The organism is Sporolactobacillus shoreicorticis (genome assembly GCF_024125445.1).
Taxonomy (GTDB): domain Bacteria; phylum Bacillota; class Bacilli; order Bacillales; family Sporolactobacillaceae; genus Sporolactobacillus; species Sporolactobacillus shoreicorticis.
In genome coordinates this window covers 57,672-115,342 of sequence record NZ_JAMXWM010000003.1, presented here as the reverse complement: position 1 = coordinate 115,342, position 57,671 = coordinate 57,672, and the positions used below count along the sequence as shown (strand labels likewise).

51 protein-coding genes, 3 pseudogenes and 1 other annotated feature (2 of these 55 cut by a window edge) are annotated in these 57,671 nt (G+C 44.0%); of the genes and pseudogenes, 44 read left to right on the top strand and 10 right to left on the bottom strand.

The features are described 5' to 3' along the window. From dnaE to NIE88_RS03465, 7 genes and pseudogenes are all read left to right on the top strand, one after another. A protein-coding gene (gene dnaE, locus NIE88_RS03495) for a DNA polymerase III subunit alpha (RefSeq protein WP_253058850.1) crosses the window boundary here: on the top strand, window positions 1-160 show its 3' portion. 3,236 nt of this gene lie to the left of the window's left edge; only the last 160 of its 3,396 coding nucleotides appear in the window; the start codon falls outside the window, past its left edge; it ends in the stop codon at window positions 158-160. A 307-nt stretch (window positions 161-467) separates the two neighbouring features. Continuing rightward, a complete protein-coding gene (gene accD, locus NIE88_RS03490) occupies window positions 468-1,340 on the top strand; it encodes an acetyl-CoA carboxylase, carboxyltransferase subunit beta (protein ID WP_253058841.1) in 873 nt (290 codons plus the stop codon). Further along, on the top strand, window positions 1,325-2,332 hold the full coding sequence (gene accA, locus NIE88_RS03485) for an acetyl-CoA carboxylase carboxyl transferase subunit alpha (RefSeq protein ID WP_253058839.1): 1,008 nt from the start codon (window positions 1,325-1,327) through the stop codon (window positions 2,330-2,332). Before accD ends, accA begins: the two co-directional genes overlap by 16 nt. Before the next feature lie 30 nt (window positions 2,333-2,362). Continuing rightward, window positions 2,363-3,322 carry a 6-phosphofructokinase gene (gene pfkA, locus NIE88_RS03480; protein WP_253059225.1) on the top strand — a complete coding sequence of 320 codons (960 nt, stop codon included), beginning with the start codon at window positions 2,363-2,365 and terminating at the stop codon, window positions 3,320-3,322. Between the two features lie 21 nt (window positions 3,323-3,343). Beyond that, window positions 3,344-4,780, top strand: a pseudogene (gene pyk, locus NIE88_RS03475) (pyruvate kinase); the annotation flags it as partial. A 175-nt stretch (window positions 4,781-4,955) separates the two neighbouring features. Continuing rightward, a complete protein-coding gene (locus tag NIE88_RS03470) occupies window positions 4,956-5,378 on the top strand; it encodes an acyl-CoA thioesterase (RefSeq protein WP_253058837.1) in 423 nt (140 codons plus the stop codon). Window positions 5,379-5,397: 19 nt separating this feature from the next. After that, complete coding sequence (locus tag NIE88_RS03465; protein ID WP_253058835.1) at window positions 5,398-5,799, top strand: FxsA family protein; 402 nt, start codon at window positions 5,398-5,400, stop codon at window positions 5,797-5,799. 3 nt (window positions 5,800-5,802) lie between these two features. Here the strand turns inward: NIE88_RS03465 and ytvI are convergent, their stop codons facing one another. Beyond that, window positions 5,803-6,942 carry a sporulation integral membrane protein YtvI gene (ytvI, locus tag NIE88_RS03460; RefSeq protein ID WP_253058834.1) on the bottom strand — a complete coding sequence of 380 codons (1,140 nt, stop codon included), beginning with the start codon at window positions 6,940-6,942 and terminating at the stop codon, window positions 5,803-5,805. A 349-nt stretch (window positions 6,943-7,291) separates the two neighbouring features. Here ytvI and citZ point away from each other — a divergent pair, with 349 nt between their 5' ends. The 20 genes from citZ (at window position 7,292) to rplT (ending at window position 27,184) form a co-directional block, all read left to right on the top strand. Then, on the top strand, window positions 7,292-8,407 hold the full coding sequence (citZ, locus tag NIE88_RS03455; RefSeq protein WP_253058832.1) for a citrate synthase: 1,116 nt from the start codon (window positions 7,292-7,294) through the stop codon (window positions 8,405-8,407). An 83-nt stretch (window positions 8,408-8,490) separates the two neighbouring features. Beyond that, on the top strand, window positions 8,491-9,759 hold the full coding sequence (gene icd / locus NIE88_RS03450) for an NADP-dependent isocitrate dehydrogenase (RefSeq protein ID WP_253058830.1): 1,269 nt from the start codon (window positions 8,491-8,493) through the stop codon (window positions 9,757-9,759). A gap of 251 nt (window positions 9,760-10,010) precedes the next feature. After that, window positions 10,011-10,940, top strand: a complete 930-nt coding sequence (locus tag NIE88_RS03445) for a phosphate ABC transporter substrate-binding protein (protein WP_253058828.1) — start codon at window positions 10,011-10,013, stop codon at window positions 10,938-10,940. A gap of 132 nt (window positions 10,941-11,072) precedes the next feature. After that, the gene (gene pstC, locus NIE88_RS03440) at window positions 11,073-12,038 is read left to right on the top strand and encodes a phosphate ABC transporter permease subunit PstC (RefSeq protein ID WP_253058826.1); all 966 of its coding nucleotides are present in this window, start codon (window positions 11,073-11,075) and stop codon (window positions 12,036-12,038) included. Further along, entirely contained in the window at window positions 12,035-12,919 is an 885-nt protein-coding gene (gene pstA / locus NIE88_RS03435; protein ID WP_253058824.1) for a phosphate ABC transporter permease PstA, read from the top strand. Before pstC ends, pstA begins: the two co-directional genes overlap by 4 nt. 24 nt (window positions 12,920-12,943) lie before the next feature. Beyond that, entirely contained in the window at window positions 12,944-13,747 is an 804-nt protein-coding gene (pstB, locus tag NIE88_RS03430; RefSeq protein WP_253059223.1) for a phosphate ABC transporter ATP-binding protein PstB, read from the top strand. 71 nt (window positions 13,748-13,818) lie between these two features. Beyond that, window positions 13,819-14,514 carry a response regulator transcription factor gene (locus tag NIE88_RS03425; RefSeq protein ID WP_253058822.1) on the top strand — a complete coding sequence of 232 codons (696 nt, stop codon included), beginning with the start codon at window positions 13,819-13,821 and terminating at the stop codon, window positions 14,512-14,514. Next, the gene (gene pnpS / locus NIE88_RS03420; RefSeq protein ID WP_253058820.1) at window positions 14,495-16,207 is read left to right on the top strand and encodes a two-component system histidine kinase PnpS; all 1,713 of its coding nucleotides are present in this window, start codon (window positions 14,495-14,497) and stop codon (window positions 16,205-16,207) included. Before NIE88_RS03425 ends, pnpS begins: the two co-directional genes overlap by 20 nt. Before the next feature lie 69 nt (window positions 16,208-16,276). Next, window positions 16,277-18,907 carry a DNA polymerase I gene (gene polA, locus NIE88_RS03415; protein WP_253058818.1) on the top strand — a complete coding sequence of 877 codons (2,631 nt, stop codon included), beginning with the start codon at window positions 16,277-16,279 and terminating at the stop codon, window positions 18,905-18,907. 36 nt (window positions 18,908-18,943) lie between these two features. Continuing rightward, on the top strand, window positions 18,944-19,783 hold the full coding sequence (gene mutM / locus NIE88_RS03410; RefSeq protein ID WP_253058816.1) for a DNA-formamidopyrimidine glycosylase: 840 nt from the start codon (window positions 18,944-18,946) through the stop codon (window positions 19,781-19,783). Beyond that, on the top strand, window positions 19,780-20,385 hold the full coding sequence (coaE, locus tag NIE88_RS03405) for a dephospho-CoA kinase (protein WP_253058814.1): 606 nt from the start codon (window positions 19,780-19,782) through the stop codon (window positions 20,383-20,385). The genes mutM and coaE overlap by 4 nt, the downstream gene beginning before the upstream one ends. An 85-nt stretch (window positions 20,386-20,470) precedes the next feature. After that, the gene (nrdR, locus tag NIE88_RS03400) at window positions 20,471-20,950 is read left to right on the top strand and encodes a transcriptional regulator NrdR (RefSeq protein WP_253059221.1); all 480 of its coding nucleotides are present in this window, start codon (window positions 20,471-20,473) and stop codon (window positions 20,948-20,950) included. 72 nt (window positions 20,951-21,022) lie between these two features. Then, window positions 21,023-22,405 carry a replication initiation and membrane attachment family protein gene (locus tag NIE88_RS03395; protein WP_253058812.1) on the top strand — a complete coding sequence of 461 codons (1,383 nt, stop codon included), beginning with the start codon at window positions 21,023-21,025 and terminating at the stop codon, window positions 22,403-22,405. A 27-nt stretch (window positions 22,406-22,432) separates the two neighbouring features. Beyond that, complete coding sequence (gene dnaI / locus NIE88_RS03390) at window positions 22,433-23,365, top strand: primosomal protein DnaI (RefSeq protein WP_253058810.1); 933 nt, start codon at window positions 22,433-22,435, stop codon at window positions 23,363-23,365. A gap of 125 nt (window positions 23,366-23,490) precedes the next feature. Continuing rightward, window positions 23,491-24,318 carry a putative sporulation protein YtxC gene (locus NIE88_RS03385; protein WP_253058808.1) on the top strand — a complete coding sequence of 276 codons (828 nt, stop codon included), beginning with the start codon at window positions 23,491-23,493 and terminating at the stop codon, window positions 24,316-24,318. 525 nt (window positions 24,319-24,843) lie between these two features. Further along, window positions 24,844-24,993 (top strand): YrzI family small protein, encoded by a 150-nt coding sequence (locus tag NIE88_RS03380; protein ID WP_253058806.1) that lies wholly within the window; start codon window positions 24,844-24,846, stop codon window positions 24,991-24,993. A 167-nt stretch (window positions 24,994-25,160) separates the two neighbouring features. Next, window positions 25,161-25,742, top strand: coding sequence for a DJ-1 family glyoxalase III (locus NIE88_RS03375; protein ID WP_253058804.1), 582 nt, complete (start codon window positions 25,161-25,163; stop codon window positions 25,740-25,742). Window positions 25,743-25,799: 57 nt separating this feature from the next. Continuing rightward, window positions 25,800-25,918 (top strand) — a sequence feature (ribosomal protein L20 leader region). 56 nt (window positions 25,919-25,974) lie between these two features. Continuing rightward, window positions 25,975-26,478, top strand: coding sequence for a translation initiation factor IF-3 (gene infC / locus NIE88_RS03370; protein WP_253058802.1), 504 nt, complete (start codon window positions 25,975-25,977; stop codon window positions 26,476-26,478). 78 nt (window positions 26,479-26,556) lie between these two features. Further along, on the top strand, window positions 26,557-26,751 hold the full coding sequence (gene rpmI, locus NIE88_RS03365) for a 50S ribosomal protein L35 (RefSeq protein WP_253058800.1): 195 nt from the start codon (window positions 26,557-26,559) through the stop codon (window positions 26,749-26,751). 76 nt (window positions 26,752-26,827) lie between these two features. Then, window positions 26,828-27,184: a 50S ribosomal protein L20 gene (rplT, locus tag NIE88_RS03360; protein ID WP_253058798.1), complete on the top strand. Its 357-nt coding sequence runs from the start codon at window positions 26,828-26,830 to the stop codon at window positions 27,182-27,184. Between the two features lie 403 nt (window positions 27,185-27,587). Here rplT and NIE88_RS03355 read toward each other — a convergent pair whose 3' ends face one another. The 4 genes and pseudogenes from NIE88_RS03355 to NIE88_RS03340 form a co-directional block, all read right to left on the bottom strand. Beyond that, entirely contained in the window at window positions 27,588-28,268 is a 681-nt protein-coding gene (locus tag NIE88_RS03355) for an ATP-binding cassette domain-containing protein (RefSeq protein ID WP_290446302.1), read from the bottom strand. Window positions 28,269-28,316: 48 nt separating this feature from the next. After that, window positions 28,317-28,562, bottom strand: a complete 246-nt coding sequence (locus NIE88_RS03350) for a hypothetical protein (protein WP_253058786.1) — start codon at window positions 28,560-28,562, stop codon at window positions 28,317-28,319. Between the two features lie 81 nt (window positions 28,563-28,643). Further along, window positions 28,644-29,009: a hypothetical protein gene (locus NIE88_RS03345; protein WP_253058784.1), complete on the bottom strand. Its 366-nt coding sequence runs from the start codon at window positions 29,007-29,009 to the stop codon at window positions 28,644-28,646. Window positions 29,010-30,417: 1,408 nt separating this feature from the next. Then, a pseudogene (locus NIE88_RS03340) lies at window positions 30,418-31,416 on the bottom strand (IS30 family transposase). 848 nt (window positions 31,417-32,264) lie between these two features. Between NIE88_RS03340 and NIE88_RS03330 the strand changes: the two are divergent. Then, window positions 32,265-33,431 (top strand): GNAT family N-acetyltransferase, encoded by a 1,167-nt coding sequence (locus tag NIE88_RS03330; protein ID WP_253058780.1) that lies wholly within the window; start codon window positions 32,265-32,267, stop codon window positions 33,429-33,431. A 12-nt stretch (window positions 33,432-33,443) separates the two neighbouring features. On the opposite strand, the gene NIE88_RS03325 is transcribed toward NIE88_RS03330, so the two are convergent. Next, a complete protein-coding gene (locus tag NIE88_RS03325) occupies window positions 33,444-34,229 on the bottom strand; it encodes a DeoR/GlpR family DNA-binding transcription regulator (protein WP_253058778.1) in 786 nt (261 codons plus the stop codon). Window positions 34,230-34,415: 186 nt separating this feature from the next. Between NIE88_RS03325 and NIE88_RS03320 the strand changes: the two genes are divergently transcribed. The 7 genes from NIE88_RS03320 to NIE88_RS03290 are packed head-to-tail and all read left to right on the top strand — an operon-like array spanning window position 34,416 to window position 40,711. Continuing rightward, complete coding sequence (locus NIE88_RS03320; protein ID WP_253058776.1) at window positions 34,416-35,501, top strand: ABC transporter ATP-binding protein; 1,086 nt, start codon at window positions 34,416-34,418, stop codon at window positions 35,499-35,501. Continuing rightward, on the top strand, window positions 35,491-36,366 hold the full coding sequence (locus tag NIE88_RS03315; RefSeq protein ID WP_253058766.1) for a carbohydrate ABC transporter permease: 876 nt from the start codon (window positions 35,491-35,493) through the stop codon (window positions 36,364-36,366). Before NIE88_RS03320 ends, NIE88_RS03315 begins: the two co-directional genes overlap by 11 nt. Before the next feature lie 28 nt (window positions 36,367-36,394). Beyond that, window positions 36,395-37,231, top strand: a complete 837-nt coding sequence (locus NIE88_RS03310; RefSeq protein ID WP_253058764.1) for a carbohydrate ABC transporter permease — start codon at window positions 36,395-36,397, stop codon at window positions 37,229-37,231. Next, window positions 37,215-37,766 carry an extracellular solute-binding protein gene (locus tag NIE88_RS03305; RefSeq protein ID WP_253058762.1) on the top strand — a complete coding sequence of 184 codons (552 nt, stop codon included), beginning with the start codon at window positions 37,215-37,217 and terminating at the stop codon, window positions 37,764-37,766. The genes NIE88_RS03310 and NIE88_RS03305 overlap by 17 nt, the downstream gene beginning before the upstream one ends. Beyond that, window positions 37,753-38,556 (top strand): extracellular solute-binding protein, encoded by an 804-nt coding sequence (locus NIE88_RS03300; RefSeq protein ID WP_253058760.1) that lies wholly within the window; start codon window positions 37,753-37,755, stop codon window positions 38,554-38,556. Before NIE88_RS03305 ends, NIE88_RS03300 begins: the two co-directional genes overlap by 14 nt. Before the next feature lie 15 nt (window positions 38,557-38,571). Then, complete coding sequence (locus NIE88_RS03295) at window positions 38,572-40,014, top strand: CehA/McbA family metallohydrolase (RefSeq protein ID WP_253058758.1); 1,443 nt, start codon at window positions 38,572-38,574, stop codon at window positions 40,012-40,014. After that, a complete protein-coding gene (locus tag NIE88_RS03290) occupies window positions 40,007-40,711 on the top strand; it encodes an HAD family hydrolase (RefSeq protein WP_253058756.1) in 705 nt (234 codons plus the stop codon). Before NIE88_RS03295 ends, NIE88_RS03290 begins: the two co-directional genes overlap by 8 nt. Window positions 40,712-40,823: 112 nt before the next feature. On the opposite strand, the gene sspI is transcribed toward NIE88_RS03290, so the two are convergent. Beyond that, window positions 40,824-41,027, bottom strand: coding sequence for a small acid-soluble spore protein SspI (gene sspI, locus NIE88_RS03285; RefSeq protein ID WP_253058754.1), 204 nt, complete (start codon window positions 41,025-41,027; stop codon window positions 40,824-40,826). A 204-nt stretch (window positions 41,028-41,231) separates the two neighbouring features. Between sspI and NIE88_RS03280 the strand changes: the two genes are divergently transcribed. The 3 genes from NIE88_RS03280 (at window position 41,232) to pheT (ending at window position 45,887) form a co-directional block, all read left to right on the top strand. After that, the gene (locus tag NIE88_RS03280) at window positions 41,232-41,990 is read left to right on the top strand and encodes a TrmH family RNA methyltransferase (protein WP_253059218.1); all 759 of its coding nucleotides are present in this window, start codon (window positions 41,232-41,234) and stop codon (window positions 41,988-41,990) included. A 427-nt stretch (window positions 41,991-42,417) separates the two neighbouring features. Then, on the top strand, window positions 42,418-43,455 hold the full coding sequence (gene pheS / locus NIE88_RS03275) for a phenylalanine--tRNA ligase subunit alpha (protein WP_253058752.1): 1,038 nt from the start codon (window positions 42,418-42,420) through the stop codon (window positions 43,453-43,455). A 14-nt stretch (window positions 43,456-43,469) separates the two neighbouring features. Beyond that, a complete protein-coding gene (gene pheT, locus NIE88_RS03270) occupies window positions 43,470-45,887 on the top strand; it encodes a phenylalanine--tRNA ligase subunit beta (protein WP_253058750.1) in 2,418 nt (805 codons plus the stop codon). Window positions 45,888-45,963: 76 nt separating this feature from the next. Here the strand turns inward: pheT and NIE88_RS03265 are convergent, their stop codons facing one another. Next, window positions 45,964-46,776, bottom strand: coding sequence for a glycyl-radical enzyme activating protein (locus NIE88_RS03265; protein ID WP_253058748.1), 813 nt, complete (start codon window positions 46,774-46,776; stop codon window positions 45,964-45,966). Between the two features lie 140 nt (window positions 46,777-46,916). Here NIE88_RS03265 and NIE88_RS03260 point away from each other — a divergent pair, with 140 nt between their 5' ends. Continuing rightward, window positions 46,917-47,675, top strand: a complete 759-nt coding sequence (locus NIE88_RS03260; protein ID WP_253058737.1) for a DeoR/GlpR family DNA-binding transcription regulator — start codon at window positions 46,917-46,919, stop codon at window positions 47,673-47,675. A gap of 147 nt (window positions 47,676-47,822) precedes the next feature. Continuing rightward, window positions 47,823-50,267, top strand: a complete 2,445-nt coding sequence (locus tag NIE88_RS03255; protein ID WP_253058735.1) for a glycyl radical protein — start codon at window positions 47,823-47,825, stop codon at window positions 50,265-50,267. Window positions 50,268-50,402: 135 nt separating this feature from the next. Here the strand turns inward: NIE88_RS03255 and NIE88_RS03250 are convergent, their stop codons facing one another. Further along, window positions 50,403-51,182, bottom strand: a complete 780-nt coding sequence (locus NIE88_RS03250; protein WP_253058733.1) for a glycyl-radical enzyme activating protein — start codon at window positions 51,180-51,182, stop codon at window positions 50,403-50,405. A 15-nt stretch (window positions 51,183-51,197) separates the two neighbouring features. Next, window positions 51,198-53,473 (bottom strand): annotated as a pseudogene (locus NIE88_RS03245) (formate C-acetyltransferase). Between the two features lie 461 nt (window positions 53,474-53,934). On the opposite strand from NIE88_RS03245, the gene NIE88_RS03240 reads away from it, so the two are divergent. From NIE88_RS03240 to NIE88_RS03225, 4 genes are all read left to right on the top strand, one after another. Beyond that, window positions 53,935-54,702: a DeoR/GlpR family DNA-binding transcription regulator gene (locus tag NIE88_RS03240; protein ID WP_253058731.1), complete on the top strand. Its 768-nt coding sequence runs from the start codon at window positions 53,935-53,937 to the stop codon at window positions 54,700-54,702. Between the two features lie 73 nt (window positions 54,703-54,775). Further along, entirely contained in the window at window positions 54,776-55,729 is a 954-nt protein-coding gene (locus NIE88_RS03235; RefSeq protein ID WP_253058722.1) for a sugar-binding transcriptional regulator, read from the top strand. A 200-nt stretch (window positions 55,730-55,929) separates the two neighbouring features. Continuing rightward, window positions 55,930-56,637, top strand: a complete 708-nt coding sequence (locus NIE88_RS03230) for a fructose-6-phosphate aldolase (protein ID WP_253058720.1) — start codon at window positions 55,930-55,932, stop codon at window positions 56,635-56,637. A gap of 794 nt (window positions 56,638-57,431) precedes the next feature. Next, window positions 57,432-57,671: the beginning of a CvpA family protein gene (locus NIE88_RS03225; protein WP_253058719.1), read on the top strand. 312 nt of this gene lie beyond the right edge of the window; 240 of the gene's 552 nt are visible here — the first part of the coding sequence; it begins with the start codon at window positions 57,432-57,434; the stop codon falls past the right edge of the window.

Genomic DNA, 57,671 nt, shown 5'->3' with positions numbered 1-57,671 from the left:
TGGCAGACATCGCATCTTTCTATATTATGAGGAAAATAAAAAAACAGTTGCGCTTGACCCAAAATACTCAGTTGATTTAAACAGATCGTTTGTTAAAATGATGCGGCAGCTTCTTGGCGAGAAAAATGTGATGATTAAACGCGGTGTAATTCCGGATTAGTTCATTTAAGAAGAAAAAATACATGAAGCCATATCCAACAAATACAGATGGAATTTGCTCCTTTTGCATGTTGCTTATGTTTTTGTGAAACGTTTGTTATAATAGTGAAGTTTAGGAATTTTTCACGGGTAGTCGAATGATCATGGAATGCGGCGCTATTTATTTTTTATTACTTACTTATTTTTTCTTTATTCCACAACTGCTTTTGTGAATAATCGACGATTTCTTGAATTATGCGTGAAGAAAAAGTGACATGTTGTGATGCAAGATAAAATTCCAGCTTTGACAAAGTAAGAGGGTGATATACTTGATGAAGGACTTTTTTACTAAGAAAAAAAAATACGCAACAGTCCCATCCACAAAGGCAAGGCAGGATGTTCCAGAGGGCATTGTCCGCAAATGTCCGAAATGTAAAAAGATCATGTATGTCAAAGAGTTGAGCAAGCATTTGTTTGTTTGCCAGTCTTGTGGGTATCATTATCCAATAGGTGCTCATGATCGTGCGGAGATGCTCTTCGACCAGGATTCCTACGTGGAATTCGATGAGAAAATGGTGTCATTAAATCCGCTCCGGTTTCCAAATTATATGAATAAGCTTGAGTCGGACCGTAAGAAAACCGGATTAAATGAAGCCGTTTGGACCGGTAAGGGTACGATTGAAGGCTTTGAGGCCGCTGTTGCCATTATGGACAAGGGCTTTCGAATGGGGAGCATGGGTTCGGTTGTCGGCGAGAAAATTACCCGGTTGATTGAATATGCCGATAAGAACGGGATTCCTGTCATTATCTTTTCCGCGTCTGGTGGCGCGCGTATGCAGGAAGGCGTGCTCAGCCTGATGCAGATGGCGAAAACAAGTGGTGCCTTAAAGACATTCAGCGAGAACGGCGGACTTTATATTTCCATTATGACCCACCCGACAACCGGTGGGGTTTCGGCAAGTTTTGCTTCCCTCGGCGATTACAATTTTGCTGAACCCGGCGCTTTAATTGGTTTTGCCGGACGCCGCATTATTGAACAGACCATTGGTGAGGAATTGCCGGATGACTTCCAAACTGCAGAATTTTTATTGAAACACGGACAGCTTGACCAAGTCATCCCTCGTTCTGAACTGAGAACTGTGCTCGGGCAGGTCTTGTCGATCCACGTTGGAGGAGGTGCCGAAGAATGGGACCGGAATTAGATTTTGAGAAACCGATTCTTGAGCTTCAAGAAAAGATTTCGGAATTAAAGAAGTTCATGGATGAGAAAGGCATTGATCTTTCTGACGAACTGAATCATCTGCAAGAGCGCCTCGCGGATCTTGAAAAAGATACTTATGGCAGCATGACCCCTTGGGAACGTGTTCGCGTCGCGAGAAAGCTTAATCGCCCGACGACGTTAGATTACATTCCGCTCTTATTCACGGATTTCATTGAGTGTCATGGTGACCGTCTCTATGGCGATGATCCTGCGATTGTTGCCGGAATCGCAAAGTTTCATGGACGTCCTGTTACGGTGATCGGCGAGCAGCGGGGACGAGATACGAAAGAAAACATCATGCGCAATTTTGGAAGTCCTCATCCGGAGGGTTACCGCAAAGCGCTGCGTCTGATGAAACAAGCGGACAAGTTTCATCGCCCGATTATTACATTTATTGACACAAAAGGTGCTTTTCCCGGCAAAGCTGCTGAGGAACGAGGGCAGAGCGAAGCCATTGCACGAAATCTTTTTGAAATGTCCGGACTTTCCGTTCCGGTTATTTGTGTGGTGATTGGAGAGGGCGCAAGCGGCGGTGCACTTGCAATCGGCGTCGGCAACCATATTTTGATGCTTGAAAATGCTTGGTATTCGGTTATTTCGCCTGAAGGAGCCGCTGCGTTGTTGTGGAAAGATGCCGGCAAGGCAGAAGAAGCAGCGAAAACGATGAAAATTACCGGATCCGATTTGAAAAAACTCGGTATTATTGATAAACTGATTCCGGAGGTTTTGGGCGGTGCTCATCATGATCCGAAGAAGCAGGCAGAATTCATTGATCAAGCGCTTATTGAATCCTTTGAAGAATTAAGCCAGTTAACCGCTGATCAGGTTCGCAACCAGCGCTTAGCAAAGTACCGGGCAATCGGCAATTATGAGACAGTCCAGGAAAATCAAACCAATCAATTAATTTTTTCTTATTCATCAGATAGGCAATAGCATTGACATTAAAATGAGGTGATTGTTGTGATGAAGAAGATTGGCGTTCTAACGAGCGGCGGTGATGCGCCGGGTATGAACGCAGCGGTTCGCGCGGTTGTAAGATCAGCCATTTATCGCGGAGTTGAGGTTTACGGTATTTATCATGGTTATAAAGGCTTGATCACCGGGAATATCAAGAAGCTGGAAGTCTCCGATGTAGGCGATATTGTACAGCGTGGAGGAACCATTCTCTACACGGCGCGATGTGAAGAATTTAAAACGGAGGAAGGCCGTGCCATTGCCATTGAGCAACTGAAAAAGTTCGGTATTGAAGGTTTAGTTGTAATTGGTGGCGATGGTTCGTTCATGGGCGGAGTGAAACTGACTCAGCTCGGCTTTCCTACGATCGGCATCCCGGGAACGATTGACAATGACATCCCGGGAACCGACTTTACTCTGGGCTTTGATACGGCTTTGAACACGATTATCGATGCCATTGATAAAATTCGTGATACGGCGACATCGCATGAGCGGCGTTTTATTATTGAAGTTATGGGCCGCGGCTGTGGTGACTTGGCGCTGTGGGCAGGTCTTGCAGACGGTGCGGAATCGATTTTAATTCCAGAGAAGAAAGAAGACTTGGACTCGATTGTGGAACGGCTTAATCGGGGGCTTGAACGCGGGAAAAAACACAATATAATTATCGTGGCTGAAGGCGTCGGACATGCGGATGAGATTGCAAAAGCTGTTAAAGCAAGGGCGAACATGGATACGCGGGTTACCGTTTTGGGACATGTTGTCCGGGGCGGTTCACCGTCTGCTTTTGACCGTGTTTTGGCAGCACGAATGGGCAATAAGGCTGTCGAACTGCTTCTGGGCGGCGATAAAGGAAAGATGATCGCCATTCAGAATAATAAAATTGTAGCTCATGACATACTCGATTTGCTTACGAAAAAGCATGAGTTTAACGAAAATCTGTATCAGTTAGCAAAAGTACTATCCATATAAATTGCTGGAGGGAATTTATTAATGAAAAAGACAAAGATTGTTTGTACACTGGGACCATCAAGTGATACGGTTGAAACACTTGTAAAAATGATTAACGCCGGCATGAATGTTGCACGTTTCAATTTCTCACATGGTGATCATGAAGAACATCATCAAAAAGTGCTTAATCTTAGAGAAGCAATGAAGATTACCGGTAAAACGATCGGCATTCTGCTCGACACAAAGGGTCCGGAAATCCGCACTCATGACATGGCTACTAAGGAAGTTCTTCTTGAAGAAGGCAAAACTGTTGATATTTCAACGACCGAAGTTGCCGGAACTGCCGAAAAGTTTTCGATTACTTATGCAGAATTGATTGATGATGTTCATGTTGGTTCGAAGATTTTGATTGATGACGGCTTGGTTGAACTTGAAGTAACAGGTATCGATAAAGAAGCCGGACTTATTCATAACAAAATTTTAAACACAGGTGTTTTGAAGAGCAAGAAAGGGATCATTGTACCGAATGTCAGCATCAATCTTCCTGGTATGACTGAAAAAGATGCAGACGATATTATCTTTGGTATCGGCGAAGGCATTGATTTCATTGCCGCTTCATTTGTTCGTCATGCCTCAGATGTCAACGATATCCGCAATCTGTGCAAGGAACATGGCGCTGAAGATGTGCACATCTTCCCTAAAATTGAAAGCCAAGAAGCTGTCGACAATATTGAAGAAATTCTTGAAGTGTCTGACGGTCTGATGATCGCCCGCGGTGACCTCGGGGTTGAAATTCCGCCGGAAGATGTTCCGCTCGTTCAAAAACGACTGATCAAGATGTGCAATAAAGTCGGCAAGACGGTTATTACGGCAACACAGATGCTTGACTCCATGATTCGCAATCCGCGTTGTACGCGTGCAGAAGCCAGCGACGTTGCCAACGCAATCTTCGACGGCACAGATGCAATTATGCTTTCCGGTGAATCGGCATCCGGAAAATGGCCAATCGAAGCTGTTACAACGATGAGTAACATCGCGTTGAAGGCTGAATCTGCTTTGGATTATAAAGGAATTCTCAAGAAATTAAGTGACTCAAGCGAACCGACGGTTACTGCTGCAATTGGTGAAGCGGTTGCTCATACGGCATTAAATCTTAATGTCGGCGCAATCATCACAGCAACGGTGAGCGGCTACACCGCACGAGTTGTATCTCACTACCGTCCGAAAGCTCCGGTTATCGCGGTAACAAGTTCCGAACGTGTTGCTCACAAAATGTGTCTTGCTTGGGGCGTAACTCCGGTATTGAGCGAACTCGCAAAAACGACGGATGAAATGTTTGAAATTGCTGTTGATAGCGGCAAGAAAACTGATCTGGTAAAAGATGGCGATCTTGTTGTCATCACGGCTGGACTTCCAGTAGCAGCGTCAGGCAAGACAAACATTATGCGTGTCCACACGGTTGGAGAAAATCTGACACAAGCCTAATTAGTGAGAATAGGGCGGAGTTATGACGGCACCGCACTGTTTCATTTTTATTCGTACAGTTAATCATTTATGATAAGAGAAGGCGCAAATATGTGCCTTCTCTTAAATTTTTCATCATGAAGTTCATTTAAACCTGACAAATTAAATTTTATAGCAGGAGTGTTTTATCATGAATGGGAATACTACTAAGATCGTCGTCCGGTATAACGAAACGGATAAAATGGGTGTTGTTCATCACAGTCACTATGTGAATTATTTTGAAGTTGCACGAACAGATTATATTCAGAAATTAGGCATTTCGTATCGAAAAGTGGAAGAACAAGGCTTTATGATGCCGGTTCTTGGCATTGATGTACATTATCATGCGCCGGCTCTGTATGACGATACCCTCCTTGTCGAAACCACCGTCGGAGCTTATGACAGTATTAAATTAACGTTTGACTACAAAATTTACAGGGAAAAAGACCGAAAACTACTCGTTGATGGATCCAGTTCTCACTGTTGGACAGATTTATCATTGCGTCCGGTTTCGATAAGAAGAAAAAATCCGGAGCTCCATGCACTCATTGTCAAAGCTTCGGAACAAGCATAAAACAAGGAGTGTTGTTACCGTGCTGAAAAAAGTTCTGATCATTCTGATGCTTTACGCACTTGCTGAGGTTTGTGTGTTGATCTATGTCGGAGGGCTGATCGGCGGATTCAATTTAATTATGATTCTTTTCCTGTCCATTATTATTGGCGTTTGGACAGTCAGAAGGCAAGGATTTGCCATTCTGCAGAAGATCAGTGACGACATAAACATGAGACGAATGCCCAGTGAGCCGCTCCTTGACGGGGCGGGTCTGCTCTTCGGCGGAATCCTACTGTGCGTGCCGGGGCTTATTAGTGATGTCATTGGCCTTTTGCTCCTGATCCCTGCCTTTAGAATCCTATTGATCAGGCGGTTAAAAAGATGGATTCGCAAACAGATCGATCATGGGGGAATCACGTTCCTTTCATTTAGAAGACGATAACGTTCATGCCTTCTTACCAAGAATGTAATACCAAATCGACTGCCAAGTGCCTGTATGATACAGTGTCTTGATCACAACAAGGACAAGCGGTCCGATCACGATGCCGGCAATGCCGATCCAGCGAAAACCGAAATAGATAGATACGAGAGAGGCAAGCGGATCGATACCGATATTAACTGACAATATTTTCGGCTCCATCAACTGTCTCTGGATGATGGAAGCAATGTACAGACTGGTCAGGCTGATCGTGAAAAAATAGTGGTGCGTGAAGAACTGGTACAGAATCCATGGTATGAAGATTGCCCCTGTTCCCAGATAAGGAATAAGATCGACAATGCCGGTAATCAAAGCGATAGTCAGAGGATGAGGGACCCTTAAAATAAGAAGCCCTGCATAAACAAGAACAACGGTCATGAATACGAGTAAAAATTGGGCACGAACAAAACCGATGCATGTTTTTTTCAATTCAGTCAAAACTCTGTCAATCGGTCTTCCAATTGGAGAATGAGCACAGAATGCGTGAAAATGGTTATTGATCCGTTCAGAGTCCTTTGATAGAAAGAATGAAGCGAGAAAGATGAAAATGGCGGAAATGATTGTATCCGGAATCGTTGTAACAAACTGTGTCAGATTCGCGAGCAACTGTCCTGCAAGATCGTGAAGCATGCCGACAAGCGCTCCTGCCATACTCTCTACATTGAGCTGTATCGCCTTTTGCTGAACACCGGGAAGCCCTGAAAAAATATGCATGGCCTGCTCCCATGACGGAAGCAGATTTGAGAAGAAAAACGTTTGGATGTCACCGATAAGGACTTGAACTTCATCAGGAACCGAACGTGAGAATGAGGATACGCCTTTAATCAGGACAATCGCAAAAAACAATAAGGTACCTATAGTTAATGAAAAAAAGAGAAAAAGAACAACAAACGAGGCTGCTCCCCTGGGCAGCCTCGTTTTTCTTTCAATGAAAACCACTATAGGATTAATTAAAAATGCAAGCGCACATGCGATGAGAAAGGGCAAGGCATAACGGAAGGCGAGCATCAAAGCCGCGACGGCTGCTGCGGCAGAGGCTGCGACAACTAGGGCACGCAATATAATGAATAGGCCGGCTATGAACGGCTGTGATTCCCGAGAGTTCATGTTTCATCCTCACCTCAATTTATACATATGCGGACAAGCGGCTAATATACATCTGAAAAAACGAAGGCGCAAAGAATTATTGTGATTATTGTTCACAAATTTCGCCTTAGCAGATATAATCAAGATAACGATTTTGCATAAGACTCATAACATTGAAGTGATGCTTTTAATTATGATCATGGTTTTAATCACTATTTATCCGAAAAGTATTCGGAAAAATTTGTTAAGAATACAACAACCGGATTAACGGGTACCGAATTTTCCTATCAGATATTTTTCAGATAGAAGATGTACTTATGTTAAACACGATGTATTCCTGGCAAAGTTCTACCGCAGGGAGGGGATCAATTTGACAACGACGAGAGGGCTGGAAGGCGTTGTTGCAACAACTTCAACGATTAGTTCAATTAAAGATGATGTGCTCACCTATCGCGGGTACAGTATTCAGGATTTAGCCGAACGGTCTACCTTTGAAGAAGTCGTTTATTTACTTTGGAACGGTGAACTCCCCACTACCGAACAGCTTTGCTCATTTAAACGAACTCTTGCTGAGAATGCGCGAGTGCCAGATGAACTATTTACGTTTATGAAGAAGTATCCGCTTGATTATGTTCATCCCATGGCTGTATTGAGAAGTGCTGTTTCGAATTTGGGCATCTATGATCCTGATGCTGAACGAATGGATAAGCAATCAAATAAGGATAAGGCGGTTCGTATTCAAGCAAAAATTGCAACGCTTGTCGCCGGATTTTCTCGGATCCGAAAAGGCTTGGAACCTGTCCCGCCAAATGAATCGTTGGGATTCGCAGCCAATTTTCTCTATATGCTGAAGGGCTGCACGCCTACTGAAGTTGCAGCGGAAATGTTCGATAAAGCGCTGATTCTTCATGCCGATCATGAATTGAATGCGTCAACGTTTACGGCGCGGGTATGTGTTGCGACACTGTCGGATATGTATTCAGGCATTACTTCAGCCATCGGTGCCTTGAAAGGGCCCCTTCATGGCGGTGCAAATGAACAAGTCATGCACATGCTGGAGAAGATCGGTTCGATTGAGTGGGTGGATGATTATATTTTGAATGCGCTCGAAAACAAGAAGAAAATTATGGGCTTCGGTCACCGTGTTTATAAAAATGGTGATCCCCGTGCAAGAATCTTGAAAACGATGGCAAAAAAAATAAGCGGGCTTCAAGGTGACGGGAAGCTATATGACATGTCGGTTAAAATAGAGAACCTGATCAAAGAGAAAAAAGGTTTGCTGCCGAATACAGACTTCTATTCGGCGACGCTTTATCATGAACTGGGCATTGATCATGATCTGTTTACGCCGGTGTTCGCGATCAGCAGAACATCGGGATGGGCAGCACATATCATGGAACAGTATAACGACAATCGCCTGATCCGTCCACGTGCCGAATATAATGGTGCGCGTCTCAGAAAAGTTGCACCGATTGATCAGCGCTGAACCGAATTTAATGATGGTGGAGCGTGATTATTTACAATTAATTTGGAATAGAGCGGATAAAAAAATTAATGGAGGTACATAGTGTGACACAAGGAAAGCAAATTACTGTGCAGAACAGTATTCTGAACGTACCTGACCATCCGATCATCCCTTATATAGAAGGTGACGGTATTGGGCCTGAAATTTGGCAGGCGGCTTCACGGGTGCTGAATGCTGCTGTAAAAAAGGCTTACAAAGGTGAGAAACAAATTGTTTGGAAGGAAGTACTCGCTGGTCAAAAAGCATATAATCAGACCGGTGAATGGCTTCCGCAAGCGACCGTCGATGCAATGAAAAATTATGTGATTGCAATTAAAGGACCACTTACAACTCCGGTTGGCGGCGGCATACGTTCTCTGAATGTAGCGCTTCGGCAGCAGCTTGATCTTTTTACCTGTTTGCGGCCGGTTCGATACTTTGAAGGCGTTCCATCGCCGGTCAAGCATCCGGAACTCGTAGATATGGTGATTTTCCGTGAAAACACAGAGGATATCTATGCCGGAATTGAGTTTGAATCTGAATCTGCAGGAGCAAGAAAAGTCATTGATTTTCTTCAAAATGAGTTAGATGTTTCACAAATCCGCTTTCCCGAAACATCAGGAATCGGAATTAAACCTGTGTCAAAAGAGGGGACAGAACGTCTGGTACGTGCAGCGATCCGCTATGCAATTCATGAAGGTCGAAAAAGTGTGACTCTTGTTCATAAAGGAAACATCATGAAATTTACGGAAGGTGCGTTTAAGAATTGGGGCTATGCGCTTGCTGAGCGTGAATTTCCGGAGCAGACCTTTACGTGGAAGCAGTACGAGGCGATTTCTGCGGAACAAGGAAAAGAAGCAGCAGATAAGGCCCAGAGTGATGCACTGAGCAGTGGACGTATTTTAATTAAAGATGCAATTGCTGACAATTTCTTGCAACAGATTCTGCTGCATCCAAATGAATATGATGTCGTTGCGACGATGAATCTAGATGGTGATTATATTTCCGACGCACTTGCAGCACAAGTGGGCGGTATTGGAATTGCACCCGGTGCGAATATCAATTATGAAACAGGCACCGCATTGTTTGAAGCGACTCACGGTACTGCGCCGACTTTTGCGGGCCAGGATAAAGTCAATCCATCATCTGTGATTCTCTCCGGGGTCATGATGCTTGAACACATTGGCTGGTATGAACCGGCTAAGCGAATCATTAATGCTATAGAAAAGACGATTTCAAGCGGAGTGGTAACCTTTGATTTTGCCCAATTGATGGATAGCGCCACGGAAGTAAAATGCTCACAGTTTGCCGATGCTTTAATCGACCATTTATAATTAAACGAGTTACAATTTCATTTGACGTAGATTAAGAGAGGGGACAAATGTCTCCTCTTTTTTGTAATCACATAAAAAAACGCTTTGCGCGCATTATTGATCCGGTGCTGGTCATGCTATAGATAAAGACTTTTATTCGACATTATTCGTCTTTACAAAACCTTTACAATTTGTTTATATGCGTTTAAAAGTCAAGCCTTACTATAAGAAGTGCAATAAGGTGACTCAACATTTGAGGGGGAAATATTCATATGAAAAAGAAAAACTTGCTCGCGATTGGACTGGTTTTCGTTCTTTCATTAACACTCATTCTTAGTGGTTGTGGAAACGGAAGCGGTTCTTCAGACAGCAGCAGTTCTTCTAAAGATTCAAGCTCATCATCTGAAGCATTATCAGGAAAAATCACAATCGGCGGTTCAACAGCACTTCAACCGCTCGCAGCACAAGTGGCTAAAGAATTCATGGAAAAGAATCCTGATGTTCAGATTGAAGTGCAAGGCGGAGGCAGCGGTACTGGTTTGAGCGAAGCACAGGCTGGCAACTTTGACATCGGTATGTCTGACGTGTTCGCTGAAAGCAAATCAAACATTGATGCAAAGGCACTTAAAGATTATCAAGTCGCTGTAGTTGGTATGACGGCAGCTGTAAATCCGAAGGCCGGCGTGAAAAATCTGACTAAGAAACAACTTCAAGATGTTTTCACCGGCAAGGTAAAGAACTGGAAAGATGTCGGCGGCAAAGATTTGAAAATCACATTAGTAAACCGTCCTGATGGTTCTGGTACACGCGCAACATTCGATCAATTTGCTCTTGACAATAAAACACCTGCTGAAGGTATTACTCAAGATTCGACAAACACTGTTAAGAAAATAATCTCTGAAACTCCTGGTGCAGTCGGCTATATGGCACTCTCATATTTCACAGCGAACGATACGTCAGTAACAAAGCTTTCGATTGACGGTGTTGAAGCTTCTGACGAGAATGTAGGCTCAGGTAAATTTCCGGTATGGGCTTATGAACACATGTACACAAAAGGCGAACCGTCGAAGCTGGTTAAAGCATTCCTTGACTTCATGATGAGCGACGATGTACAGACAAAAGATGTTCCAGCTCAAGGCTATCTGTCTGTTAAAGATATGAAAGTACAGCGCGATGCTGACGGCAAACAAACAGACAAATAATTATTGCCTGAGAAATTGCAGGACAAATTAAATATAAAGTAAAGTCCAATGGCGGCTTAAGCGGGAAGGTCTGTGACATCCCGCTTGTCGTCATATGGGCGTCTCTTGACTAACTGTAAATGAGGTGTGAGGATGAAAATCGGCAAAGTGGTTACGGATGCGGCACCGGCATCCAGAAACAGATCAAAGCTGATTAATGAAAAAGGTTTTTTTTCTCGGCTGACAGATCGAACGAGCGAGAGCAGGGGAAAACTGCTCATTTATGGCAGCGCGCTGCTTATGATCGTTGCGGTAACAGCAATCACGTTATTTTTAACAATACAAGGTCTTCGTTCTTTTGTTGTTGATCGCCTTAATTTTTGGACGTTTATTACAGGGACGGAATGGTTTCCGGATCGCGCAAAAAACCCCTCTTTTGGCGCATTTCCCTTCATTTTCGGATCAATGGCTGTAACTTTTCTGGCCGCGCTCATTGCGACACCGATTGCAATTGGTACCGCTCTATTCATGGCGGAAATTGCAAAAAAATGGGGCGCCAAAATTATGCAGCCTGTAATTGAAATACTGGTCGGCATCCCTTCTGTCGTCTATGGTTTAATTGGCTTGTCGATTGTCGTTCCGTTTATGCGTCAGCATTTCGGTGGAACCGGATTTAATTTGATTACCGGAGCAATTGTTGTTGGAATCATGATCCTGCCTACAGTAGCAAGTATTGCGGCAGACAGCATCCGCGCAGTACCCGACTCTTTACGTCAGGCCTCTTACGCCATCGGTGCGACAAAATGGCAGACGATTTGGCGTGTCGTGATTCCTGCTGCCGGATCCAGCTTGCTTACCGCAATCATTCTAGGCATGTCACGGGCATTCGGTGAAGCACTCGCCGTGCAGATGGTCATAGGAAATGTGGGCAAAATTCCCTCTTCAATTCTTGATCCGTCGGCAACGTTAACAACAATTATTACTTTAAGTATGGGTCATACAACGACAGGCAGTTTGCTCAATGATGCATTGTGGTCGCTGGGATTAATTCTGCTGCTGATTTCTTATGTGTTTATCGTCATCATTCGGTTCATAGGAAAGAAGGGGGAAAAACGATGAACAGTAAAATAACGAATCGAATTGCCCTCTCTGTGATTATTGTATGTGCTGCGGCAATGGCAGCCATACTTATTTCGATGTTAGGTTATATTTTAGTGCGGGGTGTCTCAAGCATTTCTTGGCATTTCCTTACGACATCCGCAAGCCCATTTTTAGCCGGAGGCGGTATTAAAGACCAGCTGTGGAACTCATTTTATGTGTTAATTATTACAATGATTCTGACCGTGCCTATCGGTGTGTGCGGCGGAATCTATCTTGCTGAATATGCCAAGCCCGGCAGACTTACCTCATTTATCAGAACATGTGTTGAAGTACTGGCTTCTCTTCCATCTATTGTTGTCGGCATGTTCGGAATGCTTGTATTCGTTAATTATTTTGGGTTTAAATACTCGGTTTTCTCAGGTGCGCTCGCATTGACCGTTTTCAACCTTCCGGTCATTGTGCGCGTTACAGAAGACGGTTTTAATGCACTTTCGCTCCATCAAAAAGAGGGCGGCTTGGCTCTGGGACTGACACACTGGCACACAATTAAAACAATTCTTCTCCCAGCAGCTTTTCCCAGCATTTTGACAGGTGTCATTCTCTCAGCAGGACGTGTTTTTGGAGAATCGGCGGCACTGCTGTTTACTGCCGGTCTTTCGACACCGGATCTTGACTTTGGCAATTGGAATCCTTCGGCACCGAACTCGCCCCTGAATCTGTTTCGTTCGGCAGAGACGCTTTCGGTTCACATTTGGTCGGTAAATACTGGAGGAATCATGCCAGACGTGCAGACGATCGCCAATGGATCAGCCGCGGTTCTTGTAATCTTTGTTCTGCTCTTTAACTTGTGTGCACGAATGCTTGGAAAAGTAATTAACCAAAAATTTTCAGGAAAATAAACGGGAGGAATGGATATGATTCAAATGGAGAAAAATATTGTTTCTTTTACAAATAATACGGTGACTAAGGAACTTCCGATTCAGATTAATGTGGAGAATGTCAATATTTTTTATGGTGACAATCATGCGGTTAAAGATGTCAATCTTCCCATTCATGAGAAATCAATTACTGCATTAATCGGACCGTCCGGATGTGGAAAATCAACATTCCTCCGTACAGTCAATCGAATGAATGATTTGATTCCTTCCGCGCGATGTGAAGGAACTATCAGCTATAAGGATGTTAATATTCTTAATCCGAAGTTAGATGTTGTTCAATTGCGAAAAGAAATAGGCATGGTATTTCAGCAGCCCAACCCATTTCCAAAATCAATCAGTGAGAATATCCAGCTTCCGCTTCGATTTGCCGGAGTACGCAATAAGAAAACATTGAAGGATGCTACGGAAGATTGTTTGAAGCAGGTCGGACTTTGGGATGAGGTAAAGGATCGCCTGGACCGTTCGGCAACAAGTTTATCCGGTGGTCAGCAGCAGCGTCTCTGCATCGCCCGTGCACTCGCATTGAAACCGGATGTTATTTTGCTTGATGAACCGACATCCGCGCTTGATCCTGTTTCCAGTTCAAAAATTGAAGAACTGCTGCTTGAACTAAAAAACAGCTATACCATTATTATCGTAACCCATAACATGCAGCAAGCAGCTCGAATCGCGGACTATACGGCATTTTTTTACCAGGGTGAGTTAATTGAATTCGGTCAGACGAGAACTTTATTTACAAATCCTGAAAAGCAAAGTACATCCGATTATATTTCTGGACGCTTCGGCTGATCGGTCAAGCTCATTGCTGAATCTTCTGTTTAAAATTGTTATGATAAAGAGAGTAGCAAGGAGTGGTGTGTTTGGCAAAGAAAATTATGGTTGTGGATGATGAGCCGTCAATTGTGACACTGTTGTCGTTTAATTTGAAAAAGTCAGGGTATGATGTTCTTACTGCAACAAACGGCACGGATGCCCTGCAGCTTGCAAGAGATACGCGGCCGGATTTAATTGTGCTTGATTTGATGCTTCCGGGTATGGACGGTATGGATGTGTGCAAACAGCTTCGGCAGGAGAAACAATTTATTCCGATACTGATGCTCACGGCTAAGGATGACGAATTTGACAAGATACTTGGTCTGGAATTAGGCGCGGATGATTATATGACGAAACCCTTCAGTCCGAGAGAAGTGGTGGCCCGTGTAAAAGCTATTTTAAGGCGTACGGAGCTTGGCAAGCAGGAGCAAAATGAAGTGCTTGCGATCGGTGATTTAAAAGTGTATCCGAATAATTTTGAAGCGGTTTTCAAGGGTGAAGAAATGATTTTGACCCCAAAGGAATTTGAACTTCTGGTGTATATGATGGAGCATAAGGGCAGAGTGCTGACACGTGAGCAATTGCTTAACGCGGTATGGAATTATGACTTTGCAGGTGATACGCGGATCGTTGATGTTCATGTCAGTCATCTTCGTGAAAAAATTGAGGACGTAACGCGCAAGCCGCTGTATATTAAAACAGTTCGAGGGTTGGGTTATAAATTTGAAGAGCCAAAGGTTTGATACAAGAATTTGGGTGCGGTGGGGATTTGTTCTCATATGTCTGTTCTTCATCGTCTGTGTTTCAAATGAAGTGATTCAGGTGGCTCTTCTTCATGACGATCTGCGAACGATGAACACGCGTGCCAACTCGGTCGAATCAATTGTCGTTCCGCATGGGCAGGTTTTAGCGGCCGAAAATAAATCGGTTGTTTCTCAATTTGCCCAGAAAGAACGGATACAGATTGCCTTTTACAATGAAAATCGAAAATTGATCTTTGCAACAGCAGGCAAAGAGAAGAATACGCTCGATCAGATGGACGGCATGCATCAATCGGGCGATTCTTTAATATACATAAAAACGTTGAAAAATGACAGCCGACCAGATGTTTCCCTGAAAATTACCGGACCTAAGACAACCATTGTCGGTCTTAATCTGGTTTATTTCTTTTTTGTTGCGCTCGGCATTGCGGTGCTCGCCTATCGTGATTATTTAGTCCGTTCCTATTCAAGACCGATACGTTTTGCCGCACGAATGGGTGAGAATCTTCTTGAAGGTTCTTATAATATGATTGCTTCGGATTCGGTAAAAAGGGAAAGCATATTGCGTCTTAACCTGGCGATGAACCGTATCTCGGATGCGATGCACGAACTTCATCGATCGTATACACGGCAGCAGGACAGCATGTCAACCTTGATCGAAAATATAGGAAACGGTCTGATTTTCATTGATGGGGTCGGACGCATCAATTATGTCAATCAAACATTTAAAGAAGATTTTCAGACAAGCGCATCGCATTGGGAACTCGCTGATTATCATGAAGTGGTTCCCTATGAAGAAGTTCGGGAACTCATTGACGAGGCGTTTGAAACAAAAGAAAAATTAGTGCGGCAGCTGCAGCTTTCGGTTCATATCGAACGAAAACACTTTGACGTGTCATGTGCACCAGTTTTGAATAAACATAATAAAGTAAGAGGAATTGTGGTTGTTTTCCACGACATCACCGCCATCAAGAAACTGGAGAATACACGTAAAGACTTTGTCGCCAATGTCTCTCACGAGCTCAGAACGCCCGTCACATCACTGGTCGGATTTGCAGAAACGCTCATTGACGGAGCAATAGACGACAAAGAACTGCGGGATCAATTTTTACATATTATGCTTCACGAAGGACGGCGCCTGCAAAGCTTGATCACTGATTTATTGGAGTTGTCGAAAATCGAGCGAGAACATTTCAAACTCCAATTGAGTCAGGTTTCATTAAGTAATGTGCTGGATAGTGTGCTGTTCATGCTTAAAGGTAAGGCAGAGGCTAAAAAGATACGCCTAAGCCATTTGCAGGGTAATGAGGGACTCATTATGGGCGATGCTTTTCGTATTCGGCAAATCATGATTAATCTGATTACCAATGCAATTTCGTATACTCCGGAAAATGGAACTGTGTCCGTTTCCATTCACGAGCGTAAGCAAGAGGCCGATTTCATCGTTGCCGATAACGGAATGGGAATCGAAAAAGATCAGATACCTCGCATCTTTGAACGATTTTATCGTGTGGATAAAGCCAGAAGCAGAGACTCCGGTGGTACCGGACTGGGACTTGCCATCGTCAAGCATCTGGTTGAGGCACATGGTGGTCGAATTCATGTAGACAGCGAACTCGGTAAGGGATCGACGTTTACGATCACCTTTAAAAAATCTCCATCTCTGATTGGATAAATAACCTGTGTTGCTTTAGAATATAAGAAGAAGCAACACAGGCTTTCTTTTGCTTTCAGGAGGAACATGATGAAAAAGTTAGTTTTAATTGATGGAAATAACGTTGTATACCGCGCTTTTTTTGCTTTGCCGCTGCTTAGCAATAATCAAGGCATGTATACCAATGCAGTCTATGGCTTTACGATGATGTTAATGAAGGTGATTGAGGAAGAACAGCCGACACATTTGCTTGTTGCTTTTGATGCGGGTAAGACGACCTTCCGTCATGAAACCTATAAAGAATATAAAGGCGGCCGCCAGAAGACACCGCCGGAATTGTCGCAGCAATTTCCGCTTATTCATCAATTGCTTGATGCAATGGCGATCAAACGCTATGAACTTGACAATTACGAAGCAGATGATATTGTTGGAACGCTTGCTCGGAAAGCCCGTAATGAAGGTTTTGATGTCCGGATTGTGACAGGAGATAAAGACTATCTTCAGCTTGTTGATGAAGACGTAAGGGTATCCTTAATACGCAAAGGAATCACCGATACTGTTGATTATGGTGTGGAAAAAGTTCGCGAACGCTATGGGATCGAGCCGCGGGAAGTGATTGATCTGAAGGGGCTCATGGGCGATGCATCGGATAACATTCCGGGTGTACCCGGTGTTGGAGAAAAAACAGCGATCAAACTGCTCAAACAGTTTAAAACCGTTGAAGGCGTTTATGATCATATTGATGAAGTGTCAGGAAAAAAGTTGAAAGAGAAGCTGGAACTCAATAGAGAACAGGCATTGCTGAGCAAACGAATTGCGACTATTGATAACGATTCGCCTGTGACGGTGACGACAGAATCATGTGCATACACGCATGAATTCAACGATCAATTGAAAGATTTATTTCGTGAGCTGGGCTTTCAGTCTCTTCTTGATAAATTGGACGCGAATGGATCGGAGAAAAATGAAACAGAGGCTGTTGCTATTTCGGTTCACACCGTATCCGAATTTTCATCCAAACAACTGGTATCTCCAAGTGCGCTGATTGTGCAGATGCTTGATGAAAATTATCATTATGGAGCAATCAATGGATTTGCAGTCGCAAATAACACGGGTACCTATTTTATAGAGACCGAACACGCACTAAAAGACGAACGTTTTTGCAAATGGCTGGAAGACCCTGAAAAGAAAAAGGTACTGCTTGACAGCAAGCGAGCCGAAGTAGCTTTAAAGTGGCGGGGGATTTCGCTGAAGGGCATTTCCTTTGATGCACGTCTGGCCACCTATTTAATTGATCCGTCAGAAGCTGGACAGGATTTGGCACTGCTCGCTACGAAACGCGGCATTTCGAATATCGAAACCGACGACGCGTTCTATGGGAAAGGTGCAAAAAGGAAGATACCTGAAGAAGATGGCCAAGCGCAGCATCTCGGCAGAAAAGCAGCCGCGCTGCTGCAGTTGGAACCAAAATTAATTCAGGAACTGGACGAGAATAAGCAGAAGAAATTGCTTTTTGATCTGGAACTGCCGCTTGCCCGGGTGCTTGCAAAGATGGAATTTACAGGGATTAAAGCGAGCGGCGAAACCCTGATTGCGATGGGTGATGAACTTGATCGAACACTGGATATAATTGAACATGACATTTATTTGATGGCGGGTGTTTCCTTCAATATTAATTCACCAAAGCAGCTGGGCGAAATTTTGTTTGAGAAACTCATGCTTCCACCAATAAAAAAAACGAAAACAGGTTATTCGACTGCGGCAGATGTTCTTGAAAAGCTGCGCGGCCGCCATGAAATCATTGACAGGATTCTCGATTTTCGCCAGCTTGGTAAATTAAAATCAACATATGTAGTAGGTCTGCTTAAGGTCATTCATCCGAAAACCGGACATGTGCACACCTGCTACAACCAGGCATTAACGCAAACCGGTCGACTCAGCTCGACCGATCCGAATTTGCAGAACATCCCGATCAGACTTGAAGAAGGCAGAAAAATCCGCAAAGCATTTCTTCCAAGCAAAGAGGGCTGGCAGATTTTCTCTGCAGACTATTCACAAATTGAGCTGCGCGTTTTGGCACATATTGCTGATGACGAGAACTTAAAGCAGGCGTTTATTGACGGTATGGATATCCATACGAAAACAGCGATGGATGTATTTGGTGTTGAAAAAGATGAAGTTACCTCACTGATGCGCCGTCATGCAAAAGCAGTAAATTTCGGAATTATTTATGGAATCAGCGATTACGGACTTTCGCAGAATCTGGGAATCACTCGCAAAGATGCGGCGCGATTTATTGAGAAATACTTGCAAAGTTATCCGGGTGTTCAACATTATATGGAAAGTATTGTAAAAAAGGCAAGATCGGAAGGATATGTGACAACACTGCTCAACCGTCGGCGCTATTTGCCGGATATTAACAGTCGAAATTTTAACAGCCGGAGCTTTGCTGAACGCACAGCGATGAATACACCGATTCAAGGCAGCGCGGCAGATGTGATCAAGAAAGCGATGATCCTTATGGATCAACGGCTTAATGAAGAAAAATTGAAATCGCGGATGCTGCTGCAGGTGCACGATGAATTGATCTTTGAAGTGCCTGACCAAGAACTAGAAACAATGAGCAGACTTGTGCCGGAGATCATGGAACACGCGATCCAATTGAGCGTTCCGTTAAAGGTTGAGCATTCCTTTGGACCGACTTGGTACGACGCAAAATAAAATCACAGAAACATAGAGAACTTAGGGGGGAGTCGCTTGCCGGAATTACCAGAAGTGGAAACTGTGAAGAGGACCTTAAATGAACTTGTTCTTGGAAAAACGGTGAAGCGTGTCGAGGTACGCTGGCCGAATATTATCCGCCGTCCAACTGATATTAATCAATTCAAGGCTCAGATGATTGGCGAAACGCTAATGGATGTACAGCGCCGCGGGAAATTTCTGCTGTTTCATTTTAATGATCGTGTGCTTGTATCGCATCTGAGAATGGAGGGACGCTATCTATTGGACCCGGAAAGTGAACCGCTTGATGCATATACTCATGTGATCTTTCATTTTACCGACAATACGTCACTTCGCTATCGTGATGTACGTAAATTCGGTACCATGCATCTCTTTGATAAGGGAGATGAGGGGAACCATCTGCCGCTCTCCAAGCTTGGTCCTGAACCTCTGTCTGCTGATCTGAACGAGGCATATCTTGCGGCCGTCTGCCGAAATACGAAGCGTACAATTAAACAAGTACTGCTTGATCAGACGATTGTCGTCGGACTCGGGAATATTTACGTTGATGAATCCTTATTTAAGGCCGGTGTCCACCCGGTGACTCCCGCATGTGTGCTCACCGGCGATCAACTGGAAAAAATCATGAAAGCAATCGTTGAAACGCTGAGCGAAGCTGTTAAACTGGGAGGCAGCACAATCCGAACGTTTGTGAACAGTCAAGGACATATGGGCCTTTTCCAGCAGCAATTAAATGTGTATGGAAGAACGGGTGAGCCTTGCATATGTTGCGGTACGCCAATTGAAAAAATAAAAGTCGGCGGACGCGGGACGCATTTCTGTCCGGTTTGCCAGCCAAGAGGTTCGAAGAAATGAAGAAAATCGGATTGACAGGCGGGATTGCAAGTGGGAAAAGCACCATTTCACACTGGCTTGTGCAACATGGTTATCCGGTCATTGATGCCGATAAAATTTCACGTGAAATCGTTGCTCCGGGAGAACCAGCGCTTGCAAAAATCGCTGAGCAATTTGGAAAAACGATGATTTTGCCGACAGGCGAACTGGATCGAAAAAAATTGGGTGCTCTTGTCTTTCAGGACACCAGGAAACGACGCCAGTTAGATGAACTTCTTCATCCCATTATTCGTTATCGGATGAATGAAGCATTGAATCAACTTGAAGAACAGGGTGTCCAAGCTGCGTTTTTGGATATCCCGCTTCTTTACGAAAATGGTCTGGAAACTTGGGTTGATCAAACATTGGTTGTCGCTGTGTCTGAAGAAAATCAGCTGCGCCGGCTCATGACCAGAAACAAATTGACTGAGGATCAGGCGCGTGCACGCATCGCTTCGCAGATCCCGTTACTTGATAAAGTGAAACGGGCAGATGCGGTGATCGACAATAACGGCTCCATTGAGGAATCCGAAGCCCAGCTCCGTTGTTTTCTCAGCCGATGGTCGTTTTTGAATCAGACATGACCTATACTTGCCTACCTTTTCATCCGTTGCCATGTAGGATACAATAGATTTATCGAAAACAGCAGCGAATGGAGTGAAAAGAAAAATGCGCTGTCCAAGCTGTAAAAAAATGGCGACGAAAGTGCTTGACTCCCGTCCCGTTGACAATGGACGGGCGATACGCAGACGCAGAGAATGTGAGTTATGCCATCACCGGTTTACGACCTTTGAAAAAGTGGAGGAAACTCCTTTAGTGGTCGTGAAAAAAGGAGAAACGAGAGAAGCCTTCAGCCATGAAAAAATGCTGCGCGGGCTTATAAAGGCTTGTGAAAAGCGACCGGTTCCTCTTGAACGGCTTGAACAGCTTGCGAATGATGTGGAAAAGCAGCTTCGAGATGAGGGGCACTCGGAAGTGAACAGTCATGAAATCGGCGAACTTGTGATGAATGAATTAGCGAAAGTGGACGAGGTTGCTTATGTCCGCTTCGCTTCAGTATATAGACAGTTTACGGATATTAACGTATTTGCAAGGAAGATTCAGGAATTGAAAGATCAATTAGAGAATGAAAAAAACAGTAAAAAGTAAGAGATTGAGGAAGGCCGGCGGAGAACGGATCCTTGATTTCTGCGCAAGCAGACGCAGAGCGGGGGAATGAAAATGATGCAGTCGTGGAAAGAAGTGCTGCCGGGCGATCATTATCGTGTGCTGACGAATGGGCTGCTTCATCCTTTTGACCAAAGAGTTGTTACGTGCCTTTACCAGCCTCTGATCGGTATCGAGGCGGTAAGTATGTACTTCACTTTTTGGCAGGAAATTGATGACTCGGAGGAATTCCTGACGCATCATCATCTTATGGGCGCGATGAATCTGCCTTTGGATCGATTACTGACCGCACGAAAAAAATTAGAGGCCGTCGGGCTGCTGCAAACCTTGAAGAAAAAGGGGGCAGCCCCCGGCCGATTTGCCTATTATCTCGAACCGCCTTTGACACCTGAGTTATTTTTTAAAGACGGTTTTTTAAATTTGTTTTTATATCGTCAGGTTGGCCCGAGAGAGTACAAACGGCTGAGCCTCCTTTTTGAAAGCAAATCGATCATCATGGATGACTATGAAGATGTATCCGCTCATTTTGACGATGTGTTTCAGTCACTGCCATCTGCAGAAACAACGGATGGCAGGCTAAATACACCGCCAACCGGTTCTTGGGACGCGCGTGCCGAACCGCCGAAGATCAGTTTCAGCAATCACTTTGATTTTAAGAAAATGCTGACGTACCTCTCTGACGCAATTCTTAGCGAAGATGCTCTGACTGATGAGGTGCGGCTTGCCATTGATAAGCTGGCGTTTGTCTACCAAACTGATCCTTACGATATGAGCCGAGCGGTACAATCGGCAGCGCTCCATACAGGCACGGTGGACATCGCTGCGCTGCGAAAAGAAGTACGTGACTTTTATTTGCTTGAACATGGCTCGAACGAGATGCCTGCGCTCTATGAACGGACACAGCCGAAAGCAGAACGGAAGATCGTCGACAGAGAGCCGCAGACTGCGGAAGAACAGCTGATCGCATGGTATGAACGAAACTCCCCCTTTCAGCTGCTTGAAGCACTTGGGCAGGGAAGCAAACCGGCCGCGCCTGATTTACGTTTAGTTGAAAATCTGATGTTCGATACGAAGCTCAATCCCGGAGTGATTAATGTCTTGATTGACTACATCTCTCAGGTGAACGATCATAATCTTAATAAGTCGTTTGTTGAGAAAGTTGCTGCACAATGGGCAAGAGCGAATGTGCGAACGGTTCCTGAAGCAATGGCTTATGCACGTGAAGAGCAAAGAAAACGAGAACAGCCGAAAAAGAGTACGGTATCAGGACAAATTCAAAATAAGCGACGAACGAGAAAATCACCTCAGAATGAGCATCATGAAGTTGTTCCGGAATGGATGAAAAATCCGAAAAAAACGGAGCAGCAAACAAAGGATAATGATGAAGCGGTAAAACAAAGAGCAAAATGGCTTGAAGACTATTTGAATAATATATGAATACTGAGATAAGAGAGGAGCGTTTGGATGGAACCGATTCATTCTTTTTTTAAAGATTTAGCGGCTCAGCAGGCGATGCAAGAAAAATGGGATCAACTGTCGGGAACGCTAAAGAATAATCCGGCTATCCGTCAATTCGCCGAAGAAAATCCGGAGATCAGTTCAGATGCGTGGACAAGAAGTCTGTCACGTCTCTATCAATTTGCCTCAGAACAGAAGCATTGTGCACATTGTCCCGGACTGGACCAATGTCCGAATATGATGAAGGGCTACCGGCCGCAATTGGTGAATGATAAGGGTACACCTTCGCTGACCTTTTCACCTTGTCCGCTACTTCGTGAACGCGAAGCAAAAAAACATCAAGGTGAGTTAATACGAAGCTACTATGTGCCCAAGGATATTTTAAGTGCCACATTTGCAACGCTCGACAAAGAAGAAGGCGGACGTCAGGAAGCTATTCTTGCAGCGGGCGAGTTCGTCAAGAATTACTTGACCGACCCTGCCGAGACGAAAGGGCTCTATCTATGCGGGCAGTTCGGGATCGGGAAAACATATCTTATGGGTGCAATCATGAATCGGTTGGCCGAAAGACGTCATATTGCTTCACTTATTGTCTATGTTCCCGATTTTTTCAGAGAAATTAAAGGCGCGATACAAGACAATACGGTTGATGCGAAGCTTGACGTGCTGAAGAAAACGCCGGTTCTTATTCTTGACGATATTGGAGCGGAAACGATTACACCCTGGGTGCGCGATGAGGTGCTCGGCAGCATTCTTCAATACCGAATGATGGATCACCTGCCAACGCTTTACACATCCAACTTTAATTATGACGAGCTGGAAGACCATTTTTCTTATTCGCAGAAAAGCGGCATTGAGAATGTCAAGGCCAAGCGTCTGATGGAACGGATTCGTCACTTTACGAAGCTTGTTAAAATGGAAGGATCCAATCGCCGATAATAAAAAGCTATTATAAAAAAAGTATTAGAATCCGGGTATCAAAAAATAATTTATCCATTGAAAGCATGAATGAGGACTTACCTCCATATAGTCTTAATATAAGTTGGGACGGGGAGGATGAACCATTGGAGATTGTTTTTGATACCCAGCAGGAGGCGGCAGATTTTTATCGCAGATTGCCTTCCTCCTTCAGACAAGTAACCGGTGTGCTGCTGATTAACAGTCGTTTAGCTGTTTTTCCGGAGAAAACGGCAGATTATAAAGAGTTTGCACAGCTCATTACGCGTTATATTATCGAAGAACATGAAAAAGATTGGATCATGGACATTATTAAGCGGTACTATTATTTTACCGAACCGGAAGAGCAGGTGGCGATCTTAAATATCGTTTCGGCTATTTTTGCAGGTGAGAAGAATGATCTGCCCCAGATGGCGACCCTTCAGGACCGGCGCGAAACGATTATGGAGTCTTTGGAAGGCATTCTGAAGGAGCACAATTCTTTTTCTTTTGAATCCATTATTCGCTTTCGTTTGACTGCTTATAAGAAAGCCCTGCGTCACTATGTCGAGATTGCGATTGACGAATATAAACTGGAACAAGAATATCAGGTTTTTATAGACAAGCTGAGACGCATTATCAGGGCCTATAAACCGCTCTGTGAAAAGATTGAAGTTTATGATGAACATCCGTTCCGGCTGTTTGACGATCATCATCGCCTGATTCGTAACGTACAATCGGTACGCTCCTTTTATCCGTTGCTGAAACAATGGGGCATCGAAGCTGAACCTTCGATTGTACTGTCCTTAATTGCGCTTGCACCGAAACAAGTGATTGTTTATACGGACCGTCCGGAGCATGGAATGATGAAGACCTTGCATCGCGTATTTGAGGATCGCGTCTGCTTTGTTTCCTCAACGCTGCATTTGAGCAGTGAAAATCGAGTATCGCAATAATCAATCGTTGATCAAGCAATAATTTGTCTCTTTTTCCATTTTAGGTTTACAATGCAACATTTACCATATATAATGAAGAAGCAAAAAAGAAAGGAGGTCATCAAGACATGATGACAATTGGAATGAATTCAACGGTATCATCAATTGAATATAGTGTCCGGGTGACCTCGGTGAATTCCTTATTACGCTAATGATCATAAATTTATGATAAGTATTGAATAAGAATAGAACCGCAGGGTCTCGAATGACTGCGGTCTTTTTATGCTCTTTTTTGACCGTACCGGCAATGCTGTCGTTACGGTCTTTTTTTGTCTTTTGGGTGTAAAGCGAAGCACCCGAGCTTCGCTTTTATATAAACCATTATTGCCATCGGAGATGCACCGCATGACTCCGAACGGTGATATCAACAACGAAAACGAAAGGATGAAGATTATGTCAACAGCAAGCGCAAATCTAAGTATGCCAATTGAAAAAGATGGGATTTTCAAAGAAACATTAATAAATAGGGAAGGAGGGAATAGCCTGATGAAGTTTAACCTATTTGCTTTGACCTTTACGATTACTGTCAGAAATCCGAGAACGCCGCGTGAACGCTATGAGGATCGCAGGCGCATTGATGCGTTGCGAAACAAAATGCTTGATAAACGTTTTGAATACGGACGTCACATTTGGTAATTGTCATCACTAAAAAATAAATGAGGAGGAGATTTAAATGATAATCAAAATGATTCTAACAGCTCGCGGACGTTTCGGAAAGGGTACACATTTTCTTTGACTGCGCTCCGCTTTGATTGATTGAATCGATGTGGTACGATAACAATAGATGAAGGGAGTGGGCGTTGATGAAGAAATTTCTTGTATTGCTTGCAGAAGGATTTGAGGAGACGGAAGCAGTAACAGCGATTGATGTACTTCGTCGTGGCGGGGTCAAGGTTGTTCTTTGCTCGCTTGCCTCGACGCTGCTCGTGGAGGGCTCAAGGGGGATCGTTGTCAAAGCTGATGTAAGCATCGACAGTGACGGATTGCTTGATTTTGACGGGATTTATCTTCCGGGAGGCGTTAAAGGTGCGACGACGCTGCGTGACGATGAACGTGCCCAGAAACTGATTCGTTCCTATAAACAGAACGAAAGACTTGTGGCAGCGATTTGTGCCGCCCCAATTGCCCTGGAACGAGCCGGCGTGCTGAAAGGCGAAACGGCGACAAGCAATCCGGACTTTAAGGATCATATAAAAGATGCGACCTATAGTGAAGATCCTGTCGTCGTTTCGGGTAAGGTCATCACTTCCCGAGCTGCCGGAACGACGCTCCCGATCGGCCTGGAAATTTTGCGGCAGCTTGGCTTGGAAAAGGAAGCGGAGAAAGTGAGCCACGATATGCTGTTCGATTTCCTGATGGAAAATCGCGAAAAGGTACGTTCATAAGTAAAGTGAACCTTGCAATAAGGGTTTCGGCATGGTATAGTAATTAAGGATTAACAATGAGTAAAGCAGAGGCGCCCGGCTTCTCACCTGTTCGACGCAGAAATGCTGTTGCCAGGTATGAATTAAGCAATGAATAGTCAATACGGGCGTTTTTACGCCCGTATTTTTGTTTGCTCACTCAGCCAGCGGTTTGCTCAAATTAATTTGGAGGTGGCTCAATATTAGCAAAGATATGATTGTCAACGAAGGTATTCGTGCGCAGCAGGTTCGTCTGATTGGTCAGAACGGAGAACAGGTCGGCATTAAGTCGAAAGCGGAAGCACTGGTGATGGCTCACAATGTGAATCTTGACTTGGTGATGGTCGCGCCGGGCGCGAAGCCTCCGGTTTGCCGGATCATGGATTATGGTAAATTCCGGTTCGAACAACAGAAAAAAGAACGTGAAGCGCGAAAGAACCAGAAAGTCATTAATTTAAAAGAAATTCGGCTTAGTCCGAGTATTGAAGAACATGACTTTAATACGAAAATGCGCAATGCCAAGAAATTTCTTGAAAAAGGCGATAAAGTAAAGGCTTCCGTACGATTCAGGGGCCGCGCGATCACGCACTCCAACCTTGGACGACAAGTGCTTGAAAAACTTGCTGAGGAATGTGCGGATATCAGTGTTGTCGAGGCAAAGCCGAAAATGGAAGGACGCAGCATGTTTCTCGTGCTTGCGCCGAAAGCCGAGAAGTAATACAGTAATTTAACGGAAACAGCTCTATTAGCGATTTCGGCTGCTATGAGATGCTGATCTTACTAGGAGGATTTTTTTATGCCAAAAATGAAAACACACAAAGGTGCCGCAAAGCGTTTCAAGAAGACAGGTACCGGCAAGTTCAAACGGGAACACGGTTTCACGAGTCATATGTTCAGCCACAAGTCGAATAAGCAAAAACGTAATCTCGACAAGAGCACGATTGCAACTTCAACTCTGGCTAAGAAGCTTAAGAAACTGATCAACGATTGATTTTAACCGATGTACTAAGATTTATTTTTTAATGCCGTTCCGACATGCGGGCGGCTCATTCTAGGAGGTTTATACAATGGCAAGAGTTAAAGGCGGCTATGTGACTCGTCGCAGACGCAAAAGAGTACTTAAATTAGCAAAAGGCTATTTCGGTGCAAAACATAAATTATTTAAAGTTGCCCAGCAACAGGTCTTCAAATCCCTGTCCTATGCATACCGTGACCGTCGTCAGACAAAGCGCAATTTCCGCAGACTGTGGATCGCGCGTATCAACGCGGCGGCACGTCTCAACGGCCTGTCTTACAGCAAGCTGATCAACGGCTTGAAGGTAGCAGGCATTGAAGTAAACCGCAAGATGCTGGCTGATCTCGCCGTTCACGACGAAGCAGCATTTGCGACACTCGCAGAAAAAGCTAAAGCAGTTGTTAAATAAGAGATTGAACAAACAGCGTCTCTGCATGCTTAATGGCATGCAGAGACGCTGTTCTTCGCAAGGAAACAGGGATACAATCAATTTTACAGAGCACATACAAATCCAGAATCGCTCGATGACGGTAAAATCTTACCCAAGCAGTTTCGATTTTTGGGGATCTTCTCGGTAATACCGCGCCTGAGCATTCCACAGTTTATAATATTGGCCATCTTTATCTTGAATCAATGTGTCATGGCTGCCACTTTGGATCAGTTCACCTTGATCGAAGACAAGAATATTGCCACAGAAGCGACAGGATGAAAGCCGATGCGAGATATAGATCGCAGTTTTGTCACCGGCAATCGCCTGGAATTTGGCATATACCTCAAACTCAGCAACCGGATCTAATGCGGCGGTTGGCTCATCAAGAACAACGAATGGGGGAAATAAACAGCGAGGTTCGTCCTGTAGTTAACGTCCCATAACGCTCGTAAAGCTCGTTTTCTGAGATCGGATCAAGTGCTGCGGTCGGTTCATCGAGAATCAGAATTGGCGATTCCTTATACAAAGCACGTGCAAGCAGCATCTTCTGAAGCTCACCGCCGGAGAATTGTACCGCCTGTTCATGGACCTCCTTCACCATCATTGAGTCTAATCCATGTTCGAGACTGTCAATTTTCTCTTTGAAGCCCGCAAGTTGCAGGCAACGCTCCATTTTTTCCTTATCAATTGCTTCATCAATCTTGGGTGCGATATTGCGTGCAATTGAAACAGGCAGGATGTGAATATCTTGAAAAACAGCTGTAAATAACGTGTAATATTTATCACGATTAAAGGAGATCATCTCTTTACCGTTGATCAAAATGTGACCGGATGTCGGTTGGTAGAATCCGCACAGTAATTTGATGCAGGTTGTTTTGCCAGCACCATTCAAGCCGGCCAATGCAACTTTCTCTCCTGCATTAATATGCAGGCTGATATCATTGAGAATTTTCCGATTGCTTCCAGGGTAGGAGAAGGAGACGTGATCGAAAGTGATCGAACAGGGCCAGGTGTTTTTCAGAGGTAGCGCTATTCCCTCTCCGCGGTTGGCTGAATCTTTCATATCCAGATAATTGCGGACATCGCAAATTTCAAGACTCATATGCTGAACTTAGTTAAACCGGTCAGCCAAGTGGAAAAACCCCGCAATCGTTCCAAAGAATAAAGTGAAATTCGCAACCGAGAGATGACCATTGATAACAAGATAAATAAGATAAGCGTAAGCAACACTATCACGGCAAAGTGCCATTACGCCGATGGCGCCATCGGAAAAATAGTGACACAACGCAATTCGTTTGAGCCAAATTGTTCGGTTATGCATCAGTCCGTCAAATCGTTCGCCAAACCAAGAGGTCATATGGTAAAGTCTCAAATCCTTACCGGTCGAATAGTCGTCGCATTCACGGATCAGATAGTCCAGTTTACTTTCAGTCGGTGTCTAATCGTCTTTATGCAAATGTTCATAGACTTGCGCATGACGGGAAAAAAGAAAGCCGCCGAGCGCAGTGATCAGCAAAAAAACGATGACCAACGAATTCAACGTGGCAAGAACGCCGCCGTAAAAAATAATTCCAAACATATTGGCGGCAAGGCTGACCAATGCCATAATGATTGCTTCTGTTCTCTTACGGTTGCCATTTGTTGCCTGATGCGCTTTTTCTAACTTGTTCTGACCCTCGGGACTCTCAAGGTTCCCATAATCTGTATCCATCATTTTCCGCTGCATGGGTACGATATAGTTGATTCGATGATAGGTGGCATTCCATGACAGCCAGGCATCAAGAGACCGTCCCACAACATTCAAAACATGATCGCAAGCGTCATGAGGCCAATCACTGAAGCAAAATGCAAGGGGCTTACTTTTGCAGTCAGACTGTCAATTACGAGCTTCGGCATCAAAATTCCCAGAAATGGGAGTAAAACAAGAAAAGGAACGCGCACGATTGCAGCAAAAAGGAATTTCTTGTTCCAATGTCATAAGTTTTTTAAAACGTAACCAATATTTTGCGGTGTTGAATAGCTCGGTTTTACTTCGGATTTATTCATGAAGTCTCAACTCCTTACGACTTCAAATTAGCACAAGAATGATGTCTAAAGAAAAAGCGTGCACGAATGGCACGAACTGAACCACGAACGGCTAATATCAATTGTATGAAAAGTTCCATCTGCATCCCTTCTTAAGCTAAAGGGGAGCACAGCTTAGCTAATCGGTGCCATCAATATAGTTAAAGTGGCAACATGATTTCGGTGGCAAACACCCCGGGCTCATTTTGGCGGTTGAGATAGCCCTCATACTTTTTGCCTGCGCGTTTTCAAAGAGTTTAAGGGTAAGCGCCCGTTTGCTTTTTCTTGCCCATTCTCTAACGAGTGTTGCTAGGTATTCTCTTTGCGTGTTGTCATCATCACAGATTGCGATATTCATCGACTCCGGAATTATTAATTAACTTGATTATACAGTACCTTTATTTATTCAGCCAAGAGGTGTAAGGCGAAACTATACCGTCGTGCTGCTGGCGTTGAAGATTAGAAGCAGCGATTCATTTTGACTGCGTGATCATGAATTTGTATACTTAATAAAAATAGTTTTAGTAAGTGAGCAATCACAAATAGAATTTTGTTTTTTGAAGATCTTATTTTCTAATTTGTATTTTCAACTGATACAGAGTACTGTCGAAAATTGAGGCAGGTGTATTGTATAAAAAAATGAAAGAATGATCTGTATGCGAATCTTAGACAACGACAATAATCAGTCATTACGGGATATTATTTTATACCTAACAAAGGATGAGGCGAAAGAATTAAAAGACAGTTTAGAGAGCATGCTTAGAAAATTCGGAAATCATGAGCATGCTCATATTAATGATGTAGAATACGTACGAGAAATAACGGTGACTTTATATGATCAAAATGATCTGAACTCATTTGATGAACGGTCAATACAAGCAATACGTGAAGATAGATGATGGTCATTTGTCTTATTAACAGTCAACGCATCATGACAGATGGATTAGAGGATGTAGAGAAAACCAATAAAAAATGAAAAGGGGGAGGGATATGTTTGTCTCATTTGAATTAAGTATTTTGGACCATTATTATGAAAACCATGAATACAGCACAATTGAATCTGGCATATTCCATCTATTGGAAAATTAGATGAAAAGTTTTTACTGCATTAATATGTGATATCAAAATCAAAAAACGGGCTTGAATTGTCAAACTAAGTGCAACACCTGATTATAAAAGGCCTCAAAAGGAGTCTTCCATCCTAAACATTTGCGAGGTCGGTGATTTAATTCATTAATGACATGTGCAATGGATGCATTGCTGTCCTGGCTAAGGTCATGTCTTTTTGGAAAATACTCCCGCAGCAGTCCGTTGGTATTTTCGTTGCTCCCACGTTGCCATGGCGCGTGCGGATCGGGAAAATAAAACGTAATACCGCATGCCCTAGCCACTTGGGCATACCAAGCAAATTCTTTACCACGGTCGGGAGTTACGGTCAGCCGCTGATCACCGGGTAATTGGTTGATCAGCTCAATTAATTTCTCCTTCACACATTGGGCGGTCTTTTTAGCAGCCTTGGCGGCAATTAAAAATCGTGTTTTTCGATCTACAAGCGTTACCAGACATTCGGATCCGATCTTTCCAACGACCGTATCCGCTTCCCAATGGCCAATGACGCGACGTTCATTCGCTTCAGGCGGCCGTTCGTCAATGGAATGGCTATAGTGGATTTTTCCGCGATGTTCTTCATAACCCTTACGATGTCGTGATTTTCCTCGGTGCCGTAAGTGACGGGCGATTCCGCGTTGACCGGGTTGACGATTGGGTTCATCCAGAAGATGACGCTCAATTCCACGATAGATGGTCGTATAACTGATTTTTCAAGGACTATGATCTCGTTTAAGCCGTTGATCAATTTGTTCAGGAGACCATTGATGGGCGAGAATGAGCTGTTGAACCCAGTCGCGAAGTTCAGAATTCGCCAACAGGTGTTGACGGTGGCAGCCTTTCCGCCGTGTATGATACTTCGCTTCCGCCTGAACAGAAGAGTAAGTGCCGTCACTCTGTTGATTGCGTTTCATTTCACGACTGACTGTGGCTGGAGAGCGATCCAGGAGAGCCGCAATCGAGCGAATGGACTTGCCCAAAATGACATTTTTCAGTATGATTTCTCGTTCATATGGATTAAGATGGTGGTAGTGGCTCATCGTTGACTTCCCCTGTCTTCAATAGTTTCTCGCAAATCCTATTGTACAGGGAAGACTCAGCGATGGGTCCTTTAATTTTCTATGTGTTGCACTTAAAGTGTAAATTCAAGGGTTAAAAAATGCAGTAATGGATATTCCCATTGCATCAAAAAATAGTGAAAAGAAAGCTCCTTATTGGTAAAGCTTATGATCTTACCTATTATAGAAATAGTATTGTAGCTTTTGACCAATTAATTGACATACGTAAGGAAACCATTTTAGCAGGCGGTCGTTTAGTAATACAAGTTTAAAAGAAAAAATCTCATGAACGATCTATTAAAGATTGTCCCCGTCCAGATTGAAATAACTGATTCTGCATCAATTAAGGTTACTTCTGCATCTTCAAAAATGATAAGAGCTATTGTTTTAATGTTAGAATAGATATTAAGAGGCACCCATCTGAGGAGGCTTTTTGTGTTGATCAATGAACAACTGGCGGCAATCTATTGCGACTGGGAGAAGAAGCTGGAAAATAATCAGTGATATTTTAGCGACTCATTCGATTCAATAACACAAAACATGACTTCACCTGATGCTTTTTCTTATATCCCTGAGGTGGTTCAAGCAATTTTGGAGTTAAGAGACAAGACATTAATCTGGGAAACATTATATTTTTTAATTGAACTTTATCTTATAGCGGATACAACAGAAGTACATCTAATATTGATGAAGAATTGGCGACAGCTGGAAAGATATATTTCAAATTATGACGAAGTAAAAAAGACAGCATTTAGAGAATTAAAATGGCAGTTAAGATTAGTGAAATAAGAAAATAATAGTGACTTTGTTACAGAGGCGGTGATCGAACAATGGGTACAATCGAAATCAGGCCGGTTCATGACGATCAAGAATGGCAGGAAGCGCTTGACTTATGGGTGAACATTTTCCCGAAAAGCCGGGCCTTTTTTGAAGAAAGAATCCGGCTCGATCCGAATTGTCAGCAGCATCACACTTGGATTGCTAAGGTGAACGAGCATGTAGCCGGGGCCGTTCAGATTTTCCCCTTTTTTCTTTCTTATCTTGGAATAAGCCTTAAATGCGGGGGAATCGGAAACGTCGCGGCTTTGCCGGAGTATCGCGGCAGGCATTTAATTCGGACCATTCTGAATCATCAAACGGAGTGGATGGCTGCACATGGTTACGATTTGTCTCTTTTATTTACGGGAATCAATTCATTTTATGAAAAAGAAGGCTGGCAGACGTTGCCTATGGACGAACTCGTTCTGAATGTTTCTGATATTCTTGAAATGGCCGGGCGTCAGGATTATCAAATCCGGCCTTTTAACGAAACAGACTTAAATGCTGTGCAAGAGATGTATCGGCACTTTATTGAGCCGCTTTGCGGTGCAAGAATTCGAACAGATGCGTACTGGAAAGGGCAAATGGCCTGGAATCAGAAGCGCAAAGGCGCATTTCTGAATGCTTTTGATCATGATGAACTGGTCGCTTATCTCAGGTGGGAAGCATTCGATGAAAACAAAATCGGGTTGGTTGAATGCTGTTATTTGCCGGGGCATGAGGACGCGGTTGCTTCATTTATGTATCGTTTGAAAGAAAATTTATCAGAGGAATGCCGCCTTATGGTGCAGATGCCGGAACGTCACGCGCTTTGGCAACTGTTTCTGAAATGGAGTGCGCATGCCGAAACCTATAATGGCGCGATGTGGAGAATCCTGCGTGTCGATCGTTTATTTCAGAAGATTCAACCGGTGCTTTCCCAGAGACTGTCTCATTACGATGAAAGCGACAGATCATTACTGCTCAGAAGCGGGAGCAATGAACTGCTCATTCATCTCAGGAAAGGGGTTGCGAAGATTGAGGTCCCTGGAGATTCGGTTTCCTACTCAACGTCGATTGAGCGAAACTCCACTGAATTGCTAAGCGATGTGCTGCTTGGCACTTCAGTTCAGAAGCAACCCTATGCAGCCCTTTTTCCTAAAAGTGACTATGCTTTTTGGAAATCGGATCGATTTTGATTGGATGATTTATTATGACTCATCTGAAAGGCTTCCCCCGATAAAAAGATTAATTCCCTTATTTTCATAATTCCTGATCAGCGCTTCCGGCAATCCGTCATCTGTGATGATTGCCGCTACTTGGCGTGCGGGACAGATCCTGATTAGGGAAACCAATTCGAACTTATTGTGGTCGCCGACAGCGTATACTGTTGACGCATTATGAAACATTGCTGTTTTTATCTGGCTTTCACCAAAGCCATAATCAGTAATGCCGTCTTTAAGATTAATTCCGCTGAAACTCATAAAGAAAATATCGGCATGAAACTGAGCCATATATCTGGCGCTGGATTCGCCAACAAAGCACAGTTCGGAGTTTCGTAAAACACCTCCGGGCATAATGATAGTAAACCCGCTTTTTTTAGCGAGTTCATTTGCGATAATAATTGAATTCGTTAAAATAGTGAGCTTTTCAAAATGTTTGCCAAGGGAGCGAGCGATTTCTGTGTTTGTTGTACTGACGTCAAGTGCGATGGCAGCATCTTCATAAACAAATTCTGCACATTTCTCCGCAATTTTCTTTTTGTCAGTGATGTGGAGCTGTTCACGATCGACAAAGCTGACCTCTCGAACATTCTCGTTGTTTAAATAGGCACCTCCATGCACGCGGATCAGCATTCCCCCCTGTTCCATTTCTTCTAAATCCCGCCGTATCGTTTCACTTGAGACACCAAGCTCATCACAAAGCCACTTGTTTTTCAACGTTTTATAGCGTGTGATTTCAGATAGAATAAAACGCTGCCGTTCTATTTTTAACATGGTTTTATCCCTCCATAGTCGGAACAATGAATGTACATTAACTTTACCATCTGATGTGGGTTTCTGTGGGATTTATTTTATATCTTTACAAAGGCTTACCTCTCTTTACAATCGCTTAAAAGCCCATTTAGAGTCGCTTGTTATAATGAATCCGAAGCTAAGAAAAAAGTGAGGTGCTTGATTTTTGTGGAAAAACTTGTTTTGACACATTTGCAGAAAATCTACACTCAAAACAAAAAAACGGTGATTCATGATTTTAATCTGTCTGTTCGGGATGGGGAATTTATTGTGTTTGTCGGTCCTTCAGGCTGCGGAAAATCAACGCTGCTGCGCATGATCGCAGGCTTGGAAGATATAACCTCGGGTGAACTTTTTCTAAACGGAAAAAAAGCGAATCGGCTTCCGGCAAAAGACCGCAATCTATCCGTTGTTTTTCAAAATTATGCCTTATTTCCCCATCTGTCTGTATTTGAAAATATTGCTTTCGGTTTGCGTATCAGGCATTATCCGAAACAAAAAGTTAATGAAGCCGTATACAACGCGGCCGAAATGCTCGGGCTGCAGAGGCTGCTTCATGAAAAACCGAAGCAGCTTTCCGGCGGTCAGCGTCAGCGTGTTGCTCTTGGACGGGCCATTGTTCGTCAGGCAGATTTGTTTTTAATGGATGAGCCATTATCTAATCTGGATGCCAAATTGAGGACGCAGATGCGTGAAGAGATTCTTAATCTGCATCAAAAACTCGAAACGACAACAATCTATGTGACCCATGATCAAGTCGAGGCGATGACCATGGCGACGCGCATTGTGGTTCTTAAGGACGGACGGATTCAACAAATCGGAACACCGAAACAGATTTATACTGCGCCTGCCAATACCTTTGTAGCGACATTCATCGGCATGCCTCAGATGAACGTATTTCATGCCGCCGGCAGCGATTCGGCACGATGGGACGATTTTATTCCGCTTTCATTAAAAAAAAGCGATTCGTATACGCAGGGACGTGTGTTGCTCGGCATTCGCCCTGAAAACATTTTGGTTGCGGCAGATGGGCTGCCTGTGACGGTCAACTATGCAGAACTCATGGGCGCAGATACATATGTTCATGGCGAGATTGCCGGAACAGATAAGCAGATTGTTATTCGCTGCGAGCCCGATCGTGACTTTTGCTCCGGAGAAACCGTGTATGTCCGCTTTCCAGAAGACAAGTGCCATTTTTTTGATGCTGAATCTGGCAAACGATTAACGATTGAGGCGGCAGCGTATGAGGCATAGGATGCAAGGCTTTGGTTCATTCGCGTTATTTATTGGCGTGCCTGTGATTCCGCTCATCGTTTTTTGGTTTATTCCTATGTTTGTATCCTTGTGGCTGAGCTTTACGGATTGGGACTATATCAGCCCGGAGATTCATTACGTGCAGCTCGACAATTATGTGACGGTTCTTAAATCTCCTGATTTTCTTGGCGCGCTTTGGAACACATTTTTTTTCGCATTTTGGACAACGGTTCCGACCCTGATTATCGGTTTTTTGCTTGCCTTGCTGCTTCGTGTGCAAATTAAGGGACGCCCGTTGTTCAAGGCTCTGATTTTCTCGCCGTGGGTGACGCCAATGGTTGCCATGTCGATCGTCTGGTCATGGATCTACGAACCAAAAATCGGTTTGCTGAATCAATTCTTAGGCTGGCTGCAGTTGCCCCAACCTGAGTGGCTGCAAAGTTCAACGTTTGCAATGTGGGCAGTCATCATTGTCACTGTCTGGAAAAGCGTCGGCTGGTGCATGATCTTCTACTGTGATGCTTTAGGAAAAATATCAGATGAGTTCATTGATGTGTGCAAGCTGGAGGGGGCCACGATTTGGCAATGTATCCGCAAGCTTTATCTGCCGCTTGTCTCGCCGATCACCCTGTTTCTTGCCGTAACGTTAATCATCAGTGCGATGCAGGCGTACGATCAAATTCAGGTCATGACACAGGGCGGCCCCGCAGGCAGTACGCGGACCTTGCTGTACTTGTATTATCAGATGGCTTTTCAGCAGTTTAACATGGGACAGGCAACAGCAGTCGCTATCATTTTAGTTATCATTACGGCAGTCATATCGCTAATTCAATTCAGACTGTCGAAATATTGGGTTCATTATTGAACCGTTTGGAAGAGGGTGAGGCCATACAATGGCAAATCGACGCTTGATCACAAAGGCCGTTCTTTATCTGATTCTGATTTTGCTGGCATTCATGATGGTTTTACCGCTTATTTGGATGTTTCTCAGTTCCTTTAAGACCGGAAGCGAAATTTTCGCTCAGCCGCCGGTGTGGATTCCGGAAACTTTTCAGTGGAAAAATTATTTAAACGCATTTAATTTGGCGCCCTTTGGTATTTATCTTGCCAACAGTCTGATCACTGCGACTGCAATCACGGTAATTCAAATCATGCTCTCGAGCATGATTGCCTACGGATTGACGCAGCTTGAGTTCAAGGGAAAGGCATTTCTATTTCAAAGTATGCTCTTAACGTATATGCTGCCGGCTGCTGTTACGTATGTTCCGAGCTATGTCATTCTGGCGAAGTTAGGGCTTCTTGATTCTTTAACCGGGATTGTTGTCTCAAACATCAGCAGCGTGTTCTCCATCTTTCTGCTCAGGCAGTCTTTTCTGAAAGTACCTAAGGAAATTGTTGAGGCAGCGCGTTCCGAAGGAGCAAACGACTGGCAAATCCTATGGAAAGTCATGTGTCCGATGTCGCTGTCAACGATCTTTACGCTGGCGATGATTACGTTTGTTGAAATGTATAACAATTATTTGTGGCCGTCGCTGATTGTGAAGAGTCAATCCAAGTATTTGATCACCGTCGGGCTGAATCAGTTTTTTACAACACAGGGAACCTTTCAAAATCAATGGGCAATGATTATGGCTGTCAATGTGATTTCTGTAGCTCCTCTCTTACTCTTATTCTTTATTTTTCAAAAGTGGTTTATCAAGGGAGTCGGAGACAGTGGGCTTAAAGGATAAAAAAATATTAAGGGAGATGGAAAAATTGAAACGATTGATGCTGCGAATGATGATTTTGGTGCTGGCGTTAAGTGTACTTGGCGGATGTGCTTCTGGAGCAGACGGGGACACGAGCAAATCTGGAAAAGTAAAAATAGACTATTGGTACGGTCTGGGCAGTGCGGCGGGCAAAAAAATGAAACAAATCATTGCGGAGTTTAATGCAACGCATAAAAACATTGAAGTGGTTGGCGTTTCACAACCGGATTATACAACGACTTATCAAAAACTTCAGGCCTCCATTACCTCAGGAAACGCACCGGGAATTGCGCTGCTTGATGCAGGATCAATGAATGATCTCGGTAAGAAAAAAGTGCTTGAATCGTTAGACAGCTATATTTCGTCCGATAAATCGATGAAGTCTGATGATTTTCTTCCGGTATTTACGAAACCGGCGGAAATCGGAGGCAAGACCTACGGACTTCCGGCTTACGGAACCACGCAGGTGACTTATTTCAGAAAAGACATCTTTAAAAAGGCGGGTGGCGGGTATTGATCCACAAAAAGCGTTTGCCAGCTGGGAAAACCTAACTGAAGCAGCAAAAAAAGTGAAACAAGGCAACTATGCTTCTTATGGCTATGAACCGATGTGGGGCGCAGATAATTTAATCGACGTTGCACTGAGCAACGGCGGAACAATTCTGAGTGCGGATGGCAAAAAAGTGACCATTGATTCACAGGAATGGATTGATGCATGGGAAATGATTCGCAAAGCCGTCTTTGTTGATAAAACGATGAAAATCAATTCCGGAGGACAGGGCTGGGAATATTGGTATAAGACGATTGATGATGTGATGAAAGGGCAATCAGCAGGATATACAGGTTCCTCAGGTGATAAAGGCGATCTCGATTTTACAAAAATTGATTCGGCGGTGCAACCTGGAATGGGCGGGAACACAGCCAAGCCGAATGTCGATGCGTTATATCTGACTATTCCGCATTCATTAACCGATGCACAGAAAAAAGCTGCTTACGAATTTGTTTCCTATTTTACGAGTCCGAAGGTAAACGCAAGCTGGGCGCAGGCGATTGGTTACATTCCTGTTCGCAATTCAGCGATGGATGATCCGACTTATGCCGCATTTCTAAAGAAAAACCCGTATGCAGCCGTTCCATTCAAACAGGCACAGCAAGGAACACCGCGTCTGCTCGATCCGACGGGCGGAAAAATCAACCAAGCTTTATCCGACGCTGCTGATCAGGTGGAACTGCAAAATGTTCCGGCAAAGACGGCACTCACAAAAGCGCAAAAAGCAGCACAGGCGGCACTCGACGCAGTTGACTAAAAATGAGGCGAAATGATGAAATTTATCTTAGAGCAGACAAAAACAAATAGTAATTCTCTATTCAAAAAATTTACGTTGCGGCTTGCACCGGAAACGTGCCGACTGTCAATCAAATGGACGCCCGAAGCAGGAAAATGGGGCAGCTATCAACTCGTCGATCCTAAAGGTGAGGTACGTGCTCACTACATCGGCGGGCGAACACCCCAGCCGGTCGTCCTTGGTCGTGATCGATGGCAGGCACCTTATACCATATCCGGACCCTTTCCCGAAGGCGAGTGGGTCGTGCATGTCGTTGTGTTGGGTACTGCGGGCAGCGAACCGCTTGGATGTTGGGGAACCATCGAGATCCAATGCTTCGATTCAGAAAAGGAATCAGAAGTGATCGAGAGTGATGAACAGCTCTGGTTTGATAATAAAAAAGCATCCTTTGATTTAGGTCTTTATCCGTGGAATCGGATGCTTGTATCTGAACATAGATGGTATAAAGGTGATCTTCATACACACACGATTTATTCTGATGGGAAAATGACTCGGGAAGAAAATAATGTGACGGCAAAGTGCAATCAATTGGATTTCTTTGTCGCAACCGATCACAATATTGTTCCAACGTCATGGCCTGTTTCCGATGTGCTTGTCATACCAGGTACGGAGGTGACCACACCAATCGGCCATTACAATCAGCTCGGTGCACGTAGAGACCCTTTTATTGGATCAGAAGAACAATTGGCCTTCACCAGCGATGGATTAAATCGGTTGCAGAAACGGTGCCGCAATCACGGTATTCTGAATTCAGTCAATCACCCGTTTCTAACGGAATGGAAATGGCTGGTCGGGAGCACGGATCTTTCCTTAATTGATTGTATTGAAATTTGGAATGATCCAACGTATAAAGCGAATCAGCAGGCAACTGAACGAGCACTTAAAGCATGGGAGATTATGCTCCAGGATGGTCGTCATGTTACCGGTGTCGGCGGGTCGGACAGTCATTTGCGTCCAAATGAGACTTATCCGGACAGTGAAGAGCCCTCACTTATCGGCGATCCGGGTACCTATGTCTATGCTTCTTGTCTGTCGGCAGATGAAATACTCAGTCAAATTAAAAAGGGGTGCGTCTTTGTCAGTCGTCACAATTGCAAGATTGACTTTAAGGTTAACGGAGAACGCCCGGGGACGGTGCTTCCTATAGAGTCGGACAAGCCCTATCAAGCAATGCTCCGAGTCGTTTTTGATCAGCCATATCGTGCGGAATGGATCGTTGACGGACAGATATTCAGCCGTTCAAAAGCTGTGCGAGTGGTGAAAACACTGACTTTTGAAAGGGCGGATTATCACTGGGTGCGCGTCAATATTCGCGACACATCGGGAAGACTGGTCGGTTTCACGAATCCGGTTTATTTCGGCAATAAACAACCTGTTTTACTAACATGGGGCGATGTATTGGAGAAAATGAATGATTAAAGGGATTCTTTTTGATAAAGACGGAACACTCATAAAATTTAACAAGCAATGGGTAAACTCGGTTGTTTTATTTCTTCGCCGGCTTCGTCCTGAGGTTGCCGGTACGGATCCGTATTTACTGAAAAAAATCGGCATAAAAGGCGAACGAGCAGTGGAAGGCGGGCTGATTGCCAGCGGGAGCACGAAGGATCTTGCACGGGTGATTGGAGGCTGGTATCAGCGTTCATCTGATGAAGTGCTGAAGGGTATGCGTCGTTTTTTTTACGAAGAATTAGTTGTTCATCCGGAATATATTGAGCCGATCGGTGATATTCGCTTTCTGTTTCAAGCGCTGAAACAGAAAGGCTATGCGCTCGGTATTGCAACAGGAGACGATTATTTACCAACCTTGCATACGCTGGATCAACTGGAAATCCTGCCGTATCTCGACTTTATCGGTACCTCAGATCATTTCAAAGAAAAGCCTTCAGGAGAAATGGCTTGGACATTTTGTAAAAACGCCCAATTAACAGCCGCTGAGGTTATTCACATTGGCGATACTGAAGTGGACATGGAGTTTGCTGATCACGTAGCTTTTGGTGTTGGTGTCCTTTCGGGCGTCTGTACGAAAAGAACGCTAGCAGGATTAACCGATTGCATTATTCCAACGGTGCATCAGTTGCTCGATCCGAATTGTCTGATCTTAAATCAAGATTGAATGATTCTATGGAACGGGCAGGCAATGATTTAAAAAGAAAACCTCAGAGCGAAGTGACTGCTCACTTCGTTCTGAGGTTTTTCGATGCGTGAACAGCTGATGCTCGCTTTTTTTATACTCCTTGTTCGAGCCGCGTGAGCATCTGGTCACGGAACGCATTGTCCGATTTGTTCCAAAGAACTTCGAATAAAACACCGAGTCCGGGCAGCATCTTTTCTTGACCGTCTTGAATCGCATCAACGACCGTGTCTTGAAGCTGTTTCTTGTCGTTACCGGACAGATTGTGCAGCACTGCGCGGCGAATGTCTAGATCCATGAATAGAAAACCCCTTTCTGTGAGCACTTAAAGCTGATGATATGGTATAGTATGGATAGTAAACGGACAAATATACTGGTCGAGATTGACAAAATAATAGTGGAAACGGGTAGGTGCGCAACGAAGAATTCGCTTGTTTCAAATGACGTGAGTTCTAGCTTTGCCATTGTACTGAATTTAAAGGAGCTCTTCTGTGTGAGACGAATGGTGTCATTGCAAAATGAAAAAGTAAAATTATGGAAAAAGTTGAAAATAAGAAAATGGCGCGATCGTGAGCATAAATATTTGCTTGAAGGGCCGCACTTAGTGCAAGAAGCGGTCTTTTCTGCGAAACAGCAGATTAACGCGATTTTGATTGATGAAGCGTTTCATCTGCCGACGGATTGGCCACTTGATTCGATTGAAATTTTTCAGGTTACTCATAAAATATTTACAGAACTGACGCAAACAGAAACACCGCAGGGCATCATTGCGATATGCGACATGAGCCAGGCAGCAGTCACTTTGCGGCCTGGCCGCTACTTACTCGTTGATGGGGTGCAGGACCCGGGGAATCTCGGAACATTGATTCGAACTGCGGATGCTTTTGGCCTTGATGCAATTTATCTTGGCGACGGCTGTGTCGATGGATACAATGCGAAAACTCTGCGCTCTGCTCAGGGCTCGCATTTTCACCTGCCGGTCATCCATAAAAATTTATTTAGTTTAGTTGATGAAATGAAGAAGCAGAAAATTCCATTGTACGGGTCTTCACTTCAAGGAAATGAGCTTCATCAGGTGCCGGTCAGCAGTCCGTATTATGGATTGGTCGTTGGCAACGAGGGGAACGGAGCTTCACCGAAATTGCTTGCCGTGATGGATCAGCAGGTAAAAATTCCAATGGCCGGCCGCGCTGAATCGCTAAATGTGGCCGTTGCCTCAGGTATTCTGTTGTACTGGCTTCAATCGGTAGGACTTGCATAACCGTTTGAAATTGCCTATACTAGGAAAAGACTCGTTCAGATGATTGAATTTATCATTGTTCGTGAACCCAATAAGGTAAAAACTGTGATGGAGAGCAGTAATTTGGTATCCGCCGTTCAGGGAGAGCGCGTCATCGACTGAAAGCGTGCTTATGATACGGACCGAACGAATTCGCTCCTAAGTTGCCGTTTGAAGCCGGCGGAGGCCGGTCTAGAATGGGCCGGCATTCGCCGTTAAATGTTTTCGAGTGGGTTATTTGGATTTTGCAAATGGCCAACAAGGGTGGTAACGCGACGCTTCGTCCCTTTTCAGGGGCGAGGCTTTTTTGGCTTTTTAGACGATACTCAAAAGTTCAGGAAAAAATGCTGCCGCATCTCATTTTTGGGAAAATTTGTAAAAAATAATTATACGTGAAGGGATGAAGGACATGTTAAAAGAAAAACTGCTTGAGCTGCGCGAACAGGCTTTGGCGAACATTAGTTCGGCAAATGGTTTGAAGGCGTTACAGGAAGCACAGATTCGTTTCCTAGGCAAAAAAGGGCCAATCACAGAAGTCATGAAAAGTATGGGCAAGCTTTCTGCTGAAGAACGTCCAGTTGTGGGACAATTGGCGAATGAAGTGCGCAAACTCATTGCGGCAAGAATTGAAGAAAAGAAGGCGGATCTGGAAGCAAAGCTGCTTGAGATGAAGCTGGAACATGAAAAAATTGATGTTACGCTGCCCGGAAGAAAAATAGCAACAGGCAGCCCTCATCTGCTTGCTTCAATTATTCAGGAGGTTGAAGATCTGTTCATCGGGCTTGGTTTTTCTATTGAAGAAGGTCCTGAAGTCGAACAAGATTATTACAATTTTGAAGCGTTAAATCTACCGAAGGATCATCCTGCCCGTGACATGCAGGATTCGTTCTATATTACTGATGAACTACTGATGCGCACACATACATCCCCTGTTCAGGCGCACACCTTGGAAAAGCATAAAGGAGTCGGTCCGGTTAAAGTTATTTGTCCCGGAAAGGTCTATCGCCGTGATAATGACGATGCGACGCACTCGCACCAATTCATGCAGATTGAAGGTCTTTATGTCGATCATCATGTACGCCTGAGTGATTTGAAGGGAATTCTGACCGTATTTGCAAAGCATATGTTTGGTGCGGATCGCGAAATCCGTCTTCGTCCAAGCTTTTTTCCTTTTACCGAACCGTCGGTAGAAATGGATATTTCCTGCTTCAGGTGCGGCGGGCACGGATGCAATGTCTGCAAAGGTACGGGTTGGATTGAAATTCTAGGGGCCGGCATGGTTCATCCCAATGTGCTGCGCATGTCCGGATTTGATCCAAGTGAGTATACAGGCTTTGCATTTGGGATGGGGCCGGAACGTATCGCAATGCTGAAATACGGCATTGAAGACATTCGTCATTTCTATACGAATGACATTCGTTTCTTGAGACAATTTAATCGGGCATAAGGGGAGAATGAGCGATGCTGGTTTCTTATAAATGGTTACAGGATTATGTGGATTTAAGCGGTATTACGCCGGAAGAATTAGCAGATAAAATTACAAATTCCGGGATTGAAGTGGAGCATATTGTTTATCCGGGAGAAGGCTTGAAAGGTATTGTTGTCGGCAAGGTTGAGTCTTGCGAGCAGCATCCTGAAGCAGAGAAGCTTCACCTGTGTCAGGTCGACCTCGGCGCGGAATCGGTGCAAATTGTTTGCGGCGCGCCGAATGTCGCCGCCGGACAGAAAGTTCCGGTTGCTACAGTTGGCGCAAGAATCGCCAATAATGTGAAGATCAAGCGAGCAAAGCTGCGCGGCGAGATTTCAAACGGCATGATCTGTTCGCTTGACGAACTCGGCTTCGATCATAATTATGTGCCCAAGGAATATGCGGACGGTATTTATGTTTTTGACGATGAGGTTCCAGTCGGTGCAGATGCACTTCCTTATTTGAATCTTGACGACGCAATTCTTGATTTGGATATTCTGGTGAACAGTGCGCACTGCATGAATATGATCGGGGTTGCTTATGAAGTCGGCGCAATTCTTGATCGTCCGATTAAATTGAAAAAGCCGGAAGTAATCGAATCCGACCAGCCGGCGAGTGAAAAAATCAGTATCTCTGTTGATGCCGGGGACAAGGTTTCTTATTATGGCGCCCGTGTCCTGAACAGCATAAAAGTCGCTCCGTCACCGCGCTGGATGCAGCTGCGTCTGATCAACGCCGGTGTCCGTCCGATCAGCAATGTCGTTGATGTTTCAAATTACGTGATGCTCGAATACGGGCAGCCGCTCCATACGTTTGATTTTGATCAATTCGGATCGGATCATGTACTTGTCCGCTTTGCCGGAGATCATGAAGAAATCACGACTCTTGACGGCCAGTTGAGAAAACTGACCGATGAGGATCTGCTCATAACCAATGGCAAAAAGGGTGTCGCCGTAGCAGGGGTTATGGGCGGTGAAAATACAGAGGTTTCACGTGCCACAGAGAATGTTCTGCTTGAAGCCGCAATCTTTGATCCGATCTCAATCCGCAAAACAGCGGCGAGACTTCAATTACGCTCAGACGCCAGCAGCCGCTATGAGAAAGGGCTTGACCGCAATCGAGTTGCGCTGGCAGCCGATCGGGCAGCCGAACTGCTCGTGCGATACGCTCACGCGACAGTGCTTAAAGGTATTGTCGAGGTTGGCGAACGAACGGTAGATGAGCATCAGATTACGATGCCTTGGCAAAAAATCAACCAAGTTCTAGGAGCGGATTTCACGTGTGAGCAGATCGTCGGGATATTGAGACGGCTTAATTTTATCGTTGATGTGGAAGATGAAACGATGCATGTATCCGTACCGGCCAGGCGCTTCGATGTGACGATTCCGGAAGATCTCGTCGAAGAAGTCGGACGTATTTACGGATACAATCATATTCCGGCGACACTTCCTGAAGGCACATCATCTCATGCATCGTTGACACCTTATCAGAAGATCCGCAGGAGAGTGGAGGGCTTAATGAACAGCATGGGCCTGACCCAGGCATACACTTATTCGCTTACATCGAAGGAAAATGCTTCTTTCTATGTGGTAAACAATCAGGGAGTAGAGCCGACACAAGTTGTTTGGCCGATGAGCGAAGAGCATGCGGCATTGCGCCAGAGTATCGTTCCTCAACTTATTAACGTTGCTCAATATCATCTGAACAGACAGATGCCGGATATTAAATTTTATGAAATCGGCAAAGTGTTCCTTCCGGTTAAAGGAGAAGCGAGACCGGCTGAGGAAGAGCATCTAGCAGGAATCATTACCGGGAAACGTACGGAAAGAAACTGGGAAGGTGAATCGGATGCGGTCGACTTTTTCTCAGTGAAAGGGATTGTTGAATCGCTGCTTGATTCTCTGGCTGTCGGTGATCAAATCGTTTATGCTCCATCGAAACGTGAAGGAATGCACCCGGGACAAACCGCAGACATTTTGTTTAAAGGTGAGGTTATCGGTTATCTTGGCACTCTCCATCCGAAGGTTGAGAAAGATTACGGATTAAGCGAAACCTTTGTTTTCGAGCTTGCCATTGAATCGCTGCTTCATCATGGAGAGGCGGACATCAAGTATCATGGATTGCCGCGCTTCCCGTCGACAACGCGTGATATCGCACTTGTGGTGAAACGAACGGTAGCCGCAGCTGATCTTGACCGTGTGATTCGCGAGAATGGGACTCCGCTGCTTAAATCTGTTCGCCTCTTTGATGTCTATGAAGGCAGTCATGTAGCGCCGGATGAGAAGTCGATGGCGTTCTCACTTGTCTATTTTGATCCGGAGCGAACCTTGACCGATGAAGAAGTGACCATCGTTCATGAAAAGATTGTCCGTGCCTGCGCGGAGCAGTTAGGTGCAGAGCTTCGAGGATAACAAATAAAAGAAGTAAAAGCCGATGTGACGAAAAATCACATCGGTTTTTTCGTGTGAAAAATTGTGAGGATCGTGATTAAAAAGCTCCGTTCAATTTGACTGTGATTCCCGCTTCGTTCAATACTTTTTTATAATCTTGAAGATCTTTCGCATGTAATTGCCGGACATCTTTCATTTCGTATTTGCGCCCCAATTCTGCGTACTTATTCAAACCAAATTGATGGAATGGGAGTAATTCAACCTTTGTGACACCGATACGTTTAAACAATTGACTGAAATGCGCGGCATCGCTTAGAGTGTCGTTAAAGCAAGGAATAATTGGAATTCTGACGATGAGCTTCTTCTGTGTCGTTAAAGCAGATTCAAGATTATGAATAATTATTTCATTATCAACGCCCGTTATCGCGCGATGTTTTTCGCTGTCCCAATGCTTTACATCATAGAAAATAAGATCCATGTACTTCATAAATTCTTGAAAGACAGCGGGCTTGGAAAATCCGGTTGTCTCACAAACGAGGTGAATGCCTTCATTTTTTATCACTTTTGCAAGTTCAATCGCAAAAGGAGCTTGATTAAGCACTTCTCCGCCTGAGAAAGTGACACCGCCATTTGATTCCTCATAGTAATCACGATCCTGTAAAATCATTTTAATAATTTCCGCAATGCTCTTGAATTCACCAACGACAGTAGTATTGCCGTTAACATGATCGTACATTTTTTCAGGACAGGCTCTTTGGGATTCGGGATTAGCGCACCAAGGACATCGCAGCGGGCAGCCCTTAAAAAAGATGACCGTTCGTATTCCGGGTCCGTCATTAAGACTGAATTTCTGTATATTAAAGATGAGTCCTTTTGAATGTCTCGTTTTATTATTGGTAAACGTTTTCAATTAAAATCGCCTCAATTCCTTTTCATCGTCTTTATTTTAACATGATATTTACGTAAGAAATGTTAATAAGTTGTGAAAGAAATATATTGATCATTCAATTGTGATAAACTGAAGGAAACAATTGAAAGGAGATTGTTATTTTGACTACAGAATTAACGACACGTGAAAATGATTTATTGAATATCGTTAATAACCGAACGAAAATAGATGTAAATGAATTGGCAGAACTGTTAAGCGTTTCGAAGGTGACGATTAGGAAAGACTTAGACCGTTTGGAATCAAAGGGACTGTTGCAGCGGAAACATGGCTACGCGATGATGAATAATGTTGACAATATCAGCTATCGATTGGCAAATCATTACGAAGTAAAGAAGAAAATTGCACAGCTAGCAGTTCAGTCAATACAAGATAATGAAACAATTATGATCGAATCAGGTTCCACTTGTGCCCTGCTGGCAGAAGAAATTGCCGCAACTAAAGAAAATGTCACAATTATAACGAATTCTTTTTTCATTGCGTCTCTTGTGGGTAAATACAATAGCGTTCGAATCGAACTGCTTGGAGGATCCTACCAAAGCGAGTCACAAGTGACGGTCGGACCGATTGCAAAACAGAATTTAACTAATTTTTTTGTTGATAAACTATTTATCGGCACGGACGGATTTGACCGAACTATCGGTTTCTTTGGAAATGATATCATGAGAGCAGAGATGGTCCAAACCATGGCGAAATCAAGCAAGCATGTCATTATTCTTACGGATTCCAGTAAGTTTAATGAAAAAAGTTTCGTGAAGCAATTTAATGTGCAAGCCATTCACGAGGTCTATACGGACAGTGGGTTGGACGAAAAAACAAGTGCTTTTCTCTCAGATAATGGCATACGTCTGCATACCGTTTAAAAAAGTTTAAAAATGCACAAATGATCATTAATGTTAAAGTTGAATGGAATTGCCAAAAACCATTGTTTACGCTTACATTAGATGCTATTATAATTTCGAAAGAAATCTTATATTGATTCTTATGAAAATGATCAGGAGGGCTTAATTATGACAGCAGGCTCAATGATTCAAGCGCAAGCAAAAAGATCGGCGCATTTCGGAGAATTAACACCGAAGATGAAACGATTCCGCAATTCAATTCTTGACGCCAAACCATTTATTGATGCTGAACGTGCAGTTCTTGTGACACAGAGTTATAAGGAACATGCAGATAAACAGCTGGATCTTAAGCGTGCTTATATGCTTGAGAATATATTGGAACACATGACAATCTACATTGAAGACGATACATTGATTGCAGGAAATCAGGCACGAAAAAATCGCTGGGCACCTGTTTTTCCGGAATACTCAATGAACTGGGTGATTGATGAACTGGAACGGTTTGAGAAACGTCCGGGTGACGTCTTTTACATTACTGAAGAAACAAAGAAACAATTAAGAGAGATTGCGCCTTCCTGGAAACATAATACGCTAGAGGATCGCGGGCTGGCCGCCTTTCCGCCGCACAGCAAAATTTTTTATGATCTGGGTATCATCGGTGCAGACGGCAATATTACTTCAGGCGACGGTCATCTTGCCGTTGACTATAAAAATGTGATCAATTACGGGCTAAAATCGTATGAAAAGCGTGTTAAAAATGCATTGAATCATTTGAATTTGACTGATATTGAAGATCAGAAGAAATTGTATTTTTATGAAGCAAGTCTGAATGTAATTAAAGCAGTACGGGATTTTGCAAAGCGTTATGCGAATTTGGCAGCTGAGAAAGCTGAGGCGGAAAAGAGCCCACAGCGTCAAACGGAGTTAAAGAAAATGGCTCAGATTTTGAATAAAATTCCTTACGAGCCGGCAGATACTTTTTATGAAGCTGTGCAATCGATTTGGCTCATTCATCTTGTTCTTCAGATTGAATCCAATGGTCATTCGGTATCCTACGGGCGGATGGATCAGTACCTGTTTCCTTTCTATCGGCGTGACGTTGATCGCGGAATTCTGACAGATGAACAGGCGACGGAATTGCTGACTAACCTTTGGATGAAGACGCTGACTATTAACAAAGTACGCTCATGGGGACACACAGAATTCAGTGCGGGAAGTCCTTTGTATCAAAATGTTACGATTGGCGGGCAGACTCCAGATAAGAAGGATGCGGTAAATGGTCTATCCTATCTTATTTTACGGAGTGTCGCCCAGGCACATTTGACGCAGCCGAATTTAACTGTTCGCTATCATCGCGGTTTAAGTGACGCATTCATGCGTGAATGCATCGAGGTAATCAAGCTGGGCATGGGCATGCCTGCGTTTAACAATGATGAAGTCATCATTCCATCGTTTATCAAACGCGGGGTAAAAGAAGAAGATGCGTACAATTACAGCGCGATCGGTTGTGTGGAGACGGCAGTTCCGGGGAAATGGGGTTATCGTTGTACAGGCATGAGCTTCATTAACTTCCCGCGTACACTGCTCATCATCATGAACAATGGTGTCGATCCGGAAACGGGAAAGAAACTGCTTGAAGGCAGCGGCCATTTTGTCAATATGGTATCTTACGAGGAGCTTGAGAAGGCTTGGGACAAAGGGCTTCGCGAAATCACAAGGCAGAGTGTAATCATTGAAAATTCATGCGATCTGGTGCTTGAGCAGGATTGCCCGGATATTCTCTGTTCGACATTGACTGATGACTGTATTGGACGCGGAAAAACAATCAAGGAAGGCGGTGCAGTCTATGACTTTATCAGCGGATTGCAGGTTGGTATTGCTAATCTTGCTGATTCGCTGAGTGCTGTCAAAAAACTGGTTTACGATGAAAAGAAGATCAGCCGCGAGGAGTTGTGGGAGGCACTAACCAATGATTTTGCCGACGAAAAAGGGGAAAAAATCCGTCAGATGCTGCTGAGCGGTGCCCCCAAATACGGTAATGATGATGATAATGTCGATGAGCTGATTCGCAATGCTTATCAGCCGTATATTGATGAGATTGCGAAATATAAAAATACACGCTACGGGCGTGGCCCGATCGGCGGACTTCGCAATGCCGGCACGTCGTCTATTTCTGCGAATGTCGGGCAAGGTCACAGCACACTTGCTACTCCGGATGGTCGCCATGCCCGAACCGCACTTGCTGAAGGATGCTCGCCGGAGCATTCGATGGACCATAACGGACCGACAGCAGTTTTTAAATCCGTATCGAAATTGCCGACAACAGATATTACGGGCGGCGTGCTTCTGAACCAGAAAATGTCGCCGCAGATTCTACAGAATGAAGAAAACTGCATGAAACTGGTATCGTTGATCAGAACTTTTTTCAATAGATTGCACGGGTACCATGTTCAATATAATATCGTCTCTCGTGAAACACTGATTGATGCCCAAAAGCATCCGGAAAACCATCGCGATTTAATTGTTCGGGTCGCCGGCTATTCTGCGTTTTTCACCGGTCTTTCAAAAGAAACACAGGATGATATTATTGCGCGAACGGAGCAGCCATTGTAATAGTAACAATAAGCAGCCTCCGGAGACAGATGTGTATCATCCTATGCTTCCGTGGCTGTTCGTTTATCCTGAGAAAAGACATGAACCATAATGTGATAGATATGGGTTCATGTCTTTTTTTAGTGTTGCTATCTTTTACCCCAAGCCGCTGACAACTGTTTTGATATGAGCACTTTCAAAGAACTCCTTAATTGTGTTTATTTCCTCCTGCTTGAGTAGCGGTGTGTCTTTCAGGTGATAGCTGCGTTTCAAGTAATGGTATTTGCTGCTTCCATATTGATGAAAGGGCAAAATATGAATCTCTTCAATTCCAAGGCCGGTCACGTAATTTCCGATCTGCCTCAAATTTTCCAGCGGTGTCGTATATCCGGGAATCAGCGGCACTCTTGGAATAACTCGTGCCGTTGAGTTCAATGCTTCTTCAAAATTTTGCTTGATCATGCCGATCTTTTCACCGATGATCTGTCTGGCTTTGTCTGGATTCATAATTTTTAAGTCGAACAGGACTTGGTCGGTGTAGTGCAGCACTTTGCGGATTTGTTTCAGAGGAAGCGCGCCGGTGGTTTCAATCGCGGTGTTGATCCCGAGCGCCTTTACTTCCTTTAAGAGTTCCGCCGCAAAGTCAGCCTGCATCAGAACCTCGCCACCGGACAGGGTCACGCCGCCATTTGACGTGCGATAAAAGATCTCATTTTTTTCCACTTCATGGAGTACGTCATCGACTGACATCCATTTGCCTAAAGATTCTTCCGCACCGTTTTTCATCCAGACAGATGTGCGAACAGAACCTTGTGATTCTGGGTTTGAACACCAGGGACATTTGAGCGGACACCCCTTGAGAAAAACAATCGTGCGTATGCCCGTTCCGTCGTGAATCGAGTAGCGCTGAATGTTGAATACAAGGCCTCGTGTCATAACGCATTTCCTTTCTTATAGGACATGCTCGCAGCGAGCAATAATATCGTCCTGAATCCTTTTGTTCAGATCGACGAAAAATGCTGAATAACCGGCGACGCGGACGATAAGCCCGGCGTATTTTTCCGGATGCTTCTGTGCGTCGAGCAATGTATCCTGTGATTGCACGTTAAACTGGACATGTCTGATTTTCAGTTTGGTAAACGCCATGAGAAAATCGGCAAATTTATGAATTCCCGATGGGCCCTGCAGCGTGCTTGGCTGAATTTCAGGTTGAGCAGGCTGCCGTTAACGCAGAGCACATTATCAATCTTGCTGACAGATTTTAGGACAGCTGTCGGGCCGAGTCTGTCGCGTCCGACCATTGGCGAAAGCCCCCCGTCGGCCAGCTGATCATGAGCCCTTCTTCCATCCGGCGTTGCGCCGACATCTTCACCAAGCGGGATATGGGCGGAAACGGTGTATGCTCCTGCGTTGAATTCACCGCCTCGAATATTCCGGTATTTACCAAGTTCAAGTGCGTAATGACGGAAAATTTTTGCGGCGATCATATCAATCTCCGGATTATCGTTGCCGTATTTATCGAAGTCATGGATCACATGGTTTTGCAGATTCTTGTATTTCCCCTCAAAGTCAGCCTCAAGTGCATCCACCAATTCACTAAATTTCATTTCATGCTGTTCAAAAACAAGCTTCTTAATGACAAAAAGCGAGTCTGCCAGATTTGCTTCACCGATGCCTTGAACACCAGAAAAATTGTAACGCGCTCCTCCCTCGGTAATATCTTTACCGTTGTCGATGCAATCTTCGACAAGCGCAGAAAGAAAAGGAATCGGCGCGAATTCACGGTGAGCAAGGTCAACAATATCAGATCCGATGGTGACATCTTTTACGTAACCGTCAATTCGTTTTAAGAGATACGCAACAAGCCGGTCAAAGGTCAAATCATCGCGATCTCGTAATTCGTATAGACTGATTTCCATGACGCGCAAGAAGTTAAACAAAGCAATGTCGTGCAAGCCATAGGTCTTCCCGGGAATCGTTGTTTCCACACAACCGACCACCGCATAATCGCGAGCATCATCCAAAGAAACACCTTTGCTGAGGAAACCCGGAATAATGACCTCATCGTTGAAAACTTGGGGAATGCCGGTGCCGAGACGAATGGTTTCACATGTTTTGTTTAGGAATCGGCGCGGAATCAGCTCATTGATCCGAACAGAAAGATTGGGCTGTGGCAAGCGGATGCTGTGATACAGATCCAGCATCAAGTAGGACAGCTCGTTTACTGATGACTGACCGTATTGCTCAAGACCGCCCAGCGCTACGGTATAGCCAGTTGGGAATCCGGCGAAGCATTTGGCACTTTCGCGGCTTCTTAAAAGCACGACATCATTGGTTTTAATGTAGAAATCCCCGAGCACCTCACGAATAAAAAATTCCGGAGCGCCTTCTTCGACTGATCTTTTATAAAAAGGATAGAGATATTGGTCCATCCGCCCGAGTGAAAGCGAGGAAGCATTTGATTCATATTGTCCGACAATGCTTGTCATCCAAAGTAGCTGCAGTGCCTCATAGAAGCTTTGCGGCTTCTGACTGCTCAGTCGCTTGCACATGTCGGCCATTTCCAGCAGTTCCACTTTCCGTGCTTCAGTAATTTCAGTGCTCTTGGCTTCTCTGAGTGCCTCAATGCGGTAACGTAAGAAGTGACGAGCCATCGCCTCAAAAATAACTTTGGTGGCTGTGAAAAAATAATTTGATGGCGTAGCCTTGCTTTTTCTGCTTAACAAATCAATATAGTAACCGACACCATGGTTCAAGATGGCTTGAAAATCTATAATAATATGTCCCTGCCCCTTGTCGGTTTGATTCAGCTTGATCACAAGATCATCTACAGCCTTTTGGGCATTCTTTGGGATTTTCCCATTTATAAAATCCTTCATGGAACGTCCAGACCAGTAGGGCAGTAATTGTTCGCGATAGACGCGTTTGTCCGCTTCGGTAAAATCGAATGCATCCTGCGGGCGGGTATGGATGGTGTCAATTTCCTTCATAATCCAATAGGGATCCATCTCAGGAGATAAAATGCCGCTTCTCGGTCTGACGGTTCGGTTGCCGACCAATAGTTCACCGGGACGAATATTGATTTTTACATGGTCAAGAATATAGGCCGTTGCTTTTGCGCGCCGAATGATCTGCGGTTCTCCTTCTGTTTGCTTATGGCTTTCCGTAAAAAGAATTGCCCGCTCAAGAGAAATTCGCCGTTCGTTTTGAAACAGGAAGGTTTTCATTTTATCAAGAAGACTTTCTGTTCTTTTATTCATGAAGTTATTAGCTGAAACCGCATACAATTCAGTCATTAATGTTCATCCCTTCATAATCGAATAAGAAACTCTGAATTCAGACAAAGGATAGTGTTTTGTTGAGTATTTTGTGCAGAATTTAAGAGCCGCTGCAGCTGCAGCCTTTTTTACAAGAGATAAAAAAGTATAAGATTTTGCCTCGTTTTCAAACGAATAGACCGGAGTCTTGGCTGAGAATCAAAGCGGAGGTACGAGACGCCTGCGGGACCGGGCGCTTTTTTGGCCCTGTTTTTCTTATCTATCTACATCCTCATTATAAAGAATATAACGAAATATTCAATGAAAAACTTGGAATTTAAAATAGATAACACATAAGTGCCAACTTTTATAATGAATTATAGCGATTTCATGGTATAATTGATTCAATTAAAAGATCGGGGCGTTTACATGTGAAGGCATCAGAAATTCAGCAACGGCGCGAACAGATAACACAGCTGCTCATCGAAAATAAAAAAATAAAGGTTAGGCAGCTGGTTGAACACTTCCATGTGTCAGATGAGACAATTAGAAAAGATCTGAAATACTTGGAAGAACAAGGAATCTCTAAAACGATTTATGGGGGAGCTGTGCTTGATCAATCGGATGCGATCGAACCGGTAATCAATCGAACGACCACGTTTCTAGATGACAAGACAAAAATTGTGAAAGCTGCGCTTGAATTTTTACCTGAAACATCTTGTGTCATCGGACTTGATCAAGGGAGTACTATTGCTCTTCTCGCGCGATATCTTAATCATTATCAGGGAAAGACTGTCCTCACCAGTTCTTTGACTGCAATCATGGAGTTAATGAATGGGAGCAATGACTTTTACTGTGTCGGCGGTCATTACAGTAAGACGGATATGTCATTTCAGGGAAACTTTACAGGCCAGGCACTCAATGATATCCGCATTGATATTGGATTTTTCGGATCCAGTGGTGTCATGAACCGAGACGGTTTTTGTACATCGAGTTTTGCAGATGCCGAAATGAAGCGTGCACTGCTTGCAAAATGCCAAATGAACATTGTTCTGCTTGATCACTCGAAATTTTTTAAAAGTTCATTTGTTAAGGCAGCTGATTGGGGAAATGTTGACTGTGTGATTACGGATAAGCATGCACCTGAAGAAATGCTTGAACCGATAGCAGCAAAGACAAAAGTCATCATTGCAAATTGAGATGGGGATATTTGCGAATGCTGAGCTGATCCCAATCATAATACATTGATCTGCGATTCGAGGGTGAGGTACTGTGGAAAAAAATAAAAAGCGTTTGTTAACGAAAATAGCTTATCTTTATTATATTAAGGGCAAGACGCAGAGCGAGATTTCGAAAGAATTGAACATTTACCGGACGAGCATCAGCCGTATGTTGACTCAGGCGAGAGCAGAGGGTATTGTCGCTATCCAGATCCATGATTTTGATTCTGAAATTTATGAACTCGAGTCCCAGCTGCAAAAGGCTTTTCACATGAGAGAGGTCGTGGTCATTTCAACGAGCAGGAATGATACGGAAACCGAAAAAAATGAAAAACTAGCAGAAGAAGCAGCCTTTTATTTAAAGCAGCTGATCAAGGGTGGAGAAACGGTTGGATTGAGTTGGGGTTCCTCACTTGCGAGCATGATCGGCAAACTGAAAGGAGTCAAAAAAACAAACGCAACGTTTGTTCCTGTTGTTGGCGGGCCGAGCCATGTGAATTCACGCTATCATGTGAACGCGATTATTTATGATCTTGCGAGGCACTTTGGCGGAGAAAGCATCTTTATTAACGCGGGAGCCATTCAAGATTCCAAGATGCTGCGCGATGCGATTATGAATGGACATGATTTTCAGGAGATTAAGTCTTATTGGGAGCGGTTGGACATCGCTATGTTCGGCATTGGCGGACCATTGAACAGTAAACAAACCAGCTGGCGTGATTATTTAACTGTTGTGGATAATCATAACTTGGCAAATCATCAAGCCATTGGCGACTTTTGCTGCAGATTCTTTGATGCTGATGGACATATTCTGAAGGGGAGTATCTATAATCGTACGATCGGAATTGATCCGGAATTGTTGGCAAAAGTGCCCTATTCAATTGGTGTTGCACGTTCGATAGATAAAGTGCCATCTATTTATGCCTTACTGCAGACCAAGTATTTAAACACGTTAATTACGGATAGTGAAACTGCCCAAGCGATTATAAAAACGGCAGGCTTGTGATTAATTCGTGCACATATGTGCACGAATATCTGTCTTTTATTTCAAGAAATCGCTTGTTATCAGGATTTTTTACGCACAGGAGAATATTAATCTTGTGGGAATCTGTAAGTATAATTCATTTCGTGCTACGATGAAAACGTAATCAATAAAGGTGAATAAAAAATCACAAATGTGCAAATATCGGAAAGGGAGTGTTCGATATGGAATTCCTGCTTGATACGATTCATTTGGACGCGATTAAGCGATATGTTAAGGTGATTCCACTTGCCGGAGTGACCTCTAATCCGTCCATTGTAAAAAAAGAAGGCAAAATTGATCTGTTCACGCATTTGAAAACTGTTCGCTCGATTATAGGAGATCAGGCATCACTTCATGTTCAGGTCGTCTCAGAAGATACGGAGGGCATGATCAAGGATGCACATACCGTGTTAGAAAATGTGGATCGAAATGTGTATATTAAAGTTCCGGTAACCGAGGCGGGTTTAGCTGCCATCAAACAATTGAAGCAAGAAAATGTAAACGTTACCGCAACAGCGATCTATACGAAATTTCAGGGCTATTTGGCCATCCAGGCAGGTGCTGATTATATAGCTCCTTATTTTAACCGGATGGAAAACATGAACATTGATGCCAAAGCGTCAGTGGCAGAACTGGCTAAAGCCATTGAACGAACAGACAGCCGTACAAAAATTCTTGCCGCCAGCTTTAAAAATGTAGGTCAGGTCAACGCTGCATTTGAAGCAGGTGCTCAAGCAGCGACCATGAGCGCAGATATTTTGACTGCTGCTTTAGGAATGCCGGCCATCAATAAAGCGGTCACTGATTTCACCGCCGATTGGGAATCCGTTTTCGGAAAAGGGGAAACGATTTATACCTTGGCAAAGGACGCGGTTACTGCCGGTAAATAAGCTGTTGGATAAACAAGATGCATGGTATTAAAAAAGGATGACAATTTTGTCATCCTTTTTTTTGCAAGATAAGTATAAGATTTTGCCCGTATTTAAATGGATAAACCAGTGTTTTGGCCGAAAATCAACGCGGAGGTGCGAGACTGCCAGCGGGATCAGGTGCCAGCCAGACCCCGCAGATTTCTGCTTGTCTGAGGAGTCTTGCGGTGCAACCGAAGCGATGATTCAGTACCGTTAAGACATGAATAGACGGAAAAATTACCTTTATTAAGAAAATGAACGAAAAAAAAGCTTAAATAGACGGAGAAATTCCGCTTATCGAATCGAAAAACGTGAAAATAGAGGATTTTTCTTTACATAACCGGAAAAATTACCCTTATTTGCCCGCGAAACAAGCTCAAGGTGCAAATAACTGGAATATCTCCGCTTATTTTTTACTCGTTACTTAATGAAGGACCAGAATGCTTCATGCAACGCGAAAGCCACCGCATTCTGCGGAAGTAAGGAACAGGCGCTTTTTGCCCGGTTTTTCTTACTGTTGATAGATGGATGTTTGATTAGTGTAAAGGCAGATTGATTGGTCATCAATGGAATCATTGTAATGAAAGCCGGATGGTCTGTAATCAGGAGCAATGAAACGTCACAAAAACTGTTTTTAGTGTTGGCGAATCGCCAAACACATTTTTCATCTGTCGTCGTTTCTGATATGATAAAACTAAAAAGTGTCAACGTGTGCCTTGTTTTATCTGGGACGGCGCTCACCTTACATAGGAAAGAGAGTTGGGATCGATCTTATGCTTCTCACACTCATTATATTGATCATACTCGCATCCGGATTTTTTAATGGGTTTCGTCGCGGTCTGATTTTGCAATTGGTTCATCTTGCGGGCTTTGTCATTGCCTATATCGTTGCGATGATCTATTTTAAGCCGCTTGCGGGAACGTTGAAATTTTGGATTCCATTCCCTTCGTCGGCTTCTCAAAGCGATCTGTTTCAATTCCTTGGGAACATGGACCTGCAGACTGCTTATTAT

Excerpts from the sequence above, each read along its gene's own strand:
- NIE88_RS03355 (WP_290446302.1), bottom strand. The coding sequence starts at position 28,268 with ATGAAAGATTCAGCCAACCGCGGAGAGGGAATAGCGCTACCTCTGAAA.
- NIE88_RS03230 (WP_253058720.1), top strand. The coding sequence starts at position 55,930 with ATGGAATTCCTGCTTGATACGATTCATTTGGACGCGATTAAGCGATAT.
- coaE (WP_253058814.1), top strand. The coding sequence starts at position 19,780 with ATGAAGAAAATCGGATTGACAGGCGGGATTGCAAGTGGGAAAAGCACC.
- NIE88_RS03380 (WP_253058806.1), top strand. The coding sequence starts at position 24,844 with ATGAAGTTTAACCTATTTGCTTTGACCTTTACGATTACTGTCAGAAAT.
- polA (WP_253058818.1), top strand. The coding sequence starts at position 16,277 with ATGAAAAAGTTAGTTTTAATTGATGGAAATAACGTTGTATACCGCGCT.
- NIE88_RS03470 (WP_253058837.1), top strand. The coding sequence starts at position 4,956 with ATGAATGGGAATACTACTAAGATCGTCGTCCGGTATAACGAAACGGAT.
- nrdR (WP_253059221.1), top strand. The coding sequence starts at position 20,471 with ATGCGCTGTCCAAGCTGTAAAAAAATGGCGACGAAAGTGCTTGACTCC.
- NIE88_RS03330 (WP_253058780.1), top strand. The coding sequence starts at position 32,265 with ATGGGTACAATCGAAATCAGGCCGGTTCATGACGATCAAGAATGGCAG.
- pheT (WP_253058750.1), top strand. The coding sequence starts at position 43,470 with ATGCTGGTTTCTTATAAATGGTTACAGGATTATGTGGATTTAAGCGGT.
- accA (WP_253058839.1), top strand. The coding sequence starts at position 1,325 with ATGGGACCGGAATTAGATTTTGAGAAACCGATTCTTGAGCTTCAAGAA.
- NIE88_RS03250 (WP_253058733.1), bottom strand. The coding sequence starts at position 51,182 with ATGACACGAGGCCTTGTATTCAACATTCAGCGCTACTCGATTCACGAC.
- infC (WP_253058802.1), top strand. The coding sequence starts at position 25,975 with ATGATTGTCAACGAAGGTATTCGTGCGCAGCAGGTTCGTCTGATTGGT.
- NIE88_RS03315 (WP_253058766.1), top strand. The coding sequence starts at position 35,491 with ATGAGGCATAGGATGCAAGGCTTTGGTTCATTCGCGTTATTTATTGGC.
- NIE88_RS03445 (WP_253058828.1), top strand. The coding sequence starts at position 10,011 with ATGAAAAAGAAAAACTTGCTCGCGATTGGACTGGTTTTCGTTCTTTCA.
- dnaI (WP_253058810.1), top strand. The coding sequence starts at position 22,433 with ATGGAACCGATTCATTCTTTTTTTAAAGATTTAGCGGCTCAGCAGGCG.
- pfkA (WP_253059225.1), top strand. The coding sequence starts at position 2,363 with ATGAAGAAGATTGGCGTTCTAACGAGCGGCGGTGATGCGCCGGGTATG.
- NIE88_RS03290 (WP_253058756.1), top strand. The coding sequence starts at position 40,007 with ATGATTAAAGGGATTCTTTTTGATAAAGACGGAACACTCATAAAATTT.
- NIE88_RS03325 (WP_253058778.1), bottom strand. The coding sequence starts at position 34,229 with ATGTTAAAAATAGAACGGCAGCGTTTTATTCTATCTGAAATCACACGC.
- NIE88_RS03310 (WP_253058764.1), top strand. The coding sequence starts at position 36,395 with ATGGCAAATCGACGCTTGATCACAAAGGCCGTTCTTTATCTGATTCTG.
- NIE88_RS03280 (WP_253059218.1), top strand. The coding sequence starts at position 41,232 with ATGGTGTCATTGCAAAATGAAAAAGTAAAATTATGGAAAAAGTTGAAA.
- NIE88_RS03375 (WP_253058804.1), top strand. The coding sequence starts at position 25,161 with ATGAAGAAATTTCTTGTATTGCTTGCAGAAGGATTTGAGGAGACGGAA.
- sspI (WP_253058754.1), bottom strand. The coding sequence starts at position 41,027 with ATGGATCTAGACATTCGCCGCGCAGTGCTGCACAATCTGTCCGGTAAC.
- pstC (WP_253058826.1), top strand. The coding sequence starts at position 11,073 with ATGAAAATCGGCAAAGTGGTTACGGATGCGGCACCGGCATCCAGAAAC.
- NIE88_RS03350 (WP_253058786.1), bottom strand. The coding sequence starts at position 28,562 with ATGACCTCTTGGTTTGGCGAACGATTTGACGGACTGATGCATAACCGA.
- ytvI (WP_253058834.1), bottom strand. The coding sequence starts at position 6,942 with ATGAACTCTCGGGAATCACAGCCGTTCATAGCCGGCCTATTCATTATA.
- rpmI (WP_253058800.1), top strand. The coding sequence starts at position 26,557 with ATGCCAAAAATGAAAACACACAAAGGTGCCGCAAAGCGTTTCAAGAAG.
- pheS (WP_253058752.1), top strand. The coding sequence starts at position 42,418 with ATGTTAAAAGAAAAACTGCTTGAGCTGCGCGAACAGGCTTTGGCGAAC.
- NIE88_RS03295 (WP_253058758.1), top strand. The coding sequence starts at position 38,572 with ATGAAATTTATCTTAGAGCAGACAAAAACAAATAGTAATTCTCTATTC.
- pstB (WP_253059223.1), top strand. The coding sequence starts at position 12,944 with ATGGAGAAAAATATTGTTTCTTTTACAAATAATACGGTGACTAAGGAA.
- pstA (WP_253058824.1), top strand. The coding sequence starts at position 12,035 with ATGAACAGTAAAATAACGAATCGAATTGCCCTCTCTGTGATTATTGTA.
- rplT (WP_253058798.1), top strand. The coding sequence starts at position 26,828 with ATGGCAAGAGTTAAAGGCGGCTATGTGACTCGTCGCAGACGCAAAAGA.
- NIE88_RS03255 (WP_253058735.1), top strand. The coding sequence starts at position 47,823 with ATGACAGCAGGCTCAATGATTCAAGCGCAAGCAAAAAGATCGGCGCAT.
- NIE88_RS03395 (WP_253058812.1), top strand. The coding sequence starts at position 21,023 with ATGATGCAGTCGTGGAAAGAAGTGCTGCCGGGCGATCATTATCGTGTG.